Here is a 57,671-nt window from a genome sequence, read left to right as displayed (position 1 = left end):
GACTTTCAGGGTGTTGCGCTTGAGGCCCAGCACGTCTTCGATGCGACCGAACAGCTCGTTGGTGAACGCCGCTTCTTCCGGGCCGTGCATCTTCGGTTTAACGATGTAGACGGAACCGGTGCGGGTGTTCTTGCGCGAAGTGTTGCCGTTCAGGTTGTGCATCGCCGCCAGGCAAGTCACCAGACCGTCGAGGATGCCTTCCGGCACTTCGTTGCCGTGCTTGTCGAGGATCGCGTCGATGGTCATCAGGTGACCGACGTTACGCACGAACAACAGCGAGCGGCCGTGCAGGGTCAATTCGCTGCCGTCGACCTTGGTGTAGGTGCGATCCGGGTTCATGGTGCGGGTGAAGGTCTGGCCGCCCTTGGACACGGATTCCGCGAGGTCGCCCTTCATCAGACCGAGCCAGTTGCGGTAGATCACAACCTTGTCGTCGGCATCGACTGCAGCCACGGAGTCTTCGCAGTCCATGATGGTGGTCAGCGCCGCTTCCATCAGGATGTCTTTGACGCCGGCGGCATCGGTCTGGCCGACCGGGGTGCTGGCGTCGATCTGAATTTCGAAATGCAGGCCGTTGTTTTTCAGCAGGATCGCGATCGGCGCATTGGCGTCGCCCTGGAAACCGATCAGCTGAGCTTCGTTGCGCAGGCCGCTGGTGCTGCCGCCCTTGAGGGTGACGACCAGTTTGCCGTCCGCGATCTTGTAGCCGGTGGAATCAACGTGGGAGCCGGTCGCCAGTGGCGCGGCTTCGTCGAGGAACGCACGGGCGAAGGCGATGACTTTGTCGCCACGTACCTTGTTGTAGCCTTTGCCTTTTTCCGCGCCGCCGGCTTCGCTGATGGCGTCGGTGCCATACAGGGCGTCGTACAGCGAACCCCAGCGGGCGTTCGAGGCGTTGAGGGCGAAGCGGGCGTTCATCACCGGAACCACGAGTTGCGGGCCGGCGGTACGGGCGATTTCGTCATCGACGTTTTGCGTCGTTGCCTGGAAATCAGCCGCTTCTGGCAGCAGATAACCGATCTCTTGCAGGAAGGCTTTGTAGGCCACGGCGTCGTGCGGCTGACCGGCACGGGTCTGGTGCCAGCCATCGATACGAGCCTGGAAGTCATCGCGTTTGGCGAGTAGGGCTTTGTTCTTCGGCGCCAGGTCGTGAATGACCTTGTCGGCACCTTCCCAGAATTTGTCGGCGGTGAGGCCGGTACCGGGAATGGCTTCGTTGTTCACGAAGTCGAACAGGACTTTGGCGACCTGCAGGCCACCGACTTGAACGTGTTCAGTCATTGCTTGCCTCACTCTGCTCAGCTATTTCGCTTTTCAGCTCTTCAATTTAACAATGAAGCCTCTGGCCATTTAAACCACAAACCCCTCGACCAGTACATGCCATCGCTGGCGGCTGGGCTGGGACCAATCAACGGCTTGGGGGCCTTGCTGACGGGGCTTTCAGGGTTGCGAACGTGCCTTGGGCAGACATCGATCCAGCGTTATGTAGTGCGCGCTGCGGCATACTACATGATGAGTTGCGGTTGTGAAAATCAGACTAATTACGTCGTTCTGCGACCCCATGACGCATTGCGGTCACGGCGCGGAACGGGATGTTCTCAAAAAACCAATGGATTGTTCCAGCTAAATATAAAAAGTTGTACACGATTTGTGATTTCGAGCGTCTGAGGCGTCTGTCGAACGCTTGCCTATACTTGCTTTTCTATAACAAAAGTCATGACAAGAGGGCTGCGCCATGGATCACCTCGTACTCACTGTCTTCGCACCGGACAAGCCCGGGCAGGTCGAGCGCATCGCCCAATGCATCGCCGAACACGGCGGCAACTGGCTGGAAAGCCGCATGTCACGGATGGCCGGGCAGTTCGCCGGGATCCTGCGGGTGGGCGTGCCGGCAGAGGCTTACGACGAATTAGTTGATGCCTTACAAGCACTGTCGGCGCAGGGTATTCGCGTGCTGGTGGCCGAAAGCGGGATCGAGCAAGCCTGTACCTGGAAACCAATCGCCATGGAGTTGGTGGGCAACGACCGTCCGGGCATCGTACGTGACATCACTCGCTTGCTGAGCGAGCAGGGCGTCAACCTCGAACGACTGGTGACCGAAGTGCGCCCGGCGCCAATGAGCAGCGAACCGCTGTTCCACGCCGAGGCGATTCTGGCGGTGCCGCTGAACCTGTCGCTGGACGTGCTGCAATCGCGCCTGGAAACCCTGGCCGACGATTTGATGGTGGAACTGGTGCTGCGCACCGATCCATGAGCGCGGAACGGGTTATCCAGTTTTAGCGTGCACCCGCCTGTGGATAACCTGTAGAGACAGAGCGCCAGGCCACGTCCGCCGTGGCTTGGCGAGGATTGATCAAAAAACCGCCAGCATTCAGTGACTTGCGCACAAACGGCGGGGATCACGCTGTGGATAACCTTGGGAAGGAACGATGAAGGCCACGAGAATCGTGGCCTGTGGAGGTTTGTGCGTTTTTTGATCAGCTGCGCCGACGTAGACTTATCCACGCATCGACGCTGTACACCGCCAGGCCGGCCCAGATAAACATGAAGGCGATCAGCGTGCTGGACGACAAATGCTCGCCGAACAACAGCACGGCCTGCAGCAGCACCAGGGTCGGCGCCAGGTATTGCAGGAAACCGAGGGTGGTGTAGGGCAGATGCCGCGCGGCCGCGTTGAAGCAGACCAGCGGCACCAGCGTCACCGGACCGGCCGCCACCAGCCACCAGGCTTCGGAAGTGGTCCAGAACTCGGCCTGCGCGCTGGTCGCGGTCGGATTGAACAGCAGCCACGCGAGAGCGATCGGCACCAGCATCCAGGTTTCCACCACCAGCCCCGGCAGTGCCTTGACCGGCGCCTGCTTGCGGATCAGCCCGTAGAAACCGAAGGTCAGCGCCAGCACCAGCGACACCCACGGCAGACTGCCGACCTGCCACACCTGCTGCGCCACGCCGACCGCTGCCAACCCTACCGCGATCCACTGCATGCGCCGCAGGCGTTCGCCGAGGATCAGCATGCCCAGCAGCACGTTCACCAGTGGGTTGATGTAGTAACCGAGGCTCGCTTCCAGCATCCGGCCGTTGTTTACCGACCAGACGTAGGTCAGCCAGTTGGCCGCGATCAAGGTCCCGCTGAGCGCGAGAATCGCCAGGCGTTTAGGGTTGTCGCGCAGCTCTTGCCACCAGCCGGGATGCTTCCAGACCATCAACAGCAGCGCGCCGAACAGCGCCGACCACAGCACCCGGTGAATGATGATTTCCACCGCCGGCACTTCGGCGATGGCTTTGAAGTAGAGCGGGAAAAGACCCCAGATGATGTAGGCACTCAGGCCCAGAATGTACCCGCGACGCGGGTTGGCGGCTTGCATGCAGAATCCTTGCTTAGGCAGCTAACAAAGCAGCGATTGTAAGGAGATTTTTAGGTGATTGATTCTGAAATTGTGAACCCGGCTAGAACTGTGGGAGCGAGCTTGCTCGCGAAGGCGTTGTATCAGCCGACACTGATGTTGAATGTCCATACGCATTCGCGAGCAAGCTCGCTCCCACAGGGGTAGTGGTCAATCAGAAAAGCTTCAACGGCTCTTCGTTCAGCGCCGACAGTTGCTCACGCAATGCCAGCACCTGATCGCCCCAATACCGCTCGCTGCCGAACCACGGGAAGCTGCGAGGGAACGCCGGATCGTCCCAGCGCCGGGCCAGCCACGCGCTGTAATGCATCAGACGCAAGGCGCGCAGCGGTTCGATCAGCGCCAGTTCGCGCGGGTCGAAGTCGTGGAATTCGTTGTAGCCGTCCATTAACTCCGACAGTTGTCCGAGGCAATCCTGACGATCGCCGGCGAGCATCATCCAGATGTCCTGCACTGCCGGGCCCATGCGGCAGTCGTCGAGGTCGACGATGTGAAACATCTCGTCGCGGCACATCATGTTGCCGGGGTGGCAGTCGCCGTGCATGCGGATGTTCTGGTGCGGCGTGGCAGCGTAGACGTCTTCCACACGCTTGAGCAGGTCGCGGGCGACCGATTCGTAGGCCGGCAGCAGGCTCTTGGGAATGAAGTTGCCTTCCAGCAAAGTGGTCAGCGAGTCATGGCCGAAATTCTTCACGGCCAACGCTTCGCGGTGTTCGAATGGTTTGGTCCCGCCGACCGCATGCATTCGCCCGAGCAACTGGCCGAGGCGGTACAGCTGATCGAGATTGCCCGGCTCCGGCGCCCGGCCACCACGACGGGGAAACAGGGTGAAACGAAAACCGGCGTGTTCGTGCAGGGTTTCACCGTTGTGGATCAATGGCGCTACCACCGGGATCTCGACATCGGCCAGTTCGAAGGTGAACTGGTGCTCCTCCAGGATCGCTTCGTTAGTCCAGCGCTGCGGGCGATAGAACTTGGCGATCAGCGGTTCCGAGTCTTCGATGCCGACCTGATAGACGCGGTTTTCATAACTGTTGAGCGCCAGAATGCGCGCGTCGCTCAGGAAGCCGATGCTTTCGACGGCATCGAGCACGAGGTCTGGGGTGAGGGTTTCAAACGGGTGGGCCATGCTGACTCCTGCGCGCAGCAGGCTGCCGCGTCCGGCTCAGCATGGTAGCGCAGACTGTGGGGCTTGAGGGTTTTGGCTTGAGAGTTGAGGGGGCTGATAGAGCCCATTCGCGAGCAAGCTCGCTCCCACAGGTCTGGTGCACATCCTGTGGGAGCGAGCCTGCTCGCGAAAGCGGATTATCAGGCGCCGACGATCCCGCCATCCTCACGGGTAATCGCCATCACCGATGACCGCGGCTTGCCGTTCGGCAGGTGCTCGGGGAAGGTCGAACCGCCGTTCTCGCCCGGGTGCTGAATCCCGACGAACAGGGTTTTCTGATCCGGCGAGAAGCTGATCCCGGTGACCTCGCAACCGATCGGCCCGACCATGAACCGGCGAATCTCACCGGTTGCAGGATCGGCGCAGAGCATCTGGTTGTTGCCCATCCCGGCAAAGTCCCCGGCGTTGCTCGAATCACCGTCAGTGAGAATCCACAACCGCCCGGCCTTGTCGAAACCGAGGCCGTCGGGGCTGTTGAACATGTTCTGCGGCGTGATATTCGACGAACCGCCTTTCGGTGTACCGGCGTGCACGCCCGGGTTGCCGGCCACCACGAACAGATCCCAGGCGAAGGTCTTCGCCGCGTGATCGTCGCGGTCGGTGCGCCAGCGCAGGATCTGCCCGTAGACGTTCTTCTCGCGCGGGTTCGGGCCGCCCACCGGTTGGCCGTCCTCGCCGCGCTTGGCGTTGTTGGTCAGGGTGCAATAAACCTGGCCGTCTTTCGGGCTGACCACGATCCATTCCGGACGGTCCATGCGCGTGGCGCCGACCACGCTGGCCGCCAGACGCGCGTGAATCAGCACTTCGGCCTGATCGGCAAAACCGCTGCTGGCGTCGATGCCGTTCTTGCCGTGGGTCAGTTCGATCCACTGGCCCTGGCCTTTCGGGTGATCCGGGTTGCTGTCGCCGTTATCGAACTTGGCCACGTACAGCGTGCCGTGATCGAGAATGTCGCGGTTGGCCTTGGCGTTGCGGTGATTGATCTTGTCGCGGCTGACGAATTTGTAGATGAACTCGCCGCGTTCGTCGTCGCCCATGTACACCACGGCGCGTCCGTCGTCGGTCTCGGCCAGTGCGGCGTTTTCATGTTTGAAGCGGCCCAGCGCGGTGCGTTTGACCGGGGTCGATTGCGGGTCGAACGGATCGATCTCCACGACCCAGCCGTGACGGTTGAGCTCGTTCGGGTTCTTCGCCATGTCGAAGCGCGGATCGAACGGATGCCAGTTGATCTCGCGGCTGGCGGCCGACACGCCGTAGCGTTTCTGCGCCGGATCGAATTGTTGTTGGGCGTTGCTGCTGCCGAAGCAGTCGGTGAAGTTCTCTTCGCAGGTCAGATAAGTGCCCCACGGCGTCTTGCCGTTGGCGCAGTTCTGGAAGGTGCCGAGAACTTTCTTGCCGTGCTTGTCGGCGCTGGTTTTCATCAGCTCGTGACCGGCAGCCGGGCCGCTGATACGCAGCGGCGAGTTGCCGTGGATGCGCCGGTTGTAGCGCGAGCCCTGGACGAACTGCCACTGGCCGTTCTTGCGCTGCACTTCGATCACCGAAACGCCTTCGCAGGCCAGGGCCTTGCGCACGTCCTCGGCCGATTGCGGCATGCCGCCGTGCGGATAGAGGTAGCGGTAGTTGGTGTATTCGTTGTTGATCGCCATCAGCGCACGGTTTTTCTCGCCCGGGAATTCGAACAGGCTCATGCCGTCGTTGTTGTCGCCGAACTGCACTTCCTGCGCAGCCGCGGTGCCGTTGCCGCTCGGGTCGAAGGCCGGACCGTTCTTGTGCAGCGGCTGACCCCAGCTGATCAGCACCGACGACTTGTAGCCTTTGGGCAGGCTGATGGTGTCGGTGGTGGCAGCCGGAATGCTGTCGAAGCCGAGCAGACGGCTGTTGCCGGCGCTGACACTGGCGGCCAGCACGCTGCGGCTCAGCAGGTTGCCGCCGAGGAACATCGCCGCGCCGCACAGCGCGCCGGCGCTGATGAATCCGCGACGGCTCAGGCCGACCATTTTTTCCAGGTCTGTGGATTGGTTTTCTTCTAATAGGCTCACATCAGGCTCCCTGCATGGTTTTGGCAGCCACCTTAATGCGGGTCGATGACGCTTTCGTTGCAGCGCCGTTTAGAGCGGTGTTCCGAGCAGCACATTGGACGGGGAAAACTGCACCTGCACCGGTTGCTCGACCGTCAGGCCACGGGTGCGCAGGTCCAGCGGTTCGGCCAGTGCGCAAAGGGTCTGGCCATTGGGCAGGGCGATGCGTACTTCGCTGGGGCCGTCTTCGGCGTCGAGGATTTCTTCGATGCGCCCGTTCAGTACATTGTGAGCAGCGGCGGGTGAGTCCTGGGGCGCGAGCAGTTCGAGCCAGCCGGCCTTGATCAGTGCCACCACTTCGGTGCCCGGTTGCAGCTCCAGGTGCACGGTGCTGTCGTGGGTGATCTGCGCGTCGATCGACAGACCTTCGGCCAGTTCGAGGCGGATCAGGTCGTTGCGGCCCTGACTTTCGATTTCCAGGACTTTTCCGTGTAACTGATTGCGCGCGCTGGTTCTGAGCATCAGGCGACCGAGCAAGTCGAGGTCGCTGGCGTCTTCGGCCGCCTCCAGCACTTGGGCCTGCAAGGCTTGCAACTTTTGATAGAGGCGCAGCACACGCTCGCCCTCGCTCGACAACCTGGCGCCACCGCCACCCTTGCCGCCGACCGCCCGTTCGACCAGCGGTTTTTGCGCGAGATTGTTCAGCTCATCGATGGCATCCCACGCCGCCTTGTAGCTCAGGCCCGCGCTTTTCGCCGCGCGGGTGATCGAACCCTGTTCTGCGATGTGCTGCAACAAGGCAATGCGCTGCGGACGGCGGACGATGTGCTGGGACAGCAGGGTGGGCAAGGACATGTCGGGCGCTTTGAACTCGGAAGGTGGGTGAGAAAGTTGGCCGCTTGGCGCGCTTGAGTCAAGCCGCATCACCGGGTTTTGGCGTACGGGCGAGACAGTAGACATCCACCCGCGCCGCCCCGGCATCCATCAGTAGCCGGGCCAACGCCTGCGCGGTGGCGCCGGTGGTCAGGACATCGTCGACCAACGCCACGTGCCGGCCTTTCACTCGCGCATCAGGGGTAAGAGCAAAGGCGTGACGCAGATTGTGTTTACGAGCCCGGGCGTTGAGCTCCTGCTGGGCTTCAGTGTCCTGTATCCGCAGCAGCATGTTTTCTTCGCATGGCAGATCGAGTGTCTTTGCCAACCACCGTGCAAGCATCGCGGCTTGATTGAATCCTCGCTTTCGCAAACGTCCTGCCGCGAGTGGAACCGGCACTAAAGCCTCCGGGCGCGGTATGTCCTCTTCGAAGCGATGTTGCAGGTATTGCCCGAGAACTTCGCCAAGCAGGCGGCCAAAAGGCCAGTTTGTACTGTGCTTGAAACGGGTGATCAAGGTGTCGACCGGAAAGGCATACATCCAAGGGACGGCCACTTGTACGAAGGCGGGTGGTTCATGCAGACATTCGCTGCAAGTCAACCCGGCAGCAGGTAGAGGCAGGGCGCAGATCGTGCATTGATGACCCAGCCAGGGCAGCTCTGTTTCACAGGCCCCACATAGGGGTGTCTGCTCTTCTGCTGGCTCATCGCACAGCAAACAGGTCTGTACGTTTTTTAAACAGATGTAAACCTGACCTTGGTATCGTGGTTGACAGCGCATGACTCTTCCTTAAATATGCCAAACATCCGTGTAACGCCTGTGGATATTCCGTTTCCCAGTCGTCAGCCAAGCATAACCAAGGAAATACCCATGAGCGCGAGCACCACTGCCATCCTGCGTCACGACTGGTCTCTGGCCGAAGTCAAAGCACTCTTCGTACAGCCATTCAACGACTTGCTGTTTCAGGCGCAGACGGTGCACCGCGCGCATTTCGATGCCAACCGCGTTCAGGTTTCCACGCTGCTGTCGATCAAGACCGGCGCTTGTCCGGAAGATTGCAAATATTGTCCGCAGTCCGGTCACTACAACACCGGTCTGGAAAAAGAAAAGCTGATGGAGGTGCAGAAAGTTCTCGAAGAGGCTGCCCGCGCCAAGGCTATCGGCTCGACCCGTTTCTGCATGGGCGCGGCCTGGAAACACCCGTCGGCCAAGGACATGCCGTATGTGTTGAAAATGGTTGAAGGTGTGAAGGCCATGGGTCTGGAAACCTGCATGACCCTCGGTCGTCTCGACCAGGATCAGACCGAGGCGCTGGCCAAGGCCGGCCTCGATTACTACAACCACAACCTCGACACTTCGCCTGAGTTCTACGGCAGCATCATCACCACCCGCACCTACAGCGAGCGCCTGCAAACCCTGGCCTACGTGCGCGACGCGGGGATGAAAATCTGCTCCGGCGGCATTCTCGGCATGGGCGAGTCCCTCGATGATCGTGCCAACCTGCTGATCCAGCTGGCCAACCTGCCGGAACACCCGGAGTCGGTGCCGATCAACATGCTGGTGAAGGTCGCCGGCACGCCGCTGGAAAACGCCGACGACGTTGATCCGTTCGACTTCATCCGCATGCTCGCCGTGGCGCGCATCCTCATGCCGCAATCCCACGTGCGCCTGTCCGCCGGCCGCGAAGCGATGAACGAGCAGATGCAGGCCCTGGCATTTTTCGCCGGCGCCAACTCGATCTTCTACGGCGATAAACTGCTGACCACCGCCAACCCGCAGGCCGACAAGGACATGCAGCTGTTCGCGCGTCTGGGCATTCAGCCAGAAGCCCGCGAAGAACACGCCGATGAAGTGCATCAGGCTGCCATCGAGCAGGCCCTGGTGGAGCAGAAGAGCAGCGAGCAGTTCTATAACGCGGCGGTGTAAAAACCTGCGCGGATTCCTCTGAAGGAATGCAAACCCCTGTGGGAGCGAGCTTGCTCGCGAAAGCGGTGCTTCAGTCGACATTGATGTCGGATGTGAAGGCCTCTTCGCGAGCAGGCTCGCTCCCACAAGGGATCTGTGTCACTTGAATGTCGAGGCTTGCATGTCTTTCGATCTCGCCGCACGCCTTGCTGCCCGTCGTGCCGAAAATCTCTATCGCCAGCGGCCGCTGCTTGAAAGCCCACAAGGGCCGCAAGTTGTGGTCGACGGTCAGCCGTTGTTGGCGTTCTGCAACAACGATTACCTGGGCCTGGCCAATCATCCGCAAGTCATCGAGGCCTGGCGCGCGGGTGCCTCGAAATGGGGCGTAGGCGGCGGTGCCTCGCATCTGGTAATCGGCCACAGCGGCCCGCATCACGAGTTGGAAGAAGCCTTGGCCGACCTCACCGGACGGCCGCGTGCGCTGTTGTTCACTACCGGTTACATGGCCAACCTCGGTGCGGTCACTGCATTAGTCGGGCAGGGCGATACGGTGCTGGAAGACCGGCTCAATCATGCTTCGTTGCTGGATGCCGGCCTGTTGTCCGGCGCGCGGTTCAATCGTTATCTGCACAACGACGCCGACAGCCTGGCCAAGCGTCTGGAAAAAGCTACCGGTAATACGCTGGTGGTCACAGATGGCGTGTTCAGCATGGACGGCGATCTTGCCGACTTGCCGGCGCTGGCCCGGGAAACCAAAGCGAAAGGCGCCTGGCTGATGGTTGACGACGCCCACGGTTTCGGTCCGCTGGGGGCGAACGGTGGCGGCATCGTCGAGCATTTCGGTTTGAGCCAGGAGGACGTGCCGGTGCTGGTCGGGACTCTTGGCAAAGCGTTCGGCACGGCGGGTGCGTTCGTCGCCGGCAGTGAAGAGCTGATCGAAAGCCTGATCCAGTTCGCCCGCCCCTACATCTACACCACCAGCCAGCCGCCGGCCCTGGCCTGCGCAACGTTGAAAAGTCTGGAACTGCTGCGCAGTGAACACTGGCGTCGCGAGCATCTGCAAACGCTGATCCGCCAGTTCCGCCACGGCGCCGAACAGATCGGTCTGGAGTTGATGGACAGCTTCACGCCGATCCAGCCGATCATGATTGGCGATGCCGGTCGCGCCGTGCGTTTGTCGCAGATGCTGCGCGAGCGTGGGCTGATGGTCACCGCGATCCGTCCGCCGACCGTGCCTGCCGGCAGCGCGCGATTGCGGGTGACGCTGACCGCCGCCCACAGCGAGGCACAGGTGCAGCTATTGTTAGAAGGACTGGCCGATTGCTTTGCGCAACTCAAGTCGGAGCCAAGCCATGCGTGATCGCCTGATTCTGCTACCGGGTTGGGGGCTCGGCGTTTCGCCGCTGGAGCCGCTGGCCGCTGCGTTGCGCGGACTCGACGAACACCTGCAGGTCGACATCGAGCCGTTGCCGGAACTGGACTCCAGTGATCTGAACGACTGGCTCGACGAGCTCGATGAACGCATCCCTGAAGATGCCTGGCTCGGCGGCTGGTCGCTGGGCGGCATGCTCGCTTCCGAGCTGGCGGCACGGCGTGGCGAACATTGCTGCGGCTTGTTGACCCTGGCGAGCAATCCTTCGTTTGTCGCCCATGAACAGTGGCCTAGCGCGATGCCCGGCGAGACCTTCGATGCGTTTCTGGCCGGCTGCAGCGCCGATCCGCGCACGACCCTCAAACGATTCTCTCTGTTGTGTGCCCAGGGCGCGCAAGACGCGCGCGGCTTGTCGCGGCTGTTGCTCGGTGGCGCGCCGAATACCTCGCCGGCCGCTTTGATGGTCGGTCTGGAATTGTTGGCGCAAATCGATACGCGGGAAGCCTTGCAGGCGTTTCGTGGTCCGCAATTGCATTTGTTTGGCGGGCTGGACGCACTTGTGCCGGCGGAAGCTGCGGGCGAGTTGTTCGCGTTGCTGGCGGATGTGGAGGTCGGGCTGATCGAGCAGGCCAGCCATGCGTTTCTTCTGGAGGACCCCCACGGCGTGGCCGGCGCGATCCAGGCGTTTTTAAGTGAGTGCGGTGATGACTGATTTGTCTGTTGCTGCGTTGCCCGGCGGCTTGCCTGACAAGCGCCAGGTCGCGGCTTCTTTTTCTCGTGCAGCGGCCAGCTATGACAGCGTCGCCGAGTTGCAGCGCGATGTCGGTACGCAGTTGATGAGTCGCTTGCCGGTGGATTTTCGGCCGTCACGCTGGCTGGATCTCGGCTGCGGCACCGGGTATTTCACTCGGACACTGGCCGAGCGATTTGGTGAGGGGCAGGGGCTGGCGCTGGATATCGCGGAGGGCATGCTCAATCACGCGCGGCCGTTGGGCGGGGCCATGCACTTCATTGCTGGCGATGCCGAACGTTTACCGTTGCAGGATTCGACCTGCGATCTGATCTTCTCCAGCCTCGCCGTGCAGTGGTGCGCGGACTTCGAAGGGGTGCTGGGCGAAGCGTTTCGGGTGCTGAAACCGGGGGGGATTTTCGCGTTTGCTAGTCTTTGTGTAGGGACGCTGTACGAATTGCGCGACAGCTGGCGTCAGGTCGATGGTCTGGTGCACGTCAACCGCTTCCGCGAGTTCGCCCGTTATGAGCAATTGTGCGCGGCCAGTGGTTTGCGCAGTGTTTGTCTGGAGAACCGGCCGCATGTGCTGCATTACCCGGATGTGCGCAGCCTGACCCATGAACTCAAGGCGCTGGGTGCGCACAATCTGAATCCCGGTCGGCCGGGCGGATTGACCGGTCGGGCACGGATTCTGGGGCTGGTCGAAGCCTATGAGCAGTTCCGTAAGCCTGCGGGATTGCCGGCGACCTATCAGGTGGTCTACGCCGTGTTGGAGAAACCCTTATGAGCGCAGCCTATTTCATCACCGGAACCGACACTGACGTCGGCAAGACCACCGTCGCTGCCGGGTTGCTGCACGCTGCTCGGTCGGCGGGGTTGAGCACGGCAGCGGGCAAACCGGTGGCGTCCGGTTGTGTGGTGACGCCCAGAGGTTTGCGCAATTCCGATGCGCTGGCGTTGCAGGCCGAATGCTCGTTGCCGCTGACGTATCAACAGGTCAATCCGGTGGCGTTCGAGCCGGCGATCGCGCCGCATCTGGCAGCGCGCGAGGCGGGTGTAGCGCTGACCGTGCAATCGTTGCTGGCGCCGATGCGCGAGATTCTGGCCATGAACGCCGACTTCACGTTGATCGAAGGCGCGGGCGGCTGGCGGGTGCCGTTGGCGGATCAGGACAATTTGTCGGATCTGGCCGTGGCCTTGCAATTGCCCGTGATTCTGGTGGTCGGCGTGCGGCTGGGGTGCATCAGCCACGCATTGCTGACCGCCGAAGCAATTGCCCGTGACGGACTGCAACTCGCGGGATGGGTGGCGAATATCATTGATCCGAAAACGTCGCGGCTGGAGGAAAACCTGGCGACACTCGCCGAGCGAATCCCGGCGCCGTGCCTGGGGCGGGTACCGAAACTCAAGGCTGTCAGCGCCGAGTCGGTCGCCGATCATTTGCAACTGGATCTGCTCGACTGATTTTGGCTATGACAAGGCACTGTGCCATTAGTGTTTTTGACGGGTGTTTTTCTGACGCCTCTGGTTCAATGGCACCCATTGATCCTTCCCAAGGATGAGAGCTCCCATGGAAATCTCCGGAAACACAGCTTTTTATGCAGGTCTGAGTACCATTCAGACCGGGCAGAACCGCGTCGATCAGGCCGCCAGCCAGATCGCCAGCAGCACCATCGAGCGTTCGGTCACCAGCCAGTCTTCGGAAGTGCAGGTCGATCGTCTGCGTTCCGTGGATCGCGCCCAGCAATCGGACCTGGCGAGCAACATGGTCGAGATGGCCCAGGGCAAGTTTCAGGCGGAACTGGGCGTGAAAGTCGCCAAGGCATCCGATGAAATGCTCGGTACGATCATCGATACCTTCGCCTGATTTTTTGATCTGCGCTTTGCCAGACGCCGCGACTGTTCGCGGCGTTTTTCGTTGTAAGTCCTTCTCCCTCAACTAATCTTTTTTCAGTGCACATGGCCCGATCGGGTGCATGTCGCGCTGCTGTGTCCGGCGTTCGGAAAATGTGATGACGAATGGCAAAAGAACGACGCTTGACAAGATTTCGGCGTAAACGTATGTTTCAAACAACTGTTTGACCGTCACAACAAATCAATGCGGTCGTTCATTCCCGGTTACATCAGCAGAGGTTTATCGCTATGCCTGACTACAAGGCCCCCTTGCGTGATATTCGCTTCGTTCGTGACGAACTGCTCGGCTACGAAGCGCACTATCAGAGCCTTCCAGCGTGTGCAGACGCAACGCCGGACATGGTTGACGCCATTCTCGAAGAGGGCGCCAAGTTTTGTGAGCAGGTGCTGGCACCGCTGAACCGCGTGGGCGACACCGAAGGCTGCACCTGGAGCGAGTCCGGCGTGAAAACCCCGGCCGGCTTCAAAGAGGCCTACAAGCAATTTGTGGAAGGCGGCTGGCCAAGCCTGGCCCATGACGTCGAGCACGGCGGTCAGGGCCTGCCTGAATCGTTGGGTCTGGCAGTCAGCGAGATGGTCGGCGAAGCCAACTGGTCGTGGGGCATGTACCCGGGCCTGTCGCACGGCGCGATGAACACCATCTCCGAGCACGGCACCCCAGAGCAGCAAGAAGCCTATCTGACCAAACTGGTCTCCGGCGAATGGACCGGCACCATGTGCCTGACCGAACCGCACTGCGGCACTGACCTGGGCATGCTGCGCACCAAGGCCGAACCTCAGGCCGACGGTTCCTACAAAGTTTCCGGCACCAAGATATTCATCTCGGCCGGTGAACACGACATGGCCGACAACATCGTCCACATCGTGCTGGCCCGCCTGCCGGACGCACCGGCCGGCACCAAAGGCATTTCCCTGTTCATCGTTCCCAAGTTCATGCCGAATGCTGACGGCACCGTCGGTGCACGCAACGCCGTGACCTGCGGTTCGATCGAACACAAGATGGGCATCCACGGCAACGCGACCTGCGTGATGAACTTCGACGGCGCGACCGGTTTCCTGATCGGCCCGGCGAACAAAGGCCTGAACTGCATGTTCACCTTCATGAACACCGCACGTCTGGGTACCGCGCTGCAAGGTCTGGCCCACGCCGAAATCGGTTTCCAGGGCGGCCTGAAATACGCTCGCGATCGTCTGCAAATGCGTTCCCTGACTGGCCCGAAAGCGCCGGACAAGGCGGCTGACCCGATCATCGTTCACCCAGACGTACGCCGCATGCTGTTGACCATGAAGGCATTCGCCGAAGGCAACCGTGCGATGGTGTACTTCACCGCCAAACAGGTCGACATCGTCAAATACGGCGTGGACGAAGAAGAGAAGAAGAAAGCCGACGCACTGCTGGCCTTCATGACTCCGATCGCCAAGGCGTTCATGACCGAAGTCGGTTTCGAATCCGCCAACCACGGCGTGCAGATCTACGGCGGCCACGGCTTCATCGCCGAGTGGGGCATGGAGCAGAACGTTCGCGACAGCCGCATCTCGATGCTGTACGAAGGCACCACCGGCATCCAGGCACTCGACCTGCTGGGCCGTAAAGTGCTGATGACTCAAGGCGAAGCTCTGAAAGGCTTCACCAAGATCGTCCACAAGTTCTGCCAGAACAACGAAGGCAACGAAGCCGTCAAAGAATTCGTCGCACCGTTGGCTGCACTGAACAAAGAGTGGGGCGAGCTGACCATGAAGGTCGGTATGGCCGCCATGAAAGATCGCGAAGAAGTCGGCGCGGCCTCCGTGGACTACCTGATGTACTCCGGTTACGCCTGCCTGGCCTACTTCTGGGCCGACATGGCGCGTCTGGCTGCTGAAAAACTGGCTGCCGGCACCACCGACGAGGCGTTCTACACTGCCAAGCTACAAACCGCGCGCTTCTACTTCCAGCGCATCCTGCCGCGTACCCGTACGCACGTGGCAACCATGCTGTCGGGTGCCAACAACCTGATGGACATGAAAGAAGAAGACTTCGCACTGGGCTACTAAGCCTTAACGCAGTGCTTCAAAAAACCGCTGCTCCTTCGGGGGCAGCGGTTTTTTTGTGCCCGGTTTTCCCCAATCCCGGGGCTGATTCCCCAGCATCGATGAAGTCGCTGCTCAGCCGAGCCCCAATGCTTATTGATTCAAAATGTTTCTAGAAGAGTGGCCAATTAATTGCACTGCCCGAATTACCGGTGCTAACCAGAACTGCCTGCTCAAAGAACCAAGACGCCCGGCACTTAACAACAACAGTCAGGGTGAAGCCTATGAACATCAGTCGACTCGCTCGTTTGACCTTCTGGTTACCCGTCGCGCTATCAGTCCACAGCGCCTGGGCCGCCGACCCCGCCGAGGTCGATCCTCCCGTGCCGGAGGTTCCCTCGCTGCAATCGTTGCGCGGGATGGTGCCCCCCGATCCGTCCGGGACCGAGGGAGGACGCAAGGTCGACCTGATGACCGACTACGTGCTCAATCGCCAGGCCGCGATCCTGCTGGGCAAGGCGCTGTTCTGGGACATGGAGATCGGCAGCGACGGCTCCACGGCCTGCGCGTCCTGCCACTACCACGCCGGCGTGGATCACCGCATCACCAACCAGCTCAACCCCGGCCAGGCGCACACCAACGCCAACGTCGCGTCGATCTTCAACAAACCGTTTGTGGCGTCGGACATTCCCGGTGATGTGGCGTCCTACGCGACGTTGTCCGGCGGCAAGGGCGGCCCGAACTACACGCTGAAAAAAACCGACTTCCCGACCCACGTGTTGAGCAACCCTCTGGAGCGCAACTCGCCCATCGTGTACTCGACGGACGACGTGGTCGGCTCGCAAGGCGTGTTCGACGCCAACTTCGTCAAACCCAACCAGCCGCGTTTCGACAAATGCACCCAGCAGCCGGACGGCCTGTTTCAGGTCGGCGGCATCAACGTTCGCCGCAGCACCGGGCGCAATGCGCCGTCGGTGATCAACGCCGCGTTCAACGTACGCAACTTCTGGGACGGACGGGCCAACAACGTGTTCAACGGGTTCTCGCCGTTCGGCAACCGCGACCCGGATGCCGGGATCTACGTGACCAGCGAACGCAGCACGGTCGCCACCAAAGTGCGGCTGGCGCTCAACGATGCGTCTGCCGCCTCGCAAGCCGTCGGCCCGCCCGGCAGCCCGGTGGAAATGTCCTGTGGTGGCCGCACCTTTGCCGACATCGGTCGCAGGATGCTCGACACGCTGATGCTCAAGCAGCAGCGGATTTCGTCTACCGACTCGGTACTGGCTCCAGTATCCGGTGCACGGCGCCCGACTTATCGCGAACTGATCAAGAACGCCTTCCAGCCCCGGCTGTGGAACGCCACGCAAAACGTTCTGGTGGGCGGTGCGCCGTACACCCAGATGGAGGCCAACTTCCCGTTGTTCTTCGGCCTGGCGATCCAGATGTATGAGGCCACGCTGGTGTCCGATCAGGCGCCGATCGACGCCTATTTGCAAGGCGATCACACCGCGATGAACGCACAACAGGTCGAGGGCATGAACCTGTTTCTCGGCAAGGGCAAATGCGTCAATTGCCACGGCGGACCGGAGCTGACCAACGCCGCCAGCCGTCTGTTGATGCATCCGCGCGAACGCATCGAACGCATGGTGATGGCCGACAACCTGACCACCCTTTACGACAACGGCTTCTACAACACCGGTGTGCGCCCGACTTCGGAAGACCTGGCCCTCGGCGGCGCGGACGCGTGGGGCAATCCATGGTCGTTCACCCGTCAGTACAACACTGTGTTGCAGGGCGGCCGTTCGGTGGATCCGCTGGACGTCGATGTCTGCACGTTCGAGGCGCCGTTGAGCGCAGCCATTCCGTGCGATGCCACGCTCAAACCGAATGTCGGTTTCCGCGATTCGGTCGACGGCGCGTTCAAGACGCCGACCCTGCGCAACATCGCCCTGACCGGGCCGTACTTCCACAACGGCAGCCGCTCGACGCTCAAACAGGTGATGGAGTTCTACAACCGTGGCGGTGACCGGCGCGGGGAAGACGCCAACAACACCAGCGGCTTCGAGCACCCGGCGGTGAACCAGCACAACACTTCCAACCTCGATCCGGACATGACGGCGCTGAACCTGACGCCTGCCGAAATCGATGCCGTGGTGAAATTCATGGAAGTCGGCCTGACCGATCCGCGCGTGGCCTGGGAGCGCGCACCGTTCGATCATCCGTCGCTGGTGATCCCGCAGGGCCATATCGGCGATGAAAATGCCGTGACCCAGCGCCCGGCCAGTCCGAAAGTCACGACACGTCAGGCGATGGACGCATCGCTCAATCTCAAGCCTTACGGTGCTGAAGGCCGGCCGGCGGCCGAGGGGCCATTGCAGCCGTTCTACAACGATCTCTGAGCAGAAAAACACACCATGGCCATCAATAATGATGGCCATGGTGGCCGTCTAGCGGCCATTGCGCAAAAAACCTTACTAAATCCCTCAGCAACCGCAGATTTCGGCCGTTAAAGAGACAGCCTGTGATCTGGATCACATTGTGTGTGCTTAACTGGCCACATTGCAGGCACAATGCCATCTCTTTGCCATGACGGGTCGGAGCTTTACCCTTGCCGCGTTCTTCCGCTGTACGTTTCAGTCATTTCCTGCCTTCACTGCTGTTGTTGCTTGCGGGGTTGGCGGCTGCGTACGTCAAAGACCTCAACGTGTTCTTCACCTCGCTGTTCAACGTGTTGCCGACCTTGGTGCTGCTGTTGGGCGGTTCGTACTGTGCGGTTTACCGACGCCAACGCGAGCTGTTTCTGATGGTCACGGTGTACATCGCCTACTTCCTGCTCGATACCCAGACCGACTATTACCGCGACAACGGCAAGGTGCGCGAGGACGCAGCGGTGGTGTTCCACCTGGTCTGCCTGCTGTTGCCGCTGTTGTTCGGACTATTCGCCGCGTGGCAGGAACGCACGCACCTGTTTCAGGACATGGTCGCGCGCTTCGCCGTGCTGCTGGCCTTTGGCAGCGTGGCGCTGGGGCTTGAGCAAAGTTACCCGCAGGCGTTGCTCATGTGGCTTTCCGAGATCCGCTGGCCGGCGCTTCACGGCGCGTGGATGAGCCTGATCCAGTTGTCGTATCCGGTGTTCATCTCGGCGTTCCTGCTGCTGGCCTGGCAATACTGGCGCAACCCGCGTCCGCTGCACGCGGCGCAACTGGTGGGGTTGCTCGGGGTGTTCTGGATGCTGCCAAAAACCTTCATCCTGCCGTTCACCCTGAACATCATGTGCAGCCAGGTCATGCTGATGATTGCGGCAGCGGTAGCGCACGAGGCTTATCAAATGGCTTTCCGCGACGAACTCACTGGTTTGCCGGGCCGCCGCGCACTCAACGAGCGCATGCAGCGACTGGGTCGCAACTATGTGCTGGCGATGAGCGACGTCGATCACTTCAAAAAATTCAACGACACCCACGGCCACGACGTGGGTGACCAGGTTCTGCGACTCGTCGCCAGCAAGCTGTCCAAAATCAGCGGCGGCGGTAGGGCTTATCGCTATGGCGGTGAGGAATTCGCCCTGGTGTTTGCGGGCAAGACTCTTGAAGAGTGCATGCCGCACCTGGAAGTCATCCGCGAGTCGATTGCGTCCTACAACATTCAACTGCGCAATCAGGAAAGTCGCCCGCAGGATGATCAGCAGGGCCGTCAGCGTCGCTCGGGCTCGGGCGCTTCAAGCGTGTCGGTCACGGTCAGCATCGGTGTGGCCGAACGTCTGGAACAGCGCACCCCGGAAGAAGTGTTGAAATCTGCCGACCAGGCGCTCTACAGCGCCAAGGGCGCAGGGCGAAACTGCGTGATGGCGTTCGGTCAGAACCGCCGTGGCGCGGTGCGCATGGACAACGCCGCAGGTTGAGTGATGACGGCGCATTCAGCGTCTGGACAGTGATTGTGGGGCAGGGTGGCCGGCAGTAGGTTGAAGCAATCTGCTGAAGGAGAAGCCACCATGCCCGAGTACAAAGCTCCCCTGCGCGACATGCGCTTTCTGATCGACCACGTCTTTGACTTCCATACTCAGTACGCGGCCCTCGGCGCCCACGACGCCAGCCCGGACATGATCAACGCGATCCTCGACGAAGGCGCGAAGTTCTGTGAGAACGTTCTGGCACCGCTCAATCGCAGCGGTGACGAAGAAGGCTGCCATTTCGACAACGGCGTGGTGACAACGCCTACAGGCTTCAAGCAGGCCTTCGCACAATACGTGGAAGGTGGCTGGCACGGTCTGGCGGCAGATCCGACCTACGGCGGCCAGGGCCTGCCGAGTTCGCTGGGGTTGGTGATCAGCGAAATGGTCGCCTCCAGCAACACCTCCTGGGGCATGTATCCGGGCCTGACCCACGGCGCCATGTCGGCGATCCATGCCCACGGCACCGAGGAACAGAAAAACACCTATCTGCGCAAACTCACGGCGGGCCAGTGGACCGGCACCATGTGCCTGACTGAAGCCCATTGCGGCACTGATCTTGGCATCATCAAGACCCGCGCCGTGCCGCAGGCCGACGGCAGTTATGCAGTGACCGGCAGCAAGATTTTCATCTCCGCCGGCGAGCACGACATGAGCGACAACATCATTCATCTGGTGTTGGCCAAGCTGCCCGACGCACCGGCCGGGACCAAGGGGATTTCGCTGTTCATCGTGCCGAAATTCCTGCCGGATGCAGCCGGTGAGGCAGGGGAGCGCAACGGCGTTTCCTGTGGCTCGATCGAGCACAAGATGGGCATCAAGGCCTCGGCCACCTGCGTGCTGAACTTCGACGACGCCAAAGGCTTCCTGATCGGCGAGCCGAACAAAGGCCTGAACTGCATGTTCACCATGATGAACCACGCGCGCCTCGGCACCGGAATGCAGGGACTGTGTCTGGGCGAAGCGAGTTTTCAGGGCGCAATCAAATACGCCAACGACCGCTTGCAGATGCGCGCCCTGACCGGCGCCAAAGCCCCGGACAAGCCGGCGGATCCGATCATCGTCCACCCGGACGTGCGACGCATGCTGCTAACCATGAAAGCCTTCAACGAAGGCAACCGCGCGCTGACCTATTTCACCGCGCAGATGCTCGATGTCGCGCACCTGAGCCCGGACGCCGAGGCGCGTCAGGAGGCCGAAGACCTGCTGGCGTTCCTGACCCCGATCTGCAAAGCCTTCATGACCGACACCGGCCTGGAGGTGACCAACCACGGCATGCAGATTTTCGGCGGCCACGGATTTATCCGCGAGTGGGGAATGGAACAACTGGTGCGCGATTGCCGGATCGCGCCGATCTACGAAGGCACCAACGGCATTCAGGCGCTGGATCTGCTCGGGCGCAAAGTGCTGGGCAGTCAGGGCAAGCTGCTGCGCAACTTCACCAAAATCGTCCACAAGTTCTGCGCCGCCAACGCTGGGCATGCGCAACTGGGCGGGTTTGTCGCGCAGCTCGATGGCCTCAACCAGCAATGGGGCGAGCTGACCGCGAAGGTCGGCATGGCCGCGATGAAGAATCCGGATGAAGTCGGCGCCGCGTCGGTGGATTACCTGATGTACAGCGGTTACATCGTTCTGGGCTACCTGTGGCTGCGCATGGCGCTGGTCGCTCAGGCGCAGTTGGAGTCGGGCGAGGGTGATGGCGATTTCTGCCAGGGCAAACTGGCGACGTGCGAGTTTTACTTCAAGCGTCTGTTGCCGCGCACCGCGGCGCATCGTTCGGCGATCGAGGCGGGCAGCGATTGCCTGATGAAACTGCCGGCCCAGTTGTTCTCGCTGTAACACGGCCCTGTTAAACAAAAGAGCCCGCTGATTGCGGGCTTCTTTATGGTTGATTGCTGGTGACTAAAAATAACAAATCAGTCACCGCCTGACCCTATGTGTCGCAAAAGTTGTTGGGTTACACTCCAGCTCAACGAAATCACCCTTCCACGAATCACCTGTTTAGATCTTTGCGAGGTTTGCCATGGCTGACTACAAAGCGCCGCTGCGCGATATGCGCTTCGTCCTCAATGAAGTGTTCGAAGTCGCCAAACTCTGGGCCGAACTGCCGGCCCTGGCCGAGACCGTGGACGCGGAAACCGTTGAAGCCATTCTCGAAGAGGCCGGCAAGGTCACCAGCAAAAGCATCGCGCCCCTGAGCCGTGCTGCCGACGAAGAAGGCTGCCACTGGGCCGACGGTGCCGTCACCACGCCGGCCGGTTTCCCACAGGCCTATCAGGCTTATGCCGAGGGCGGCTGGGTCGGTGTAGGTGGTGATCCGGCTTACGGCGGCATGGGCATGCCAAAAGCCGTTTCCGCTCAAGTCGAAGAAATGGTCAACTCCGCCAGCCTGTCCTTCGGTCTGTATCCGATGCTGACCGCCGGCGCGTGCCTGTCGATCAACGCACACGCCAGCGAAGAGCTGAAAGCCGCTTACCTGCCGAATATGTATGCCGGTGTCTGGGCCGGCTCCATGTGCCTGACCGAACCGCATGCTGGCACCGACCTGGGCATCATCCGCACCAAGGCCGAACCTCAGGCCGACGGTTCCTACAAGGTCAGCGGCACCAAGATCTTCATCACCGGCGGTGAGCACGACCTGACCGAAAACATCATCCACCTGGTGCTGGCCAAACTGCCGGACGCACCGGCTGGGCCGAAGGGCATTTCGCTGTTTCTGGTGCCGAAGTTCATGGTCAATGCCGATGGCAGCCTGGGCGCGCGCAACCCGGCGAACTGCGGTTCGATCGAACACAAGATGGGCATCCAGGCATCCGCTACCTGCGTGATGAACTTCGACGAAGCCGTGGGTTACCTGGTCGGCGAGCCGAACAAGGGCCTGGCCGCGATGTTCACCATGATGAACTACGAGCGTCTGGGCGTCGGCATTCAGGGTCTGGCCACCGGCGAGCGCTCGTATCAGAACGCCATCGAATACGCCCGCGACCGCCTGCAAAGCCGTTCGCCGACTGGCGCGCAGAACAAGGACAAGGTCGCAGACCCGATCATCGTCCACCCGGACGTGCGTCGTATGCTGCTGACCATGAAAGCCTCGAACGAAGGCGGCCGTGCGTTCTCCACTTATGTGGCGATGCAGCTCGATACCGCCAAGTTCAGCGAAGACGCCGCCACCCGCAAACGTGCGGAAGATCTGGTTGCGTTGCTGACGCCAGTGGCCAAGGCCTTCCTGACCGATCTGGGTCTGGAAACCACCGTCCACGGCCAGCAGATCTTCGGCGGCCACGGCTACATCCGCGAGTGGGGCCAGGAGCAACTGGTGCGTGACGTGCGTATCACCCAGATCTACGAAGGCACCAACGGCATTCAGGCGCTTGATCTGGTGGGTCGCAAGATCGTCGGCAGCGGCGGCGCGTTCTACAAACTGTTCGCCGACGAGATCCGCCATTTCACCGCGACTGCCAGTGCCGATCTGGGTGAGTTCACCAAGCCGCTGAATGACGCCGTCGACACCCTCGACGAGCTGACTTCGTGGCTGCTGGACCGGGCGAAAACCAACCCGAACGAAATCGGCGCGGCATCGGTCGAGTATCTGCAAGCGTTTGGCTACACCGCTTACGCGTACATGTGGGCGCTGATGGCCAAGGCATCGCTGGGCAAAGAAGCGCAGGACGATTTCTACGCGAGCAAACTCGGCACGGCGCGGTTCTATTTCGCCCGTCTGCTGCCGCGGATTCACTCGCTGAGCGCGTCGGTCAAAGCCGGCAGCGAGTCGCTGTTCCTGCTGGACGCTGCGCAGTTCTGATGATGTAACGTCATGTAAGCGATCTCTTACATGACGTGCTGCTGTTCTCCCATAGGCGTAGATTGGATCCAGAGCTAATCTACTTTCCATGGACGTCGCGCAGGAAGCGCAAAGCAACAACACGGACACGTAGGATTCTGCCAGGGTGGCGGAGTGAAATGGATGTCAGGGAAACAGTCTGCAAAGCCCCGCTTCGGCGGGGTTTTCTTATGCCCGCAGAAAAGTTTTCAGCTCAACGCGTCCAGCGGCGGCGCCCCTTTCAGCGGTTTGTCCTCACGCTGCATCACCTCTTCCAGCAACGTTCGCAGCAAGGCCAATGGCGCCTGCTGGCGCTGGACATCGCGACACACCAGCCCGACCGTCAACGGCACGCGCGGCTCACTCAACGGCTTCCACAGCAGGTCCTGATCGTCGTACTCCTTTTGCGAACGACCGGGCAGCACCGTCGCCAGACGGGTATGCGGCAGGCTGTCGAGAATTCCCACCATATTGTTCAATTCGGCCTGCACTTGCGGACGACGTCCGAGGCTGGCCAGTTGCGCCTGCCAGATCTGACGGATCTGGAATTCTTCCCCCAGCAACAACATCGGCAATTCAGCGGCCTGACTCATCGAGACTTTCTTGAATTCCCGCAGCGGATGATCCGCCGGGATGACCAGCGTCAGTTCATCTTCGTACAGCATCACGCCGTGCAGGCCCGGCTGGCGTGGCGGCAGATAGCTGATGCCGATATCCAAAGAGCCGTTGAGCAGACGCCGCTCGATCTCAAGTCCGGTCAATTCATAAATCTGTACCACCAGATGCGGCTGGGCCTTGCGCACTCGCTCCAGCATTTGCGGCACCAGGCTGGTGTGTACGGTTTGCAATACGCCAATCGCCAGCGTGCGCAGTGCCTGACCCTTGAAGTTGCCCAGCGCCTCACGCGCACGCTGCATGCCGTCGAGCAGTGGCAAAGCGTGGTTGTACAAGGTGTGGGCGGCGAGGGTCGGCAGCAGGCGTTTGCTGCTGCGTTCGAACAGGGTCACGTCGAGGTTCTGTTCCAGGTGGCGGATCTGCTGGGACAGCGCGGGCTGAGAGATCGACAGACGCTCGGCGGCACGCCCGACATGACCTTCTTCGTAGACCGCGACGAAATAACGCAGTTGTTTGAAATCCATAAGTAATTCTTATCGAAAATGCTGGGAAAACGAAATAGCTCGACGCCGTGAACAGGCCTAGTCTAACCGCATTCACAGGCTTGCAGGGCCGGAAAGCGCAATGACCAGCGTTTGTTTTGAAAGTGTTTACATAGGCAGTTCAAAAAACCTCGATCGAGGTTTTTTTCAATGAATCTGTTCAGTTTGCGGCGCCAGACGCCGAGCCTCGATGACCTGGCTTTTGAAACCCGGGAATCGGATGCCGCTGATGGCCTGAATGTCGAACGTCTGATGCCCAGCGTCGAGCGCCCGCAGCAGGTATTCGTTCGCGGCCAAGGCTCCTGGCTATGGGACAGCAATGACCGCGCCTACCTGGACTTTTCCCAGGCCGGAGGCGCCAACAGCCTCGGCCACAGCCCTTCGGCGCTGGTCAAGGCCATCGCCAACCAGGCTCAGGCCCTGATCAATCCCGGTTTCAATCTGCACAACCGCGGCATGCTCAACCTCGCCGAGCGCCTGTGTGCCAGTACTTCCAGCGATCAGGCCTACCTGCTCAACAGTGGCAGTGAAGCCTGTGAAGCAGCAATCAAACTGGCGCGCAAATGGGGTCAACTGCATCGCGGCGGCGCCTCGCGGATTATCGTCGCCAGACAAGGCTGTCACGGACGTAGTCTGGCGACGATTTCGGCGTCGGACAGTTGCAACCTGCACAACCGTTTTGCGCCCCTGCTGCCGGGTTTTGATCTGGTGCCGTTCAACGACCTGCCGGCGCTGCACGCGGCGGTTGATGCGCAGACCGTGGCGATCATGCTCGAACCGATCCAGAGCGATGCCGGGGTGATTCCAGCGACCGAACATTACCTCAAGGGAGTCGAACGCCTCTGCCGTGAGCTGGGGATTCTGCTGATTCTCGACGAGGTTCAGACCGGCATCGGCCGCTGCGGCGCCTTGCTCGCCGAACAGTCCTACGGCGTGTGCGCCGATATCGTCGTACTCGGCAAGGGCCTCGGCGGAGGTGTGCCACTGGCTGCATTGCTGGCGCGAGGCAAGGCGTGCTGTTTCGACTCGGGCGAGCTGGGCGGTACTCATCACGGCAACGCATTGATGACCGCCGCCGGCCTGGTGGTGCTCGACAGCGTGCAGGATCGGGCCTTCCTCGAACAGATTCGCGACAATGGCCAGCATCTACGAGAAGGGCTCGCCCGTCTGGCCCATCGTTATGAGCATGGCGTGTTGCGCGGGCAGGGTCTGTTCTGGGGACTGACCTTGTCGGAAGACTCCGCCGAGGCCGTCGTCAAAGCCGCGCTTCATGAAGGCTTGCTGCTCAACGCCCCACAAGCCAACTGCCTGCGGTTCACCCCGGCGCTCAACGTCAGCAAGGCCAACATCGACGAAATGCTCCTGCGCCTGGCCCGCGCCTTCTCCCGGGTACGCTCCGCGCAACTGCAATGCCGCAAAGGGATTGCCGTCTGAGCTGAAGTTTCCCACCCGAATTCAAGAACCGTCTCGCGGTATAACGCACGCCCCACGCCTGATTCTTTTGGCGTGGGGCGTTTTTTTGTGGCCGGGTTTTGCGAGCGCGGTTTAGTGCTTGAGGGACGGTTGCTTCAGTGTTTCTTTAGCGGCTTTGGCAAGGATTGCCGAAGCCGCAGAACACCCTTGTCGTAAGACAGGCTTTGTAATCTATACCACTGAGTGGTATGTTTTTTGGAAGGGATACCGATGTCGTTCAGGTTGTTCAAGACAAAAGGTTTTGCGATACAGGCCAGCAAAGCTTGGATCACCGACGACGAGCTTCGCGAGGCTTTTGCCGAGATGCTTGATGGGCAAGCAGACAATCTGGGAGGCGGAGTCTGGAAGAAGCGCCTGAACGAAAACCGCCACCGTTCGATAGTTCTGGCCAAGGGCGGGCGTTACTGGATTTATCAGGTGCTGTTCGCCAAAAAGGATCGGAGCAATATCAACTCTGCAGAGTTGAAGGAGCTGCGCAAACTGGCGAAAGCCTATGCACAACTTACCGAAGAGCAGATTCAAGGCTTGTTGGTCATGAAGGCGTTTGTGGAGATAACTCATGAGTAAAAAATTCAGGAGTGACGTATTTGAATCAGTACACGAGTCGGCCAGTGCCCTGCATGCAGTCGGCGCGATCAGCAAGGCAACGATGCGTGAGTTTGATGAGTCGTGCCTTGCAGCGGTTCCAGATGTAATTCCGGCGGAGCAGATCAAGGCGTTGCGTGAGCGCAACAACGTCAGCCAGCCAGTGTTCGCGCGTTATTTGAACACCAGCGCGTCGACCGTCAAACAATGGGAATCAGGGGATAAGCATCCAAGCGGAATGGCTTTGAAGCTGCTCAGCATTGTGCAGAAACACGGTCTGCAAATACTGGCTTGAGTGGTCTTGCGCACTCTGTCTGGCGATAGCACTGAACCCTGACAAACGGCACAGGTCGATTAGCTTGTATGGCTCAGGTGAGCCAACCCCCAATCAGGAGCTGCCCCATGGACTTTATCCGCATCATCATCGCCATTCTGTTGCCGCCACTGGGTGTGTTTCTGCAGGTCGGGTTCGGCGGCGCGTTCTGGCTGAACATTCTGCTGACGTTGTGCGGTTACATCCCGGGGATCGTGCATGCGGTGTACATCATCGCCAAGCGCTGAGTCTCAGTCCGTCAAACCCATCACTCGCCGGTAGAACCGCCATTCCTGCTCCAGCGCGTGGGCCTGATTGGCGGCCCGACGGAAACCGTGACGTTCATCGGCGTAGTAATGCGCTTCGACCTCAATGCCGTTTTGCTCCAGGGCCGCGACCATGTCGCGGGTCTGTTGCGGCACGACCACGGCGTCCAGCTCACCTTGGAAGAAGATCACCGGTACGCGAATGTTGCCGGCGTGCAGCAACGGTGTGCGGGCGGCGTAGCGTTCGGCATCTTGCTCCGGATCGCCGATCAGCCAGTCCAGATAATCGCCTTCAAATTTGTGTGTTGCGCGGCCGAGGGCCACCGGGTCACTGACGCCGTACAGACTGGCGCCAGCGCGGAATACCTGATGGAACGCCAGGGCACAAAGCGTGGTGTATCCACCGGCGCTGCCGCCACGGATAAACGCACGCTCGCCGTCGATCATGTCGCGTTTGGCCAGATAAGCCACCACTGCGCAGGCATCCTCGACATCCACTGCGCCCCAACTCAGATGCAGGGCCTGTCGATACTCCCGGCCATAGCCGCTGCTGCCACGGTAATTGAGGTCGGCGACGGCGAAGCCGCGTTGCGTCCAGTACTGGATGCGCGGATCCAGCATCGGGTAGCACGCCGACGTCGGGCCGCCGTGGATGAACACCACCAGCGGCGGTTTAGCATCGCCATTCGTGGCCGGGTAAAAGAAGCCGTGCGCTTCACCCGTACCGCTGGGGTAGCGCAGGGTTTGCGGGCGGCTGATGCGCTCGGCGGGAAGCGGTGCGACCCCGCCGGCCAGGACGTTCACTTCACGCGATTTGCGATCGATGGCGATCACCGCAGAAGGGCTGATCGGTGAGGCGGCAATGCAGTAAATGAATTGACCATCGACAGCCAGATGACGGAAGCGGCTGTAGTCGCCGGTGAAGTCTTCGCCGTTGAGCGCCAGACGACCGAAACCGCCTTCGCTCCAGCTCGCCAAAAAGTTTTCGCCGATGGGCAGCCAGGTGCAGCCGCCGAGTTGCCAAGGGGCTGGCGCGTGATCGGCTTCGGCGCTAGCTAACGGTTGCAAGTCGTTTGCCGACTCGACCCACGGTTGCCAATAACCGCCACGGTCGGTCAGGCAGCCCAGTCGGCCATTGGCATCGAAACGCGGTTGTTGGATCGACTCTTCAAGGGTTTCGCCGGCCAAACAACGCGGGGCGGAAAATCCATTGGACGATCGCTCGGCGATCATCAGTCGGGTGGAAGTCCACGGCTGATGAGGGCGGCTCCACTCTATCCACGCCAGGCGCTGGCCATCCTGGCTGATGATTGGTGACGCGTAAAAATCCGCGCCTTCAACCAGCATATGGCGGCCGCCATTTGCCAGATCGATAGCTACAAGCCGATGCCGGTCACCGTTCTCTTCAACAGCAAGCACCTGCCCGTTGGCAAAATGCAGATCACCAAACCGGCATTCTCCGGACGTCAATGCCACGGGCTCGCCGTCCAACGTCTGTCGGTACAACTGCTGGTCCGCCTCGTTAACGAAAACCACCCCGTCAGGCGTCAGACAAAACGCCCCGCCACCATATTCGTACACCCGGCTGCGCACGCTGAAACCCGCAGGCGTCAGACATTTCGCTGCGCCATCGCGCCAGTGCCAGATCCGGCAAGCGGCGTCTGTCGGCCGATATTCATTCCAGAACAAACCATGGGCGCCAAGTTGCAGCTCGGCGAAATCCACGCCGGCAGCAACCGCAGCGGTGGCGCTGAAAGGCTCAGCCTTTGGCGATGAGGCGCGAGTTTCGTTCATTGCGAAAGGCCAGTTGTTCAATGGTCTGGGTGGCGTGCTCGGCTTCTTCGCGGGCTTTGAGAATCACGCCGTGATGTTCGGACTTGCTGCACACCGGGTCGGCATTGCTCGCATCGCCGGTGAGCATGAAGGCCTGGCAGCGGCAGCCGCCGAAGTCCTGCTCTTTCTCGTCACAGGAGCGGCACGGCTCGGGCATCCAGTCATAGCCGCGGAAGCGGTTGAAGCCGAACGAGTCGTACCAGATGTGCTGCATGCTGAGGTCGCGCACATTGGGAAATTGTACCGGCAGCTGTCGGGCGCCATGACAGGGCAAGGCGGTGCCGTCCGGTGTGACTGTCAGAAACAGACTGCCCCAGCCGTTCATGCAGGCTTTCGGGCGTTCTTCGTAATAGTCCGGGGTGACGAAAATCAGCTTGCACGGATGCCCTTCGGCTTCCAGTTTGGCGCGGTATTCGTTGGTGATGCGTTCGGCGCGCACCAGTTGCTCTTTGGTCGGCAACAGGCCGACACGATTGAGCTGCGCCCAACCGTAGAACTGGCAGGTGGCGAGTTCGACGAAGTCGGCCTCCAGCGCAATGCACAGTTCAATGATGCGGTCGATCTTGTCGATGTTGTGCCGATGGGTGACGAAGTTCAGCACCATCGGATAGCCGTGGGCTTTCACGGCACGAGCCATTTCCAGTTTTTGCGCAAAGGCTTTTTTCGAGCCGGCGAGCAGGTTGTTCACTTGCTCGTCGCTGGCCTGGAAACTGATCTGGATGTGATCGAGCCCGGCCTTCTTGAAGTCGCTGATCTTCTGCTCGGTCAGGCCGATGCCGGAGGTGATCAGGTTGGTGTAGAAACCCAACTGGCGCGCTTCACGGATCAGCTCGGCAAGGTCCTGGCGCACCAGCGGCTCGCCCCCGGAAAAGCCCAGTTGCGCCGCGCCCATCTCCCGCGCCTCGCGAAATACCTTGATCCACTGCTCGGTGCTCAGCTCTTTGCCCTGCTCGGCGAAATCCAGTGGATTGGAGCAGTACGGGCATTGCAGCGGGCAGCGGTAAGTCAGCTCGGCGAGCAGCCACAGCGGCAGGCCGATTTCCGGTTTGGCCGGGACTTGCGCCGATGACTCAGGCAAGTTCGATCCAGTGCTGCGCACGGGCAACCTCCATGAATTGCTCGATGTCGTCACCGAGCTCGGGCACGCCGGGGAACTGTTTGTCGAGTTCGGCGATGATCGCCGCGACATCCCGTTCACCGTCGATCAGGCCGCCGATCAGTGCGGCACTTTCGTTGAGCTTGATCATGCCTTCCGGGTACAGCAGCACATGGCCTTTCTGGGCCGGTTCGTACTGGAAGCGGTAGCCGGGACGCCAGGTCGGGGTCTTGCTGCGGTCGAAACTCATAAGGCGATTCCTTTATGCCAGACCCGTTGATCGGTGACGCTGTGATACGGCGGGCGGTTCAGTTCGTAGGCCATGCTCATGGCATCGAGCATGCTCCAAAGAATGTCCAGTTTGAACTGGAGAATTTCCAGCATGCGCTCTTGGCCTTCGCGGGTCTTGTAGTGCTCGAGCGTGATTGCCAGACCATGCTCGACATCGCGTCGGGCCTGGCCGAGACGGGTGCGGAAGTATTCGTAGCCGGCCGGGTCGATCCACGGGTAATGCTGCGGCCAGCTGTCGAGCCGCGACTGGTGGATCTGCGGCGCGAACAGCTCGGTCAGCGAACTGCTGGCGGCTTCCTGCCAACTGGCGCGGCGGGCGAAGTTGACGTAGGCATCGACGGCGAAACGCACGCCGGGCAGCACCAGTTCCTGAGAACGCAATTGATCCGGATCGAGGCCGACGGCCTGGCCGAGGCGCAGCCAGGCTTCGATGCCGCCATCCTCACCGGGGGCGCCGTCGTGATCGAGCAGGCGTTGAATCCACTCGCGGCGGATCTCGCGATCCGGGCAGTTGGCGAGGATCGCCGCGTCTTTCAGGGGGATGTTCACCTGATAGTAGAAGCGGTTGGCGACCCAGCCCTGAATCTGCTCGCGGGTGGCCCGGCCTTCATACATCGCCACGTGATACGGGTGATGAATGTGGTAATAGGCGCCCTTGGCGCGCAGGGCCGCTTCGAATTCGGCGGTGGACAGCGGGGTGTCGGTCATTGCGGTTCTCCGGGGAACAACCGTTGAAATCTTCTGTGAATGATCAGGCGCCATCGCCAGCAGGCTGGCTCCCACATGAGAATGCAGTTCCCTGTGGGAGCCAGCCTGCTGGCGATAGACCGCGTAGCGGTCTCAAATGCTTACAGCACAATACTCATGCCGTCATACGCCACTTCAACATTGCGCCGAACCAGTTCCGCACGCTCCGGCGAGTCTTCGTCGAGAATCGGGTTGGTGTTGTTGATGTGGATAAGCACCTTGCGCTGCTCGGGAAGCTGTTCCAGCACTTCGAGCATGCCGCCGGGGCCGTTCTGCGCCAGGTGGCCCATTTCGCGGCCGGTGCGGGTGCCGACGCCACGGCGCTGCATTTCATCGTCGTCCCACATTGTCCCGTCCACCAGCACGCAGTCGCTGCCAGCCATGATTTCCAGCAGCGGCGCATCGACTTTGCCCAGGCCCGGCGCGTAGAACAGTTTACCGCCGGTGCTGAGGTCTTCGACGATCAGGCCGATGTTGTCGCCCGGATGCGGGTCGAAGCGGTGCGGCGAGTAGGGCGGTGCGGCGCTGCGCAACGGCAACGGGGTGAAGCGCAGGTTCGGGCACGCGGCGACGGTGAAATTCTGGTCGAGTTCGATCCGGTTCCAGTCCAGCCCGCCGTTCCAGTGCTTGAGCATGGTGAACAGCGGGAAACCGGAGCTCAGGTCTTCGTGGACCATGTCCGTGCACCAGACCTGATGCGGGCAACCCTCGCGCAGGCTGAGCAGGCCGGTGGTGTGGTCGATCTGGCTGTCCATCAGGATGATCGCGCTGATGCCGGTGTCACGCAGGGCCCGGCCCGGTTGCATCGGGGCGAAGCTCTGAAGCTGCGCGCGGATGTCCGGCGAGGCGTTGCACAGCACCCAGTTCACGCCGTCATCGGAAATAGCGATGGACGATTGGGTACGGGCCTGGGCATTCAGGCTGCCGTCGCGAAAACCGGCGCAATTGACGCAGTTGCAGTTCCACTGCGGAAAACCGCCACCGGCGGCCGAACCCAGAATCTGGACGAACATGAACGCTCCATCATTTCAACGCTGAAAATAAAACGCCCCGGCGAGCCGAGGCGTTGCACTGCAATTCTGACTAGGCAGAACTCAGCGGCTGGCGAAGTACATGGTGACTTCGAAGCCGATACGCAGGTCGGTGTAAGCAGGTTTGGTCCAAGCCATCGGGTGACTCCTTTTTCAGGTGGGTGAGATAGCGCTATCCATAGGTATAGTCCACGGCAGCGCAGGGATGTTCCAAATAGTTAGGTGGCTATGTTACTCAAAATTTCAGGGGGTTGGCCCGTGAATCTTTGAGAAAGCTCCTTGCAGCCCCGGTAATGATCATTTTGCCGCTTGCCAGGGCGCGCCCGGCGCAGGCTCGTTGGACAGGCCGTGCCAGCCGCCTTCGGCGCTGATCAGACGTTGTGCGGCGGCCAGCAATACCGGGCGATCCAGTTGAACGATGGCGCTACGCAGTTGCGGCAGATAATCCGACGAGTGGCCGGCGAGTCGGGCCTGCCACAGGAGTTCGGCAGCTTCTTTGCCGGACAGGGCGCTGTCATCGAACTGATCGGCAAGCGTCTGTCGTTGCTGGGCGAAGCTGGCGTCATCGAGTTGTTCGACAAGGGCTGGCAGGTCATCGAGAAACTGATGAATGTGCTCGAACAGTTGCGCGGCGGTGGCCGAGGGAGATTGCACACCGAACAGCAAGCCGGTCTGGCCGTGGAGCTGGCGCAGGCCGCTGAACACCGCATAGCCGAGTTGTAATTCAACTCGCAGGCGTTGGTAGAAAGGTGTCTGGCACAGTTGCGCAAGCAGGCGCCACGCGGCTTCGTCGGCGATTTCACGGCTGACGGTCGGGCAGAACAGCAACAAGGCGTGTTCGCTGGACGTGCTGCCGATCTGACTCCACCGGAATCCGGCGTGGATCGCCGACGGTGGGGGGATTTGATTGTCCGGGATGCCGGGGATGCGACTCAGGGCCAGGCCCATGGCTGACTGGGTCTGTTGGCTAAGTCCCAAAGCCAGACCATCCCAGCGGGAAGTTGTCCACAGGTGCGCGGCGTCATCGGATTCGTCTACCGATGGCAGGCACTTTTCGGGCAATGCCTTGAGCAGTTGGCGGATCGGTATCAGCGCAGGTTGCGGCTCGCCTTTTGCGGATTCGACGCCCACTTGCGTCAGAGATTTCAGCGCGTGCTCCAGCACAACGGGCAGCGTGTCCTGCAGGCCGGTGATTTTCAGCAGCCACTGATTACCCGTGGCGTTGAAGGACAATTCGACCCCGGCCTGACGCGCGTCGTCAGAAACCTCCCGCAGACTGCGTTGCAGTTTCGCTTGCAGCTCGGCCGTGGCCGCCGCTTCCGTCTGCCAGCGTACATACACTGCACCTTCGTCACCGTTATCCGGTAGCGCCTGGCTGAATTGCATCGGCGAGCGTTCGCGTCGGGTGCGTGAGCGATCCTGAGCGAACGTGCGCAGACCTCGATGGGCGCTGGTCTGGCCGCGAATAAGGCCGGCGTTGGCCAGTGGCTCTGTTGCACGCAGGAACGGATTGGCAGCGGGCAGATGCCAGTGGCTGCTGAAGTTATCCACAGTGCCGATTTTGCCGAGAATCACTTTGAGCGCCGCAACGGTCGTTTCGGAGAGGTCGCTTTCGAGTTGTTCGCTGTCGAGTCGCGCCAGTTGCAACGCACTGCTGACCTGCTGCTGACGCTGAAGCTGTGCCGAGTATTCCGCGCGCAGTGCCGGCCAGTCCTGCTGTGCTGCGAAGAAGCTCAACCAGTCGAGAAGCTGTGCGCGGATGGCGTCGAGTGACCCGGATGCCGCCGTGAATTGAAGATGCAGCAACGCCTGCTCAGCAAATTGATACAGCACACAGGCCTGTAAACCCTCCGCCAGACCCTGCTGCTGCAAATGTGCGAGCAATCCGCCGGTTTTGGCGCTGTTCAACCAGTGACAGAGAAACGCCAACGCTTCGGCCGACGACTCCGGCAAGTCTTCCAACGCAAACAGAAGATTGCCGTGCCGCTCGCCGGCCTGTTGATAACTTGCCTGTGGATTGTCCATCAAGCGAACGGGGGCTGCCTGTGCCGTCTTATCCCCAGACGTCTGCGTGGCGGCAAACTGTTCGGCCAGCGCTCGCAGCGCTTCGACACTTTGCGGCCCCACCAGACTCAGAGTCATCTGTCCGGTGCAGTAAAGCTGCTGATGAAAGTCTTTCAACGCCTGCTGAAAATCCGCTTGTTCCACCGGCAGGCTGTCGCGGTTTCCGGCATGAAAGCCGCGCAACGGATGTGCTGCCGACACCCCCTCAAACAGCGCCTCTTTCTGCTGAGCCGCAGCATCCTGCGACCACGCGACAAACTCGGCGTGCAACACTTCCCGTTCCCGCACCTGGTCGTCCGGATTCATACGCGGGTGGGTGAGCATGTCTGACAGACGCTCCAACCCACCGCTGAAGGACGCTGGCGGCAACTCAAAGAAGAAATCGGTGGTGCGCTCGCGGGTACTGGCGTTCACCTGGCCGCCGTGACCTTGCACGTAGGCCATCAACCCTTGCTGTGCAGGAAAACGCTCGGTGCCGAGGAACAGTAAATGCTCAAGGAAATGCGCCAGTCCCGGCCACGCCAACGGCACGTCATGGCTACCGGCAGCCACCCGCAACGCGGCAGCGCTGCGTTTCAGGCCTGGCACGTGACGCAGGGTCACACGCAAGCCGTTGGCCAGAGTTTCGGTGTGGGGGCGGGGATGAGTCGGCGCAGGCATGGGCACTTCCAGAACAGTGAAGTGCCAATGCTAGCGGATTAGCGCTTGCTGAGCGCGTCGTAAAGTTCGGGGCGGCGGTCGTTGAAGTAGCGGTTGGCGCTACGGGAGTCGACCATCAACTGGCGATCCAGCTCACCGACGATCAAGGCTTCGTCCAGTCCGGCCTGGGCGATACGGCTGCCATCCGGTGCGGCAATGCTGCTTTGCCCGCAGTAATGGATGTCGCCTTCGTGGCCGCAGTAGTTGGCGTAAGCCACGTAGCACTGATTTTCGAACGCGCGGGAGCGCACGGAAACATCGGCAATGAAATCGAAAGGAATCATGTTCGCCGTCGGCACCAGAATCAGCTCGGCGCCTTCAAGAGCCAGGCGCCGGGCGTTTTCCGGGAATTCCAGGTCGTAGCAGATCAGGAAGCCGAGCTTCCAGCCGTTGAGCTCGACGATGGGAAACTCGCCTTCACCGGGGCTGAACATCGAGCGATCCAGATCGCCGAACAGATGCGTCTTGCGGTAATTGCACAGGCGCTCACCGTTCGAATCGATCAACTGCACGGCGTTGTAGATCTGTCCTTCGGCAGTGCGCTCCGGGTAACCGTAGAGAATCGCCAGGCCGGCAGCCTTGGCGATCCGTCCGACTTGCTGCGCCCACTCACCGTTGAAGACCTCGGCCAATGTCGCAACCGCCTCCTTGCCGATGTTGTAGCCGGTCAGGAACATCTCCGGCACCACCAGCAGGTCGGCGCCTTTGGCCTCCATCGCCAGTTGATGCAGACGCTGAAGGTTGGCAGCAGGCTCCAGAGGCAGCGGTGGACATTGGTAAAGGGCTACACGCATCAGGGATTCCTCTTACTCGGGCAGGGCGATCGGGCCGATGTCGTTGAACACATCACCCGGGCCGGGGTTCTCTTTATGTGTGGACCCGCCGAAGTGCTTCATGATTCCCCAGACCGCGTTGAGCGAGGTCTGCACCGCGCCTTCGACCCATGCTGGCGTCCACGACACGTCGTCGCCGGCGATGAAAATCCCGCGCTGTTCCGGCGGCATGTCGTCCTGCATGAAGTGCGCGTACATGCGCTGGTTGTAGCGATAGTGGCCGGGCAGGGCGCCTTTGAATGCACCGAGGAAATGCGGGTCGGCTTCCCACGACACGGTGATCGGATCGCCGATGATCCGCGCGGCGATGTCGACTTTCGGGTAGATCTTCTTCAACGCATCCAGCGCCAGCTTCACGCGTTTTTCCACCGGATGCGGGAGCATCTTCAGCGCATCGCTCATCCACGAGTACGACAGACAGATCACGCCCGGCTTGTCGTCGCCGTTGTCGAACAGATAGGTGCCACGGGTCAGGCGATCGGTGAGGGTCATGCTCATCAGGTCGCGACCGGTTTCCGGATCCTTGTCCTTCCAGAACGGGCGATCGACCATCACGAAGGTCTTCGACGATTGCATGTAGCGAGTGCGGTCCAGGGCCATCCACATTTTTTGCGAGAACAGGCTTTCGTCGCATTCGATCTGGGTGGTCAGCAGCCAGCTCTGGCAGGTGGTCAGTACGGCCGCGTATTCGCGGATGTCGCCGTTGTTGTCGGTGACTGCGAAACGTCCGTCAGGCGCGTGGGCGATTTTCTTCACCCCGGAGCGCGGTGCACCATGGTGCAACGACTTGAGGCTGGTGCCTTGCGGCCAGTGTACGCAGCGTTCCGGCGCATGACGCCAGATGCCTTGCGGCACTTGTTCCACACCGCCGACTACCAGGTGCTGGTGATCGTCGCAGTTGGTCATCACCACGCGGAAGATTTCCAGCATCGAGTTGGGGAAGTCCGAGTCCCAGCCGCCGGTGCCGAAACCGACCTGGCCGAATACTTCACGGTGATGGAACGACAATTTGGCGAAGGCTTTCGACGTGGCGACGAAGTCGTAGAACGTGCGGTCGTCCCACAGCGGCACCAGGGTGTTCCACAACTCCTTGAGGCGTGGCACGTCGCGGTCGCGGATCGCTTGCTGGATATCCGAGAACTGCGAACCTGCCTCCAAAGCATCGGCCCAGGCGTCAGCCACTTCCTGGAACAGTGCAGGAAGGTCCTTCAGACTTTGTGCGTAATGGGTTTTGCCTTCCAGGTCGATCACGGTGCTACCGGAAGCCGGCGTCAGCGGGTTGGGGAAGGGCTTGGTCTCCAGGCCGAGTTTGTCGACGTAGTGATAGAACGCGGTGGAAGACACCGGAAAGCGCATGCCGCCGAGCTCGGCGACGATGCCGTCGGTGCCGTTGAATGCTTGGGAGCGCAAGCGCCCGCCGAGCTTTGAAGCCTCATAAACGACGGGTTTCAAGCCGAGTTTCATCAGCTCATAAGCCGCCACCAGACCGGCGATACCGGCCCCGACGATTGCCACTTCGGCACCGTGGTTGTGCTCGGGAATGCTGCCGAGACCGGCCGGGTGCTCGATCCAGTCGTCGAAGGCGAAAGGAAAGTCCGGGCCGAAAATGGTGACTGGTTTCTTACCGTCTGCAGGATGGCGATTGTTCTTGTTCATGGCTGACCTTGCTGGCGACCCGACGCTGGATGCGCGTCTGAGTATAGGAAAAGATGCCAGCCATTCTAGGGAGCGTAGAACACGTTAATAAGACGCAAAGTGTCGTCGTTTTGAGTGTTAGTGCTGCAATATGACGATGGTGATGATCAAACTGGATGCCCGCGATCGATCTTGCTGCTGAGGATGATCGACGTCGTGGTCTTCTCCACACCGTCTACGCTGCCGATCTGATCCAGCAACTGATCGAGTTGTTCTGGCGAGTCAGTGCGCAGCCACGCTACGTAATCAAATTCACCACTTACTGCACACAACTGCTGCACCTGAGCCATTGCACTCAACCGCCGCAACACCTCTTTGCCGGAGCGTGGCTGCACCTTGATCCCGACGTAAGCCTGCAAGCCGCCATCCACTACTCGCTGACCCAGTCGTACGCCGTAGCCGGTGATGACTTTGGCCTTTTCGAGCCGCGCCAGTCGCGAAGTCACTGTGGTGCGGGCGATCCCCAATTGCCGGGCCAGCATCGCCACGCTTTCGCGGGCGTTGATTTGCAGGGCAGCGATCAGCTGGCGGTCGATTTCGTCAAGCACGGGTGGGCGGATGTCGGGCAAGGGCGGGCTCCAGCGGTACGGATCAATGGGGCTGCATGTTACAGACTCGCCACGCGAGGCGCTTGTGAGCGCTGATTGAGCGGCGGGGATCAGGCAGTCACCGGATCGGGGGATTTTGCTGAAACAAAAGAACAGACAAATGATTTGACTTGCCTGCTGCCTTTATCAAAAATGGCCTCAAGAGCGCGAAATCTGCTGCCTTGCAGGGCTTCAGCAGACGTAGGTACCTCAGCGATGCTGCAACATCGGTGTAAGGTGAGACCTCTTCATCCCATTTCCTGAGGATGCCAATATCAGGATTCAAATATTCGAGGGGAGCCAACAGGCTCCCCTTTTTGTTTGTCCTGAAGAACGTATCTCTTGTAGAGAAGTTCGCCCTTGCGGTGCTTGTTCATCGCTCTAGCCGGGGCATGCATGAAGTTCCACAGGACGTGTCCGTGCCTGACATCCACCACGACGAGCATGTCATTTTTTGCCTCGTAGGCGTTGATGAAAGCCATGCGGTATCCGCCGTTGTCGTACAGGACTCTCCATATTTCAAACGGCCCCGTCAGCGTATCAATCGCATGCTGAACGTAGCGCTCTCGTGAGTCGGCGCGTTTTTCGACGATGTGGGCGAGTTTGTCCCTCATGACCGCAACGTTTCCGATCGGGGTGAGGATGGTGACTGCGAGCAACGCCTCATCGATGAATCCGAAGTGAGCCAGGAGAATTCTTAGGGCTCCTTGCGCATCGTCTGCCCTTTTCACTTCCTCAATTGCGGCTGAGCGAAGCTCCCTGGCCAGCGTACGCAGGTCGGGCAAAGCTAAGTCGATCCATGTTTGTTGGCCACTAGATTCTTTTATCAGCGGCGCAGCATTCACGAGCATTAAAGTAATCCTTGGCGGACAGCGGCGCCCGGAGATTACTCGTTCGGAGAAAAGGCCAACAAGGCCGAAAACCGAGTGAAAACACAGCTTGGGAAATAACCTACAGACCTTGCGGTCGTCTTCCGAACATTGCGCTTGTGAAGAACGTAAAACACCAAACGACAGGCGAAAAAAAGCCGCGCGAATGCACGGCTTTTTCATGTTTGGTGGGCCCACACGGACTTGAACCGTGGACCAAAGGATTATGAGTCCTCTGCTCTAACCAACTGAGCTATAGGCCCTCAGTAGGCCGCGGATTATAGCGACGGTTTCTCGGCTGTGCTATCCGAAAAATCTGATACGGCTATGCGAAGAAACGTCGCGGCGAATTCCTCCGGTGGCAGCGGCAGGCTGACGATGTAGCCCTGGATCTGTTCGCAGCCCTCAGCGGCGAGGAATTGTTGCTGGGCCTGGGTTTCCACGCCTTCGGCAATGACGGTGAATTGCATGCTGCGGCCCAGGGCGATGATGGCTCGCACGATTGCCGCGTCGTGCGGGTCGTCCGGCAGGCCGCGGACGAAAGACTGGTCGATCTTGAGGATATCCAGTGGCAAGCGCTTGAGGTAGCTCAGCGAGGAGTAGCCGGTGCCGAAGTCGTCTATGGCCAGTTGTACGCCAAGGTGTTTGAGTTGATGCAGTACCGTCAGCGCCTCTTCGGCCTGACTCATAATGAAGTTTTCGGTAATTTCCAGTTGCAGTAAATCTGGCCTGAGGCGGTTGTCCTTGAGCAATTGCTCGATGCGTCCCAACAGGTTCGGCTGGCGTAGTTGCGCACCGGCCAGATTGACCGAGAGCGGACCGAGGGATTCGTAGATCTGACCCCACTCGAACATCTGTCGGCAGGCGGTTTCCAGCACCCAGTCGCCGATTTGCAGGATCATCCCGTTCTCTTCCGCCAGCGGGATGAAATGCTCTGGCGGCACCTCGCCGAAGTTCGGGTGGCGCCAGCGGATCAAGGCCTCGGCGCCGACCAGACTGTGATCGTCTAGGCTGATTTTCGGCTGGTAGTAGAGGTACAGCTCCTCGCGCTCAATGGCCCGGCGCAGTTCGTGCTCCAGCGCCACGCGCTCGCTGGCCTGGGCAGTGAGGTCGCGTGTGTAGCTTTCAACGCGGTTGCGGCCCTTGGCTTTGGACCGGTACATCGCGGCATCGGCATTCTTGATGAGAGTGGCGACGTCGCAACCGTCTCGGGGATACAGACTGGTACCAATACTGGCGCTGATGAAAAACTCATGCTCGCCCGCCTGAAATGGCGCACCAAAGCAGTTCAGGAGCTTGGTCGCGATGTGATCGGCATCAGCGGCTTGTTGCAGTCCGGGCAGCAGGATGATGAATTCGTCTCCGCCCAGGCGCGCGACGGTGTCGATATCCCGCAACTGTTCCTTGAGGCGCACAGCGATGCCCTTGAGCAGCAGGTCGCCCACGGGATGGCCAAGGCTGTCGTTGATATGTTTGAAACGGTCCAGGTCGAGGAACAGCACGGCTCCCTGGCCGCCGTTCTCCTGCTGATTGTTCAACGCTGTGAGCAATCTGCTTTCGAACAGCATGCGATTTGGCAAACCGGTGAGTGGGTCGTGATGTGCCTGGTAGTCGAGTTTGGCCTGCGCGTGCTTGAGGCTGGAGATGTCGGCGAACACTGCAACGAAGTGAGTGATGAATTTGTCGCGATTACGCACGGCGCTGATGGTGAGCCAGCTTGGATACAGCTCACCGTTCTTGCGCCGGTTTGAGATTTCGCCTTGCCAGTGACCTTCAGCGGTCAGTTGATGCCACATCGCCGCATAGAACGCGCTGTCGTGAAGGCCCGACGCCATCAGACGAGGCGTATGGCCAAGCGCTTCACTTTCGCTGTAACCGGTGATTTCCGTAAACGCCCGGTTGACCGCGCTGATGTGTTGCTGGGTATCGGTGATCAGTACGCCCTCTGCGGTATTTTCGAATACGGTCGCAGCCTGTTGCAGCTTTTCCTGCATCAAATGACGTTCGGTGATGTCCCGGGCAATGGTCAGCATGCAGTCGTCATCACCAATCGGCAGCGGACGGCTGGACACTTCGCAGAGACGAATCTGTCCGTCACTGCGTCGGATGTGGCAGGTGAAATCCCGGACGAACCCGTCGCGGTGCAGCAGGTCGAGCATCTGTTTACGCTCGTTCAGGTTGACCCAGATTCCCAGGTCCAGCGCCGAGCGATCCACCGACATGGCGCTGTTGAAACCAGTGATACGGCTGAAACCTTCGTTGACCTCAAGCAAAAGACCATCGCTCTGGCGTGACAGCAGCAGACCGTCCGGCGAGGCGTGGAAGGCCTTGGCGAACTTCTCTTCAGACGTTTGCAGCTGTTGCTGGGTTTCCTTGAGCTGAGTGATGTCGCGTACCACCACCACCAGGGCGGGCGTAGTGTCGAGTTCGAAGGGTTCGGCGGAAATCAGTCCGGTGAACACCTGGCCATTGTTGCGACGAAAGGGCATCTCCAGGTTGCGAATGCTGCCGGCCTGTAGCCGCTGAAGCAGGCCCGGGCCAACCCCGGGAATGCCCCAGATGTTGAGTTCGGTGGCGGTCTGACCGATCACTTCTTCGGCTTTGAGCCCGATCTGTTCCTCAAAGGCTTCGTTCACTTCCAGCAGGCAGCCGTCGGATAGCCGGGCGATGACCAGAATGTCCGGGCATTGCTGGAATACCGAAGCGAACTTCTGTTCCGACAGGCGCAACGCTTCTTCGGTGCGCTTGGTTTCACTGATATCGATCATCAGGCCGCGCATTACCGGTTCGTGGCCGTGTTCGATCAGGCTGACGATGTCGCGTACCCACAAGCAACGGCCGTCAGCGGTGATCACCCGGTAGTCGAGGCTATGATCGCGCCCGGCCAGCACCTCGTGATCGCAAAAACTCTGGGCACGGGTCAGATCTGCCGGGTGAATGATGTTGCGCCAGAAGCCCGGAATCAGCCAATGGGACAGTGGATAACCGAGCAGATCTTCGGCGTGGGGCGAAACATAGCTGTAGGTGAAATCGCTGATCCTCGCTTCCCACGCGATGGCCGAGAGACTCTCCACCAGTCCGCGATAGTGGTATTCGCTGCTGCGCAGTTCCTGTTCGAGGTCGATGCGTCGGGCGATTTCTGAGCTCAGGCGCCGGTTGATGCGAATTACCACCGCCAGCACGATGACCAGAAGCGATAGACCCGGTAAACCGTAAACCAGCAGATCCGACCAGAATGTCCGGTGATCGAGGACGTTTCCGACCCAGTGCTCCTGAATGCTGCTGATTTCCTCCGGGGACATGTCGGCCAGCACCTTGTCCAGAATCCCTACCAGCATTTTGTTGTCGCGAGGGACACCCATCGCCAGTTGGTAGCGGTAAGGGGTTTCGCCGCTGACATACAAACCATCCAGTTTGAGTTGGCGCAGGCTCCAGACACTGGAGGCCAGGTCACCCACCACGGCGTCCACTTCATCGGTGGCCAGGGCTTGCAACGCTGAGCTGACGTTGGGCATCGCCACCAGGTTCAGGTCGGGATGATGGGTGCGCAGCAGTTCGTGAGGGGCGTAGTTTTCGACTACGGCAATTTTCAGGCCGTAAAGATCCTCGAGCTTGCGCGGTTGCGGGCCGCCGATGTGGGCGAGGATGACGATCGGGAAGTCGAGATAAGGGCGGGTGAATGACAGGTAACTCTGGCGTTCCGGGGTGGACATGATGCCCGGCAGCAGGTCGATCGTGCCGTTTTTCGCCTGTTCGAGCACCACGGTCCAGCTCACTGGCTCGATGGGGGTGAGTTTGATCGCCAGGCGTTGGCGAATCACATCGATATAGTCCGCTGCCAGGCCCTGATAGCGGTTCTGGTCGTCCCGGAACTCGAAGGGCGGCCACGACGCATCGACACCCAGGCGCAAGTCCGGGTGAGCCGCCAGCCAGCTACGTTCTTCATCGGTCAGAGTCAGCGCGTCAGCCGTTGCGGTCCAGATCATCAGTGACAGCAAAAAAAGCACGGACGCCAGTCTGGGCATAACGGTCTCGTTATGGCTCGGGGGAATGTTTCGAGTGTAGACGGGCTGTGCGCGAGGGGAGAGACGGGCGATGTATTTTATCTGCCATAAAAACAAAACCCCCGGCCTGGGCCGGGGGTTCTGGTGTCACTCGTCGAGGAAGGAGCGCAGATGCTCGCTTCGCGTCGGGTGGCGCAGCTTGCGCAGCGCCTTGGCTTCGATCTGACGGATCCGCTCACGGGTCACGTCAAACTGTTTGCCGACTTCTTCGAGCGTATGGTCGGTGTTCATGTCGATACCGAAACGCATGCGCAGTACCTTGGCTTCACGGGCAGTAAGGCCGGACAGCACTTCGCGGGTCGCCTCTTTCAGGCTCTCAACAGTGGCGACATCGATTGGCGACTGCATGGTCGAGTCTTCGATGAAGTCACCCAGATGGGAGTCTTCGTCATCACCGATCGGGGTTTCCATGGAGATCGGCTCTTTGGCGATCTTCAATACCTTGCGGATCTTGTCCTCAGGCATCTCCATGCGCTCACCCAGCTCTTCCGGGGTCGGTTCGCGACCCATTTCCTGCAGCATCTGGCGGGAAATACGGTTGAGCTTGTTGATCGTCTCGATCATGTGCACCGGAATACGGATGGTGCGGGCCTGGTCGGCGATCGAGCGAGTGATCGCCTGACGGATCCACCAGGTGGCATAAGTCGAGAACTTGTAACCACGACGGTATTCGAACTTGTCCACCGCTTTCATCAGACCAATGTTGCCTTCCTGGATCAGATCGAGGAATTGCAGGCCACGGTTGGTGTACTTCTTGGCGATGGAGATCACCAGACGCAAGTTCGCTTCAACCATCTCTTTCTTCGCGCGGCGGGCTTTCGCCTCACCGATCGACATGCGACGGTTGATGTCCTTGATCTCGGCGATGGTCAGGCCGGTCTCGGTTTCCAGCGCGGTCAGCTTCTGCTGGCAACGGATGATGTCCGGTTGCACGCGGGCAATGGCTTCGGCGTACTTGCTCTTGCCTTTGGCCAGGGCGTCGGACCAGCTTTCGTCGACTTCATTGCCAGGGAACTGACGCAGGAAGTCGGCGCGCGGCATACGTGCATCACGTACGCACAGTTGCATGATCGCGCGCTCTTGCTGACGCAGACGATCCAGGGCACTGCGAACACGCTCGACCAGGGCTTCGAATTGCTTCGGCACCAGTTTGATCGGCATGAACAACTCGGCCAGAGCCAGCAATTCGGCAATCGCTGCCTTATTGTGTCGGCCGTGCTTTTTCAGCGCCTTGCGGGTGATTTCCATCTGGTCGGCCACGGCGCCGAAGCGCTGTGCGGCAATGACCGGATCCGGGCCGCTTTCGGCTTCTTCTTCGTCATCGGAAGATTCGGCATCGTCATCGTCGTCGGACTCTTCCGCTTTCGCCGCTTTCGCGTCGATCGGCGGCGGTACTTCGGCGGCAGGCGGCGTAATGCCGTCGTCCGGGTCGATATAACCGCTCAGAACGTCGGACAGGCGACCACCTTCGGTGGTGACGCGAGTGTACTCGGAGAGAATATGGTCAACCGTGCCAGGGAAGTGCGCGATGGCGCTCATCACTTCACGGATGCCTTCTTCGATACGTTTGGCGATTTCGATTTCGCCTTCACGAGTCAGAAGCTCGACCGTACCCATTTCACGCATGTACATGCGCACCGGGTCAGTGGTGCGACCGATATCGGTCTCCACCGCCGCCAACGCAGCGGCTGCTTCTTCCGCAGCGGCCTCGTCGGTATCGGCGTCGGCCAGCATAAGGGCGTCCGCATCCGGAGCACTCTCGTGTACGGGGATCCCCATGTCGTTAATCATGCGGATGATGTCTTCCACCTGCTCCGGATCTGAAATATCCTCGGGCAGGTGGTCGTTGACCTCGGCGTAAGTCAGATACTTCTGCTCACGACCCAGTTTGATCAACTCAATAATACGAGACTGCTGTTGCGCTTTTCCGGACATAACACCCTATCCACTGAAGGTCTTGGCGGGCAAAAAACAAGCCGAGGATTATACCTGAGCTATGACCTCACGCGCCAGTTGAGGTCGGGTTTGATGCGGAAACATTGCGACTTAAAAGGTCGCGCAGTTGATTTTTCTCATCGGTGCTCAGTTCGCTTTGACGCGCTTTCCTGAGCAGTTGTTCCAGGTTTCGCTCGCGTTGGCGGGCTGACAAGCTAGTAATGGTGTCGAAAAACTGTTGTTCAAGGTTGTCTCCGTCAATCAGCCATTCCTTTTCCGCCAGCGCCTTGAGCAGGCGACCCTGTTCGGTTCCGTGCCATCGCGCGATCAACTGAAATGAGTTTAGCTTGGGATTCTTCTGTACGGCTTCGAGCAGTGCCACCAGCAGTTGTGCGTTGGTCTGGTTCTCGTCCGCGAAGTGCCCGGCGTCCTCGACTTTTTCTGCCAGTTGCGGGTGATGCAGCAAGGTTCTCAGGGCGGCCAGGGTCGGTGGTTCGACGGCGGCCGGCACGCGTGGGGCACGCGGTTGGTCGCGATCACCGCCGCGCTTGCCATTCTTGTCCCACGGTTTCTTGTCCCATTTCTTGCCGCCGGCACCGGGTTTCTTCGGCGTCCATTCCTGCTGCGGCACATACATGTCCTGTGCCTGCGGCTGATGGTAGTCGCTGTAGTCCGGCATGGCGTCGTAATCAATGCCCGGGTCGTAGGCCGGCGGTGCTTCCTGAGGAGCGCTCTGGGCCAGTTGGCTGACGCGTTCGCTGCTCAGGCCGGTGATCTCGGTCAGGCGCTGGCGCATCAGGATGCGCAGGTTGGCGCCGGGGACCTTGTCGATCAGCGGTGCTGCGAGCGTGGCCATGTGGGCCTTGCCCTCCAGCGAGCGCGGGTCGGCCTCTTCAGTCAGTTGCTGGAAGAAGTAGTCCGCCAACGGCTGTGCGTGCTGATTGATCCGGGCGCGGAAGGCGTCAGTGCCCTCGGCGCGAATCAGCGTATCCGGGTCTTCGCCTTCAGGCAGAAACAGGAAGCGTGCACGGCGTCCGTCCTGCAGGCTGGACAGTGTTGCCTCCAGTGCGCGCCAGGCGGCGTTGCGGCCTGCCTGATCGCCGTCAAAGCAGAACAGCACGTTTGGCACGACGCGAAACAGACGTTTGAGGTGTTCTTCGCTGGTGGCTGTGCCCAGTGTCGCGACGGCATTGCGCAGGCCTTGCTGGGCCAGGGCGATGACGTCCATATAGCCCTCGACGACGATGATTTCGTCAAGATTGCGATTGTTCTTGCGTGCCTCATAGAGGCCATAGAGTTCCTGGCCTTTATGGAAAACCGGGGTTTCCGGCGAGTTCAGGTACTTTGGCTTGTCGTCGCCGAGCACTCGACCGCCGAAAGCGATGATCCGCCCACGGGTGTCGCGGATCGGGAACATCACGCGATCGCGGAAGCGGTCATAGCGTTTGCCGGTTTCGGCGTTCTCGATCAGCAGGCCGGCGTCGATCATGGCCTTCTGCTGCAGGGTGTCGCTGCTCAAATGCTTGAACAGGTTATCCCAGCCTGGTGGTGCGAATCCAAGGCCGAAGTCTCGGGCGATTTCGCCAGTCAGGCCGCGACCCTTTAAATAATCAACCGCTGCCTTGCGTGCTGGATGGCTCTTGAGTGCCTGCCGGTAAAAGTCGGCAGCGGCGGTGAGCAGCGGGTACAGCGGTGAATCGGTCGGCTGACGCGGTTTGTTCGAGCGGCCACCTTCTTCGCGTGGCACTTCCATGCCGGCGGCTTTGGCCAGATCCTCGACGGCCTGGGGGAAGTCCAGGTTGTCGTGATCCATGAGAAAGCCGAGGGCGTTGCCGCCGGCGCCGCAGCCGAAGCAGTAATAGAACTGCTTGTCGGGGCTGACGCTGAACGACGGGGTTTTCTCTTTATGGAATGGGCAGCAGGCGGTGTAGTTTTTACCGGCCTTCTTCAATTGCACGCGCGAGCTGACCACGTCGACGATGTCGGTGCGGTTCAGAAGGTCGTCAATGAAGCTCTGGGGAATCAGCCCGGCCATGGCGTTCTCGTCTGCGCTGTAATGGATCCGATGCGAAAGGCAGCCGGACGCGGGTCATTGAGTGATGCGCGCACGTGGGGCGGCTCGACCGGTGTCGTTTGCGTAATCGCTGTCGGGAAGTGTATCTGCCGAAAATCCACTGACGTTAGTACTCATCAGTTTTCGACTATTCGAAAATGTTGCGCTGAATCCGCTGACGGCCGGCAATCGGCCTCGGATAGCTCATGAAGCGGGCACGCAAGCAGGTGCCTTGGGCTGATCGTCGTAAGAGGAATCAGTGGGTGTGCTCGTCAGTAGCCTTGAAAGGCTCGTCAGAAAAGACGTGCACCGCTGGCAAAAGAGCCAGGCCTGACGCGGTGAAGCGGGTTTGTCTCGGTCGCATCTGCGGCTTCGACGGTGAAGCATCAAGCGTTTTACGCAAATGCCATTAGCCCGGCTGAGGGCCGGGCTTGGCAGAAGCTTGCTACGATCGTCTGTGTATTAGTACAGACGAACGGCGCGGCGCTGTTCGCGCTGAACTTTCTTGGCGTGACGCTTAACAGCAGCAGCTGCCTTGCGCTTACGCTCAGAAGTTGGCTTCTCGTAAAATTCGCGGCTACGAACTTCAGCCAGTACACCGGCTTTTTCGCAGGAGCGCTTGAAACGACGCAGAGCTACGTCGAAGGGTTCGTTCTCTTTAACTTTGACGGCTGGCATCCAGAGCTACCTTCATTCATTACCGGGGTCAACATCCTCGCGGCAAAAGAGCACTTGAAGACGTCGGTTTTTAAGGGTTGCGGATGTTAACCCCTCATCGCTCGGAATGCAAAGCCTCTGATCGAAAACCGCTGGTCGGGGCATCACGCGGCGACTATTATGCGCGCCTTCGAATTCAGCCTAAACAAGGCGCAAACCCATGCTAGTACTGGGATTAGAAACTTCCTGCGACGAAACCGGCGTCGCTTTGTACGACAGTGAACGCGGCCTGCTGGCCGACGCGCTGTTCAGTCAGATCGACCTGCACCGCGTCTATGGCGGCGTCGTGCCGGAGTTGGCCTCGCGCGATCACGTCAAGCGCATGCTGCCCCTGATTCGTCAGGTGCTGGCCGAGGCTGATTGCGTACCGACCGAGATCGACGCCATCGCCTACACCGCGGGTCCCGGCCTGGTCGGTGCTTTACTGGTGGGGGCTTCGTGCGCTCAAGCGCTGGCGTTTGCCTGGGGCATACCGGCGCTCGGCGTGCACCACATGGAAGGCCACTTGCTGGCGCCGATGCTGGAGCCAAAACCGCCGGAATTCCCGTTCGTCGCTTTGTTGGTCTCCGGTGGTCATACGCAGCTGGTTCAGGTCGATGGCATCGGCCAATACAGCCTGCTCGGCGAGACGCTGGACGATGCAGCGGGCGAAGCTTTCGACAAGACTGCAAAAATGATGGGTCTGAATTATCCGGGCGGACCGGAAATCGCCAAGCTGGCAGAGAAGGGCGTCGCAGGACGTTTCACCTTCCCGCGTCCGATGTGCGATCGCCCGGGTCTGGATTTCAGCTTCAGCGGCCTGAAGACCTTCGCCCTCAACACCTGGCAACAATGTGTCAGCGCCGGGGACGACAGCGAGCAAGCCCGTTGCGACATCGCGCTGGCGTTCCAGCAGGCCGTGGTGGAGACTTTGACCATCAAGTGCAAGCGTGCCCTGAAGCAGGCCGGCATGAAGCGTCTGGTGATCGCCGGTGGCGTCAGTGCCAACAAGGCGTTGCGTGTTTCGCTGGAGAAAATGCTCGGCGACATGAAGGGCGATGTGTTCTATGCCCGTCCCGAGTTTTGCACCGATAACGGCGCGATGATCGCGTTTGCCGGCTGCCAGCGTTTGCAGGCCGGTCAGCAGGAAAGCCTGGCGATCAGCGTGCAGGCGCGCTGGCCGATGGAGCAACTGTCTGCGCTGTGATGAGCAGCGCTCACGTGCGGTATTTAAAAATGCCGTTCGCGCCCGGCGAACAGGTCGCGTAGATTGCCCCGGTGGCGCCAGACGATCAGCAGTGTCAGCGTGCTCATCGGCAACAGCGCCGCCGGTTCCTGCCAGGCCAGCAACGGCAGGGTCAGCGGAGTGGCGATCAACGCCGCCAGCGAGCTGGTGCGGGTCAGGTAGAACGTCAGCAGCCAGGCGCACACGGCCAGCAGCGCAGCGGGTGGATACAGCCCCAGCAGCATGCCGGCCGCCGTGGCGACGCCCTTGCCACCGCGAAAGCGGAAGTACAACGGGAACAGGTGACCGATCACGGCGCAGACGCCGATCCACGCCTGATCCTGCAGCGAAAGGCCTGCAGCCGCAGCGATCAGCACCGGTAACAGGCCTTTGCACAGATCACCCAGCAGGGTCAGGATCGCGAGTTTGCGTCCGGCCAGGCGCAGCATGTTGGTGGCGCCGGCATTACCCGAGCCACTCATTCGCGGATCCGGATTTCCGGTCAGGCGGCTGAGCAAAATGGCGAAGGACAGAGAGCCGAGCAGGTAGGCGAGGATCGCCAGTAACCAAAACATGCTAACTATTCCGGGCGAGGACGCCCTGATTCTAACGGCGCATTGCGCCCTTGTCGTGCAGCGGAGAAAAGTGCTTGGACAGAGTGTTTATCGAGGGCCTGGAAGTCGACACCGTGATCGGTGCCTACGACTGGGAGCGCGGCATCCGACAGTGCCTGCGTCTTGATTTGAGCTTCGCCTGGGACAATCGCCCGGCCGCCGCCGGTGACGACCTGACCCTGGCGCTCGATTACGCCAGTGTGTCCACACGGATCCAGGCCTTTGCCGAGCAATCCCAGTATCAACTGGTCGAGACCTTCGCCGAGCGTCTGGTTGAAGTGCTGATGAATGAATTCAAGATCACCTGGGTGCGCCTGAAGCTGACCAAACCAGGTGCCGTACCGGCCGCCAAGGGTGGCGTGGGTGTGGAGATCGAGCGCGGATGCCGCTGACCCAGGTCTATCTCGGGCTCGGTAGCAATATCGAGCGCGAAACCCATTTGCAGGCCGGTCTGGATGCCTTGTCCACGTTTCTGGTGGATATCCGCTGTTCGCCTGTGTTCGAAAGCCAGCCGGTGGGAATCAAGAGCGGGCCGTTCTTCAACTTCGTGGTGTCGGCGTTCACCGATCTGCCGTTGATCGAACTGGATCGCCGCTTGAAGTTCATTGAAGCGGACAATGGTCGTTATGCGCCGGATCGCAAGGGCTTGCCGCTGGATATCGACGTGTTGCTGTACGGCGATCTGGCTGGCAACTTCGACGGGCTGATCCTGCCTCGTGCGGAAATCCTGAAAAATGCCTTTGTGCTGTGGCCGCTGTCTTTGATTGCGCCGGATCGGGTACATCCCGGTGTAGGAAAAAGCTTTGCCACATTGTGGGCCGAAGCGCAGATCGATCAGGTGCTGGCGCCGGTCGGATTTGAGTGGCGCGGTACTCAGCTCACGCCTTCAGATCTGTCTTGAACAGTTTGATCCGCCCTCGCGAGGGCGGATCAGGTGTTTTCAGGACGCCGCCGATTCCTTGTAAGCCTTTAACGCCTTGAGCCGTTCGCGCTTGAGTGCCTCGCCCAGTTCCGGGCCTTTGAATCCCTTCTCCAGCAATGGCTGCACCGCCACGCCACGTGCCACATTGGCCGCCCCGCGCAGGTAATCCGCCTGTGGATACCTACGCTGCTCAAGCCCCTTGCGGCCTCGGGCATCCATCTCGCACGCGACGATAAACTCTTCGAAACGCTGTGGTCGACGGTAAACGTCAAAGCTTTGCAGCAACTCAAGCAAGGTCGAAGCCTTCAGCTCCAGAGCGCGATGTCCATGGGTGTGATATTGGCCAACCAGCAAGGCCAGTTCCTGACAGTCCTTCGGTGCCTTGAAGCGCTCGTTGACCGCTTTGATCAACTTCAGGCCTTTGTGCTCATGGGCAATGTGCCGTGGCCATTCCTCTTGCGGGGTCAGGCCTTTGCCGAGGTCGTGCAGCAGGCAGGCCCAACGCACGGTCAGCGGTTGTTTGTGCAGGGCTGACTGCTCAAGCACGCTCAGGGTGTGAATGCCGCTGTCGATTTCCGGGTGATGGGCTTCCGGTTGCGGCACGCCGAACAAGGCATCGACCTCTGGCATCAGCACCTTCAAGGCGCCGCAATCGCGCAGTACTTGAATGAATACTTGGGGCTGATCCTCCATCAGTGCGCGGGAAATCTCCTTCCAGCTGCGTTCGGCCGTAAGGGCTTCCAGTTCGCCCGATTCGCTGAGCTGACGCATCAACTCCAGAGTCTCGGGCGCTACTTTGAAACCAAGCTCCGCGTAACGGGCGGCAAAGCGCGCAACACGCAGGACCCTGAGCGGATCTTCGGCAAACGCGGGGGAAACGTGGCGAAGAATCCGCTCTTCGAGATCGCGCTGGCCGTGGTAGGGATCGGTCAGGTTTTGCTGATCGTCCTCGGCCATGGCGTTGATCGTGAGGTCACGGCGGATCAGGTCTTCTTCAAGCGTGACCTCGGGGCTGGCGTGAAAGGTGAAACCGCCATAACCGCGACCGCTCTTGCGCTCGGTGCGGGCGAGGGCGTACTCCTCGCCGCTTTTCGGGTGAAGAAAAACCGGGAAATCCGCCCCGACCGGGCGATACCCCTTGGCGAGCATTTCTTCTGTGGTCGCGCCGACCACCACCCAATCGATATCGGTGACCGGTTTGCCCAGCAGGCGATCACGTACCGCACCGCCGACCTTGTAAATCTGCATAAAAAACCTCCGTTGGCCCGACAGGATAACCCTTGCGCCGGACTTTCGGAGGCCAGAACGGGATCAAAGATGAATGACGGCCAGATCGAGCCGACCGTAATCTCCCTCGCTGTGTTCGCTGCGGGGCGGAACATGATGGGTCTTCATGATCTGGTCGCCTTGCAGGGTTTCCAGGTGAATGTCGAAGCCCCATAGACGGTGCAGGTGTTTCAGGACCTCTTCGGTGGAATCGCCCAGCGGTTTGCGGTCGTGTTGCTGGTGGCGCAGGGTCAGCGAGCGATCGCCGCGGCGGTCGATGCTGTAAATCTGCACGTTCGGCTCGCGGTTACCCAGGTTGTACTGTGCTGCGAGCGTTTCGCGAATGATCCGGTAGCCGCCCTCGTCATGGATCGCGGGTACCAGCAAGTCGTCCTTCTGATCGTCATCGAGAATGCTGAACAGCTTAAGGTCGCGGATCACCTTGGGTGACAGGTACTGCAGGATGAAGCTCTCATCCTTGAAGCTGCTCATGGCGAACTTGATGGTCGACAACCAGTCGCTGCCGGCGATTTCCGGGAACCAGCGGCGGTCTTCTTCCGTTGGCTCTTCGCACATGCGGCGGATGTCGCGATACATCGCAAAACCCAGCGCATAGGGGTTGATCCCGTTGTAATAAGGGCTGTCGAATCCCGGCTGGAACACCACACTGGTGTGGGACGTCAGGAACTCCATCATGAAGCCATCGGTCACCAGGCCTTCGTCGTACAGGTCGTTCATCAATGTGTAGTGCCAGAATGTCGCCCAGCCTTCGTTCATCACCTGGGTCTGGCGTTGTGGATAGAAATACTGGGCGATCTTGCGCACGATCCGCACGATCTCGCGCTGCCAGGGCTCCAGCAGCGGGGCGTGTTTCTCGATGAAGTACAGGATGTTTTCCTGCGGTTCGGCCGGGAAACGTGCGTTGTCCTTGTCGCTGTACTTGTCCGCGCCTTTGGGAATGGTGCGCCACAGGTCGTTGATCTGTTTCTGCAGATGTTCTTCGCGATCCTTCTGCCGACGCCGCTCTTCCTCGGCGGAAATCGGGTACGGACGTTTGTAGCGGTCGACGCCGTAGTTCATCAGGGCGTGGCAGGAATCGAGCAGATCCTCCACGGCATCGATCCCGTGGCGCTCCTCGCACTGCATGATGTACTGCTTGGCGAACACCAGATAATCGATGATCGAGCTGGCATCGGTCCAGGTGCGGAACAGATAGTTGCCCTTGAAGAAGCTGTTGTGGCCGTAGCACGCATGCGCGACCACCAGTGCCTGCATGCAGATGGTGTTTTCTTCCATCAGGTACGCGATGCACGGATCCGAGTTGATGACGATCTCGTACGCCAGCCCCATCTGCCCGCGACTGTAGGATTTCTCGGTGCTGAGGAAGTGCTTGCCGTAGGACCAATGGTGATAGCCCAGCGGCATGCCGACCGAAGCGTAGGCGTCCATCATCTGTTCGGCGGTGATCACTTCAATCTGGTTGGGGTAGGTGTCCAGGGCGTAGCCGGCCGCGATACGGGCGATTTCGCGGTCGTACGTCTGGATCAGCTCGAATGTCCATTCCGAGCCGGTGGAAATGGGTTGGCGCTTCTGCTCTTTGGCGGTCTTGGCGGTCATGTCACTAACCTGCGCTGGAAGAGTTCACGGAAGACCGGATAGATATCCCCGGCCGAGACCAGTTGTTGCTGGGCAAAAGTGTCGGAAAAGGCTTCGGCGATGCGTTCGTACTCGTACCACAAGGCCTGATGTTCGCGCGGGGTGATCTCCACGTAAGTGTAGTACTGCACAAAAGGCATGATCTGGTTGATCAGGATGTCGCGGCAGATCGGCGAGTCGTCGTTCCAGTTGTCGCCGTCGGAAGCCTGGGCGGCGTAGATGTTCCATTCATTGCTCGGGTAGCGTTCGGCCATGATCTCCTGCATCAGTTTCAGAGCGCTGGAAACGATGGTGCCGCCGGTCTCGCGGGAATAGAAAAACTCCTCTTCGTCTACTTCGCGGGCACTGGTGTGGTGGCGGATGAACACCACGTCGATCTTGTCGTAGTTCCGCTTGAGGAACAGGTACAACAGAATGAAAAATCGCTTGGCGATATCCTTGGTCGCCTGGGTCATGGAGCCGGAAACGTCCATCAGGCAGAACATCACGGCTTTAGAGCTGGGGTTTGGCTGCTTGATCAGCAGGTTGTACTTGAGGTCGAAAGTATCCAGGAACGGCACGCGATGGATGCGCGCACTAAGTTTCTCGATTTCCGCCTCGAGATCCTGAATGTCGCCGAAATTGTCCGGTTCTTCGCGTTTCAGTCGCGCCAGTTCTTCTTTGACCTCGCGCAGTTTGGCGCGGCTGCTGCCCGATAGCGCAATGCGCCGAGCGTGGGCCGAGCGCAGGGTACGGATGATGTTGATCCGCGACGGGTTGCCCTCGTTGCTGATCCCCGCGCGTACGGTCTTGAAGGTGTCGGTGCCGGTCAGGTTGCGCTTGACCAGGTTGGGCAGTTCGAGGTCCTCGAACATGAATTCGAGGAATTCTTCCTGGGTGATCTGGAAGACGAACTCGTCCATGCCTTCGCCGGAGTTGCCGGCCTTGCCCGGCCCACGGCCTCCACCACCTCCCGGCGGACGGGCGATGTGTTCGCCAGCGGTGAATTCCTTGTTGCCGGGATGAACCACGGTCTGCTTGCCGCCGCGACCATGGTGAAGCACCGGTTCGTCGATATCGCGACCGGGGATGCTGATCTGCTCGCCGTGCTCCATATCGGTGATGGAACGCCGGCTGACCGCCTCTTCGACAGCCTTCTTGATGTGGTCACGGTAACGCCGCAGGAAGCGCTGACGGTTCACCGTGCTCTTGTTCTTGCCATTGAGACGTCGGTCGATCACATAGCTCATGACTGCTCCTTAGAAGCTGTCCTGCAAAGGGGCGAGCGGTCATGCAGCATTGAACCGAATGCCAAGGGACGTACACGCTCCCCCAAGCGCTTTGGGTGCTGCCTGAACCTCGCTACCGCCTTTCGAACACCTTCCAGAGGCCTGTGTAGCAGAAAATGCAGGCGCAGGCCTCGGGCTGACGACAACCGGTCTGACCGGCCGCGGTTTACTGTGATTTTCTGACCCGCAGATACCACTCGGAGAGCAGTCGTACCTGTTTGTCGGTGTAGCCGCGTTCGACCATTCGTGTAACGAAGTCGTTGTGTTTCTGTTGATCCTCTTTGCTGGCCTTGGCATTGAAGCTGATGACTGGCAGCAGGTCTTCGGTGTTCGAGAACATTTTCTTCTCGATGACCACCCGCAGTTTTTCGTAGCTGAGCCAGGTCGGGTTCTTGCCGTTGTTGTTGGCCCGGGCACGCAACACGAAGTTGACGATTTCGTTGCGGAAATCCTTCGGATTGCTGATGCCGGCCGGTTTCTCGATTTTTTCCAGCTCCTCGTTGAGGGCGACGCGGTTGAGGATCTCGCCGGTTTCCGGATCGCGGTATTCCTGATCCTGAATCCAGAAGTCCGCATACAGCACGTAGCGGTCGAAGATGTTCTGGCCGTACTCGCTGTAGGACTCGAGGTAGGCGGTCTGAATCTCCTTGCCGATGAATTCGATATAACGCGGCGCCAGGTACTCTTTCAGGTAACGCAGATAGCGTTCGCGGGTCTCGGCCTGGAACTGTTCCTGTTCGATCTGCTGTTCCAGCACATAGAGCAGGTGTACCGGGTTGGCGGCGATCTCATGCGGATCGAAGTTGAAGACCTTGGACAGGATCTTGAACGCGAACCGGGTCGACAGACCGTTCATGCCTTCGTCGACGCCCGCCGCATCGCGGTATTCCTGGATCGACTTGGCCTTCGGATCGGTGTCCTTGAGATTTTCGCCGTCATACACCCGCATCTTGGAGTAGATGTTGGAGTTTTCCGGCTCCTTCAGGCGTGACAGCACGGTGAACTGCGCCAGCATCTTCAGGGTGTCCGGCGCGCAATGGGCCTTGGCCAGGGAACTGTTGAAGAGCAGCTTGTCGTAGATCTTCACCTCGTCACTGACCCGCAGGCAGTAAGGCACCTTGACGATGTAGATCCGGTCGATGAAGGCTTCGTTGTTCTTGTTGTTGCGGAAGGTGTGCCACTCCGATTCGTTGGAGTGGGCCAGCAGGATCCCGGTGAACGGAATCGCGCCGAGGCCTTCGGTACTGTTGTAGTTGCCTTCCTGAGTGGCGGTCAGCAATGGATGGAGCACCTTGATCGGCGCCTTGAACATCTCGACGAATTCCATCAGGCCCTGGTTGGCCCGGCACAGCGCACCGGAGTAGCTGTAGGCATCGGCGTCGTTCTGCGGGAATTCTTCGAGTTTGCGGATATCGACCTTGCCCACCAGCGCGGAGATGTCCTGGTTGTTCTCGTCGCCCGGTTCGGTCTTGGCCACGGCGATCTGGTTGAGGATCGACGGGTACAGCTTGACCACGCGGAACTGGCTGATGTCGCCGCCGAATTCGGCCAGGCGCTTGGTCGCCCATGGCGACATGATGGTGTTCAGGTAGCGCCGTGGAATGCCGAAGTCTTCCTCGAGGATCGCGCCATCTTCGGTGGCGTTGAACAGACCCAGAGGCGACTCGAATACCGGCGAGCCCTTGATGGCGTAGAAGGGCACTTTTTCGATCAATTGCTTCAGTTTCTCGGCCAGGGACGATTTACCGCCACCCACGGGGCCGAGCAGATAGAGAATCTGTTTCTTTTCCTCAAGGCCCTGGGCGGCATGGCGGAAGTACGACACGATCTGGTCGATGCATTCTTCCATTCCGTGAAAGTCTTCGAAGGCCGGATAGCGACGGATCACCTTGTTGGAAAAGATTCGCGAAAGCCTCGAATTGGTCGAGGTGTCGAGCAGCTCCGGTTCACCGATGGCCAGCAACAGACGCTCGGCGGCGGAAACGTAGGCGCTGCGATCCTTTTTGCACAGCTCCAGGTACTCCTGCAGGGAGAATTCTTCCTGGCGTGTGGACTCGAAGCGTTGTTGGAAGTGGCTAAAGATACTCATGACGTCACCTCGCTCGATACGTGGAGCCGACGCCGGATCACTCAGTCGATGCTGGCAAGCAGCCGCTATGGCAGCTGTTGTTTACCCCCCAGAACTCCTCCGCGATCGACAATCGCGAAAGTCACTCCCGATGACCCGTACGCCGGTGTACCGGCTCTCCCCTGTTTTGGATGGCCTGGGCTTAAGGATAGTTGGGAATTCGGGAGGTAAAGGCGAGATACGTAATTAGTTGTGGCAAGACCGTTCGTCTGCCGGCGCAGGCCCACGGGAGCCGGGGCCTGCACGTTACAAAAAAATTATTCGGCGGTGCCTTGCGCAGTTTCCGCAGGATAGGTTGCACGCCACAACTCGAAGCCGCCGTCCATGCTGTAGACGTCGGAGAAACCCTGGCTGATCAAATAGGCGGCCGCGCTCTGGCTGGAATTGCCGTGGTAGCAGACCACCACCAGCGGTGCGTCGAGGTCGGCAGCGCGAATGAAATCGGCAATGGAGTGGTTGTCCAGATGCTTCGAGCCTGCAATGTGCAGCGCAGCATAGGTCTGTGGGTCGCGGATATCGACGACCACGGCGCCTTGCTCACGCAGGGCCTGGGCCTGCTCCGGGGGGATACGTTTGAATTCGCTCATGGCGGGCTCCTGTGGCTCGGCTGAAATCGCAGTCTAGCGCGGGGCGCTGACGGGAGAAGATTCGGTGATCAATGGCGCGACGGTGGGCAGGGCGGCCCCGTGTTCGTCGCATTTGCATGAAAGGCGTTCGCCGCTGTCGACATTCATCAGGGTCAGGCTGCCGCCCCAGACGCAACCGGTGTCGAGGGCCGAAATGCCCGGCTCATGGACATTGCCTTCCAGTGCTGCCCAGTGGCCGAACACGATCCGCAGGCCACGGGTCTTGCGCTCCTTGTGTTGGAACCAGGGCTTGTAGCCCGGTGGCGCAGTGTCGAGCCCTTCCTTGCTCTTGAGGTCAAGTTTGCCTTCGACAGTACAGAAACGCATGCGAGTGAAATAGTTGGTGATCACCCGCAGGCGCGTCACGCCTTTGAGGTCGCTGTCCCACTTTGCGGGCTCGTTGCCGTACATGCCGTCGAGGAAGACGGGAAGCAGGTTGTCGTCACGCAGTGCGGTCTCGACTTCTTCAGCGTACTTGAGCGCCTTGCGCAGCGACCATTGCGGCGGGATGCCCG

Annotated in this window: 48 protein-coding genes and 1 tRNA gene (1 of these 49 running past the window's edge); 19 read left to right on the top strand and 30 right to left on the bottom strand. The window is 60.2% G+C overall.

Annotated elements, in window-relative coordinates; all coding sequences use genetic code 11:
- A protein-coding gene (locus N8H71_RS21035) for a malate synthase G (RefSeq protein ID WP_262195539.1) crosses the window boundary here: on the bottom strand, window positions 1-1,281 show its 5' portion. 897 nt of this gene lie to the left of the window's left edge; 1,281 of the gene's 2,178 nt are visible here — the first part of the coding sequence; its start codon is at window positions 1,279-1,281; the stop codon falls past the left edge of the window.
- A 454-nt stretch (window positions 1,282-1,735) separates the two neighbouring features.
- On the opposite strand from N8H71_RS21035, the gene N8H71_RS21030 reads away from it, so the two are divergent.
- Window positions 1,736-2,254: a glycine cleavage system protein R gene (locus N8H71_RS21030; protein ID WP_262195537.1), complete on the top strand. Its 519-nt coding sequence runs from the start codon at window positions 1,736-1,738 to the stop codon at window positions 2,252-2,254.
- 223 nt (window positions 2,255-2,477) lie between these two features.
- Here N8H71_RS21030 and rarD read toward each other — a convergent pair whose 3' ends face one another.
- The 5 genes from rarD to N8H71_RS21005 form a co-directional block, all read right to left on the bottom strand.
- Window positions 2,478-3,365: an EamA family transporter RarD gene (gene rarD / locus N8H71_RS21025; protein ID WP_262195535.1), complete on the bottom strand. Its 888-nt coding sequence runs from the start codon at window positions 3,363-3,365 to the stop codon at window positions 2,478-2,480.
- Between the two features lie 193 nt (window positions 3,366-3,558).
- Entirely contained in the window at window positions 3,559-4,533 is a 975-nt protein-coding gene (locus tag N8H71_RS21020) for a serine/threonine protein kinase (RefSeq protein ID WP_262195533.1), read from the bottom strand.
- Window positions 4,534-4,712: 179 nt separating this feature from the next.
- Window positions 4,713-6,614, bottom strand: a complete 1,902-nt coding sequence (locus tag N8H71_RS21015; protein ID WP_262195531.1) for a PhoX family protein — start codon at window positions 6,612-6,614, stop codon at window positions 4,713-4,715.
- 69 nt (window positions 6,615-6,683) lie between these two features.
- Window positions 6,684-7,448 (bottom strand): TOBE domain-containing protein, encoded by a 765-nt coding sequence (locus N8H71_RS21010; protein WP_262195530.1) that lies wholly within the window; start codon window positions 7,446-7,448, stop codon window positions 6,684-6,686.
- Between the two features lie 58 nt (window positions 7,449-7,506).
- Window positions 7,507-8,247: a ComF family protein gene (locus N8H71_RS21005; RefSeq protein WP_262195527.1), complete on the bottom strand. Its 741-nt coding sequence runs from the start codon at window positions 8,245-8,247 to the stop codon at window positions 7,507-7,509.
- Window positions 8,248-8,337: 90 nt separating this feature from the next.
- On the opposite strand from N8H71_RS21005, the gene bioB reads away from it, so the two are divergent.
- The 11 genes from bioB (at window position 8,338) to N8H71_RS20950 (ending at window position 23,146) form a co-directional block, all read left to right on the top strand.
- Window positions 8,338-9,393: a biotin synthase BioB gene (gene bioB, locus N8H71_RS21000; RefSeq protein ID WP_262195526.1), complete on the top strand. Its 1,056-nt coding sequence runs from the start codon at window positions 8,338-8,340 to the stop codon at window positions 9,391-9,393.
- Window positions 9,394-9,553: 160 nt separating this feature from the next.
- Window positions 9,554-10,732: an 8-amino-7-oxononanoate synthase gene (gene bioF / locus N8H71_RS20995; protein WP_262195525.1), complete on the top strand. Its 1,179-nt coding sequence runs from the start codon at window positions 9,554-9,556 to the stop codon at window positions 10,730-10,732.
- Window positions 10,725-11,456, top strand: coding sequence for an alpha/beta fold hydrolase (locus N8H71_RS20990; RefSeq protein WP_262195524.1), 732 nt, complete (start codon window positions 10,725-10,727; stop codon window positions 11,454-11,456). Before bioF ends, N8H71_RS20990 begins: the two co-directional genes overlap by 8 nt.
- Entirely contained in the window at window positions 11,449-12,261 is an 813-nt protein-coding gene (gene bioC / locus N8H71_RS20985) for a malonyl-ACP O-methyltransferase BioC (protein WP_262195522.1), read from the top strand. The genes N8H71_RS20990 and bioC overlap by 8 nt, the downstream gene beginning before the upstream one ends.
- Window positions 12,258-12,938: a dethiobiotin synthase gene (gene bioD, locus N8H71_RS20980; protein ID WP_262195520.1), complete on the top strand. Its 681-nt coding sequence runs from the start codon at window positions 12,258-12,260 to the stop codon at window positions 12,936-12,938. Before bioC ends, bioD begins: the two co-directional genes overlap by 4 nt.
- 106 nt (window positions 12,939-13,044) lie before the next feature.
- The gene (locus N8H71_RS20975; RefSeq protein ID WP_007959856.1) at window positions 13,045-13,341 is read left to right on the top strand and encodes a hypothetical protein; all 297 of its coding nucleotides are present in this window, start codon (window positions 13,045-13,047) and stop codon (window positions 13,339-13,341) included.
- Between the two features lie 275 nt (window positions 13,342-13,616).
- Complete coding sequence (locus N8H71_RS20970; protein WP_085609075.1) at window positions 13,617-15,422, top strand: phenylacyl-CoA dehydrogenase; 1,806 nt, start codon at window positions 13,617-13,619, stop codon at window positions 15,420-15,422.
- A gap of 260 nt (window positions 15,423-15,682) precedes the next feature.
- Complete coding sequence (locus N8H71_RS20965) at window positions 15,683-17,797, top strand: cytochrome-c peroxidase (protein ID WP_085609076.1); 2,115 nt, start codon at window positions 15,683-15,685, stop codon at window positions 17,795-17,797.
- Window positions 17,798-18,006: 209 nt separating this feature from the next.
- A complete protein-coding gene (locus N8H71_RS20960; protein ID WP_007959861.1) occupies window positions 18,007-19,296 on the top strand; it encodes a GGDEF domain-containing protein in 1,290 nt (429 codons plus the stop codon).
- Between the two features lie 90 nt (window positions 19,297-19,386).
- Entirely contained in the window at window positions 19,387-21,183 is a 1,797-nt protein-coding gene (locus N8H71_RS20955) for an acyl-CoA dehydrogenase C-terminal domain-containing protein (RefSeq protein ID WP_262195517.1), read from the top strand.
- 184 nt (window positions 21,184-21,367) lie between these two features.
- Complete coding sequence (locus N8H71_RS20950) at window positions 21,368-23,146, top strand: acyl-CoA dehydrogenase C-terminal domain-containing protein (RefSeq protein WP_262195515.1); 1,779 nt, start codon at window positions 21,368-21,370, stop codon at window positions 23,144-23,146.
- A gap of 227 nt (window positions 23,147-23,373) precedes the next feature.
- On the opposite strand, the gene N8H71_RS20945 is transcribed toward N8H71_RS20950, so the two are convergent.
- Window positions 23,374-24,303, bottom strand: a complete 930-nt coding sequence (locus N8H71_RS20945) for a LysR family transcriptional regulator (protein WP_169432180.1) — start codon at window positions 24,301-24,303, stop codon at window positions 23,374-23,376.
- Window positions 24,304-24,471: 168 nt separating this feature from the next.
- On the opposite strand from N8H71_RS20945, the gene N8H71_RS20940 reads away from it, so the two are divergent.
- From N8H71_RS20940 to N8H71_RS20925, 4 genes are all read left to right on the top strand, one after another.
- Window positions 24,472-25,755: an aspartate aminotransferase family protein gene (locus N8H71_RS20940; RefSeq protein ID WP_262195512.1), complete on the top strand. Its 1,284-nt coding sequence runs from the start codon at window positions 24,472-24,474 to the stop codon at window positions 25,753-25,755.
- 249 nt (window positions 25,756-26,004) lie between these two features.
- Complete coding sequence (locus N8H71_RS20935) at window positions 26,005-26,361, top strand: type II toxin-antitoxin system RelE/ParE family toxin (protein WP_127800252.1); 357 nt, start codon at window positions 26,005-26,007, stop codon at window positions 26,359-26,361.
- A complete protein-coding gene (locus N8H71_RS20930; protein ID WP_262195510.1) occupies window positions 26,354-26,674 on the top strand; it encodes a helix-turn-helix domain-containing protein in 321 nt (106 codons plus the stop codon). Before N8H71_RS20935 ends, N8H71_RS20930 begins: the two co-directional genes overlap by 8 nt.
- Before the next feature lie 107 nt (window positions 26,675-26,781).
- A complete protein-coding gene (locus N8H71_RS20925; protein WP_003228885.1) occupies window positions 26,782-26,940 on the top strand; it encodes a YqaE/Pmp3 family membrane protein in 159 nt (52 codons plus the stop codon).
- A 3-nt stretch (window positions 26,941-26,943) separates the two neighbouring features.
- On the opposite strand, the gene N8H71_RS20920 is transcribed toward N8H71_RS20925, so the two are convergent.
- The 16 genes from N8H71_RS20920 to rpsU form a co-directional block, all read right to left on the bottom strand.
- On the bottom strand, window positions 26,944-28,752 hold the full coding sequence (locus N8H71_RS20920; protein WP_262195509.1) for a S9 family peptidase: 1,809 nt from the start codon (window positions 28,750-28,752) through the stop codon (window positions 26,944-26,946).
- Complete coding sequence (pqqE, locus tag N8H71_RS20915; protein ID WP_431768319.1) at window positions 28,718-29,830, bottom strand: pyrroloquinoline quinone biosynthesis protein PqqE; 1,113 nt, start codon at window positions 29,828-29,830, stop codon at window positions 28,718-28,720. Before pqqE ends, N8H71_RS20920 begins: the two co-directional genes overlap by 35 nt.
- A 31-nt stretch (window positions 29,831-29,861) precedes the next feature.
- Window positions 29,862-30,137: a pyrroloquinoline quinone biosynthesis peptide chaperone PqqD gene (gene pqqD, locus N8H71_RS20910; RefSeq protein ID WP_095195887.1), complete on the bottom strand. Its 276-nt coding sequence runs from the start codon at window positions 30,135-30,137 to the stop codon at window positions 29,862-29,864.
- Complete coding sequence (gene pqqC / locus N8H71_RS20905; protein WP_007959877.1) at window positions 30,134-30,886, bottom strand: pyrroloquinoline-quinone synthase PqqC; 753 nt, start codon at window positions 30,884-30,886, stop codon at window positions 30,134-30,136. Before pqqC ends, pqqD begins: the two co-directional genes overlap by 4 nt.
- 140 nt (window positions 30,887-31,026) lie before the next feature.
- On the bottom strand, window positions 31,027-31,938 hold the full coding sequence (gene pqqB, locus N8H71_RS20900) for a pyrroloquinoline quinone biosynthesis protein PqqB (protein WP_262195507.1): 912 nt from the start codon (window positions 31,936-31,938) through the stop codon (window positions 31,027-31,029).
- 81 nt (window positions 31,939-32,019) lie between these two features.
- Entirely contained in the window at window positions 32,020-32,094 is a 75-nt protein-coding gene (gene pqqA / locus N8H71_RS20895) for a pyrroloquinoline quinone precursor peptide PqqA (protein ID WP_003444522.1), read from the bottom strand.
- 159 nt (window positions 32,095-32,253) lie between these two features.
- A complete protein-coding gene (gene pqqF / locus N8H71_RS20890; RefSeq protein ID WP_262195505.1) occupies window positions 32,254-34,680 on the bottom strand; it encodes a pyrroloquinoline quinone biosynthesis protein PqqF in 2,427 nt (808 codons plus the stop codon).
- 38 nt (window positions 34,681-34,718) lie between these two features.
- On the bottom strand, window positions 34,719-35,513 hold the full coding sequence (locus N8H71_RS20885; RefSeq protein WP_085688488.1) for a carbon-nitrogen hydrolase family protein: 795 nt from the start codon (window positions 35,511-35,513) through the stop codon (window positions 34,719-34,721).
- A gap of 12 nt (window positions 35,514-35,525) precedes the next feature.
- Window positions 35,526-37,208: a flavin monoamine oxidase family protein gene (locus tag N8H71_RS20880; protein WP_262195503.1), complete on the bottom strand. Its 1,683-nt coding sequence runs from the start codon at window positions 37,206-37,208 to the stop codon at window positions 35,526-35,528.
- A 146-nt stretch (window positions 37,209-37,354) separates the two neighbouring features.
- Complete coding sequence (locus N8H71_RS20875; protein WP_007959884.1) at window positions 37,355-37,816, bottom strand: Lrp/AsnC family transcriptional regulator; 462 nt, start codon at window positions 37,814-37,816, stop codon at window positions 37,355-37,357.
- A 293-nt stretch (window positions 37,817-38,109) separates the two neighbouring features.
- Window positions 38,110-38,685, bottom strand: a complete 576-nt coding sequence (locus tag N8H71_RS20870; protein ID WP_262195502.1) for a PBECR2 nuclease fold domain-containing protein — start codon at window positions 38,683-38,685, stop codon at window positions 38,110-38,112.
- Window positions 38,686-38,889: 204 nt separating this feature from the next.
- Window positions 38,890-38,966 (bottom strand) — tRNA-Ile (locus N8H71_RS20865).
- A 15-nt stretch (window positions 38,967-38,981) separates the two neighbouring features.
- A complete protein-coding gene (locus N8H71_RS20860) occupies window positions 38,982-42,728 on the bottom strand; it encodes a bifunctional diguanylate cyclase/phosphodiesterase (RefSeq protein ID WP_262195501.1) in 3,747 nt (1,248 codons plus the stop codon).
- 126 nt (window positions 42,729-42,854) lie between these two features.
- On the bottom strand, window positions 42,855-44,702 hold the full coding sequence (gene rpoD, locus N8H71_RS20855) for an RNA polymerase sigma factor RpoD (RefSeq protein ID WP_262195500.1): 1,848 nt from the start codon (window positions 44,700-44,702) through the stop codon (window positions 42,855-42,857).
- 67 nt (window positions 44,703-44,769) lie between these two features.
- Window positions 44,770-46,737, bottom strand: coding sequence for a DNA primase (dnaG, locus tag N8H71_RS20850; protein ID WP_262195499.1), 1,968 nt, complete (start codon window positions 46,735-46,737; stop codon window positions 44,770-44,772).
- Window positions 46,738-47,217: 480 nt separating this feature from the next.
- Entirely contained in the window at window positions 47,218-47,433 is a 216-nt protein-coding gene (gene rpsU, locus N8H71_RS20845) for a 30S ribosomal protein S21 (RefSeq protein WP_002551877.1), read from the bottom strand.
- 199 nt (window positions 47,434-47,632) lie between these two features.
- On the opposite strand from rpsU, the gene tsaD reads away from it, so the two are divergent.
- Complete coding sequence (tsaD, locus tag N8H71_RS20840; RefSeq protein WP_039768071.1) at window positions 47,633-48,658, top strand: tRNA (adenosine(37)-N6)-threonylcarbamoyltransferase complex transferase subunit TsaD; 1,026 nt, start codon at window positions 47,633-47,635, stop codon at window positions 48,656-48,658.
- 23 nt (window positions 48,659-48,681) lie between these two features.
- Here tsaD and plsY read toward each other — a convergent pair whose 3' ends face one another.
- The gene (plsY, locus tag N8H71_RS20835; RefSeq protein ID WP_262195497.1) at window positions 48,682-49,251 is read right to left on the bottom strand and encodes a glycerol-3-phosphate 1-O-acyltransferase PlsY; all 570 of its coding nucleotides are present in this window, start codon (window positions 49,249-49,251) and stop codon (window positions 48,682-48,684) included.
- A gap of 74 nt (window positions 49,252-49,325) precedes the next feature.
- Between plsY and folB the strand changes: the two genes are divergently transcribed.
- Both folB and folK read left to right on the top strand, forming a co-directional pair.
- A complete protein-coding gene (gene folB / locus N8H71_RS20830) occupies window positions 49,326-49,682 on the top strand; it encodes a dihydroneopterin aldolase (protein ID WP_011336216.1) in 357 nt (118 codons plus the stop codon).
- Complete coding sequence (gene folK, locus N8H71_RS20825; RefSeq protein ID WP_007959899.1) at window positions 49,673-50,191, top strand: 2-amino-4-hydroxy-6-hydroxymethyldihydropteridine diphosphokinase; 519 nt, start codon at window positions 49,673-49,675, stop codon at window positions 50,189-50,191. Before folB ends, folK begins: the two co-directional genes overlap by 10 nt.
- A gap of 39 nt (window positions 50,192-50,230) precedes the next feature.
- Here folK and N8H71_RS20820 read toward each other — a convergent pair whose 3' ends face one another.
- The 6 genes from N8H71_RS20820 to N8H71_RS20795 all read right to left on the bottom strand — a co-directional run.
- Entirely contained in the window at window positions 50,231-51,460 is a 1,230-nt protein-coding gene (locus N8H71_RS20820; RefSeq protein WP_262195496.1) for a multifunctional CCA addition/repair protein, read from the bottom strand.
- A 63-nt stretch (window positions 51,461-51,523) separates the two neighbouring features.
- Complete coding sequence (locus N8H71_RS20815) at window positions 51,524-53,095, bottom strand: SpoVR family protein (protein ID WP_007959904.1); 1,572 nt, start codon at window positions 53,093-53,095, stop codon at window positions 51,524-51,526.
- Window positions 53,092-54,363 (bottom strand): YeaH/YhbH family protein, encoded by a 1,272-nt coding sequence (locus N8H71_RS20810; RefSeq protein ID WP_007959907.1) that lies wholly within the window; start codon window positions 54,361-54,363, stop codon window positions 53,092-53,094. The genes N8H71_RS20815 and N8H71_RS20810 overlap by 4 nt, the downstream gene beginning before the upstream one ends.
- Before the next feature lie 205 nt (window positions 54,364-54,568).
- Window positions 54,569-56,491, bottom strand: a complete 1,923-nt coding sequence (locus N8H71_RS20805) for a PrkA family serine protein kinase (protein ID WP_007959909.1) — start codon at window positions 56,489-56,491, stop codon at window positions 54,569-54,571.
- A 296-nt stretch (window positions 56,492-56,787) separates the two neighbouring features.
- Entirely contained in the window at window positions 56,788-57,117 is a 330-nt protein-coding gene (glpE, locus tag N8H71_RS20800) for a thiosulfate sulfurtransferase GlpE (protein WP_262195495.1), read from the bottom strand.
- A gap of 33 nt (window positions 57,118-57,150) precedes the next feature.
- A partial coding sequence (locus N8H71_RS20795; RefSeq protein ID WP_262195493.1) for a symmetrical bis(5'-nucleosyl)-tetraphosphatase occupies window positions 57,151-57,671 on the bottom strand: 521 nt, incomplete at its 5' end.

Source organism: Pseudomonas koreensis (assembly GCF_025447595.1).
GTDB lineage: Bacteria > Pseudomonadota > Gammaproteobacteria > Pseudomonadales > Pseudomonadaceae > Aquipseudomonas > Aquipseudomonas koreensis_H.
This window is presented reverse-complemented; position numbering and strand designations above follow the sequence as displayed.

Excerpts from the sequence above, each read along its gene's own strand:
- N8H71_RS21030 (WP_262195537.1), top strand. The coding sequence starts at position 1,736 with ATGGATCACCTCGTACTCACTGTCTTCGCACCGGACAAGCCCGGGCAG.
- rarD (WP_262195535.1), bottom strand. The coding sequence starts at position 3,365 with ATGCAAGCCGCCAACCCGCGTCGCGGGTACATTCTGGGCCTGAGTGCC.
- N8H71_RS21020 (WP_262195533.1), bottom strand. The coding sequence starts at position 4,533 with ATGGCCCACCCGTTTGAAACCCTCACCCCAGACCTCGTGCTCGATGCC.
- N8H71_RS21010 (WP_262195530.1), bottom strand. The coding sequence starts at position 7,448 with ATGTCCTTGCCCACCCTGCTGTCCCAGCACATCGTCCGCCGTCCGCAG.
- N8H71_RS21005 (WP_262195527.1), bottom strand. The coding sequence starts at position 8,247 with ATGCGCTGTCAACCACGATACCAAGGTCAGGTTTACATCTGTTTAAAA.
- bioB (WP_262195526.1), top strand. The coding sequence starts at position 8,338 with ATGAGCGCGAGCACCACTGCCATCCTGCGTCACGACTGGTCTCTGGCC.
- bioF (WP_262195525.1), top strand. The coding sequence starts at position 9,554 with ATGTCTTTCGATCTCGCCGCACGCCTTGCTGCCCGTCGTGCCGAAAAT.
- N8H71_RS20990 (WP_262195524.1), top strand. The coding sequence starts at position 10,725 with ATGCGTGATCGCCTGATTCTGCTACCGGGTTGGGGGCTCGGCGTTTCG.
- bioC (WP_262195522.1), top strand. The coding sequence starts at position 11,449 with ATGACTGATTTGTCTGTTGCTGCGTTGCCCGGCGGCTTGCCTGACAAG.
- bioD (WP_262195520.1), top strand. The coding sequence starts at position 12,258 with ATGAGCGCAGCCTATTTCATCACCGGAACCGACACTGACGTCGGCAAG.
- N8H71_RS20975 (WP_007959856.1), top strand. The coding sequence starts at position 13,045 with ATGGAAATCTCCGGAAACACAGCTTTTTATGCAGGTCTGAGTACCATT.
- N8H71_RS20970 (WP_085609075.1), top strand. The coding sequence starts at position 13,617 with ATGCCTGACTACAAGGCCCCCTTGCGTGATATTCGCTTCGTTCGTGAC.
- N8H71_RS20965 (WP_085609076.1), top strand. The coding sequence starts at position 15,683 with ATGAACATCAGTCGACTCGCTCGTTTGACCTTCTGGTTACCCGTCGCG.
- N8H71_RS20955 (WP_262195517.1), top strand. The coding sequence starts at position 19,387 with ATGCCCGAGTACAAAGCTCCCCTGCGCGACATGCGCTTTCTGATCGAC.
- N8H71_RS20950 (WP_262195515.1), top strand. The coding sequence starts at position 21,368 with ATGGCTGACTACAAAGCGCCGCTGCGCGATATGCGCTTCGTCCTCAAT.
- N8H71_RS20945 (WP_169432180.1), bottom strand. The coding sequence starts at position 24,303 with ATGGATTTCAAACAACTGCGTTATTTCGTCGCGGTCTACGAAGAAGGT.
- N8H71_RS20940 (WP_262195512.1), top strand. The coding sequence starts at position 24,472 with ATGAATCTGTTCAGTTTGCGGCGCCAGACGCCGAGCCTCGATGACCTG.
- N8H71_RS20935 (WP_127800252.1), top strand. The coding sequence starts at position 26,005 with ATGTCGTTCAGGTTGTTCAAGACAAAAGGTTTTGCGATACAGGCCAGC.
- N8H71_RS20930 (WP_262195510.1), top strand. The coding sequence starts at position 26,354 with ATGAGTAAAAAATTCAGGAGTGACGTATTTGAATCAGTACACGAGTCG.
- N8H71_RS20925 (WP_003228885.1), top strand. The coding sequence starts at position 26,782 with ATGGACTTTATCCGCATCATCATCGCCATTCTGTTGCCGCCACTGGGT.
- N8H71_RS20920 (WP_262195509.1), bottom strand. The coding sequence starts at position 28,752 with ATGAACGAAACTCGCGCCTCATCGCCAAAGGCTGAGCCTTTCAGCGCC.
- pqqD (WP_095195887.1), bottom strand. The coding sequence starts at position 30,137 with ATGAGTTTCGACCGCAGCAAGACCCCGACCTGGCGTCCCGGCTACCGC.
- pqqC (WP_007959877.1), bottom strand. The coding sequence starts at position 30,886 with ATGACCGACACCCCGCTGTCCACCGCCGAATTCGAAGCGGCCCTGCGC.
- pqqB (WP_262195507.1), bottom strand. The coding sequence starts at position 31,938 with ATGTTCGTCCAGATTCTGGGTTCGGCCGCCGGTGGCGGTTTTCCGCAG.
- pqqF (WP_262195505.1), bottom strand. The coding sequence starts at position 34,680 with ATGCCTGCGCCGACTCATCCCCGCCCCCACACCGAAACTCTGGCCAAC.
- N8H71_RS20885 (WP_085688488.1), bottom strand. The coding sequence starts at position 35,513 with ATGCGTGTAGCCCTTTACCAATGTCCACCGCTGCCTCTGGAGCCTGCT.
- N8H71_RS20880 (WP_262195503.1), bottom strand. The coding sequence starts at position 37,208 with ATGAACAAGAACAATCGCCATCCTGCAGACGGTAAGAAACCAGTCACC.
- N8H71_RS20870 (WP_262195502.1), bottom strand. The coding sequence starts at position 38,685 with ATGCTCGTGAATGCTGCGCCGCTGATAAAAGAATCTAGTGGCCAACAA.
- N8H71_RS20860 (WP_262195501.1), bottom strand. The coding sequence starts at position 42,728 with ATGCCCAGACTGGCGTCCGTGCTTTTTTTGCTGTCACTGATGATCTGG.
- rpoD (WP_262195500.1), bottom strand. The coding sequence starts at position 44,702 with ATGTCCGGAAAAGCGCAACAGCAGTCTCGTATTATTGAGTTGATCAAA.
- dnaG (WP_262195499.1), bottom strand. The coding sequence starts at position 46,737 with ATGGCCGGGCTGATTCCCCAGAGCTTCATTGACGACCTTCTGAACCGC.
- rpsU (WP_002551877.1), bottom strand. The coding sequence starts at position 47,433 with ATGCCAGCCGTCAAAGTTAAAGAGAACGAACCCTTCGACGTAGCTCTG.
- tsaD (WP_039768071.1), top strand. The coding sequence starts at position 47,633 with ATGCTAGTACTGGGATTAGAAACTTCCTGCGACGAAACCGGCGTCGCT.
- plsY (WP_262195497.1), bottom strand. The coding sequence starts at position 49,251 with ATGTTTTGGTTACTGGCGATCCTCGCCTACCTGCTCGGCTCTCTGTCC.
- folK (WP_007959899.1), top strand. The coding sequence starts at position 49,673 with ATGCCGCTGACCCAGGTCTATCTCGGGCTCGGTAGCAATATCGAGCGC.
- N8H71_RS20820 (WP_262195496.1), bottom strand. The coding sequence starts at position 51,460 with ATGCAGATTTACAAGGTCGGCGGTGCGGTACGTGATCGCCTGCTGGGC.
- N8H71_RS20815 (WP_007959904.1), bottom strand. The coding sequence starts at position 53,095 with ATGACCGCCAAGACCGCCAAAGAGCAGAAGCGCCAACCCATTTCCACC.
- N8H71_RS20810 (WP_007959907.1), bottom strand. The coding sequence starts at position 54,363 with ATGAGCTATGTGATCGACCGACGTCTCAATGGCAAGAACAAGAGCACG.
- N8H71_RS20805 (WP_007959909.1), bottom strand. The coding sequence starts at position 56,491 with ATGAGTATCTTTAGCCACTTCCAACAACGCTTCGAGTCCACACGCCAG.
- glpE (WP_262195495.1), bottom strand. The coding sequence starts at position 57,117 with ATGAGCGAATTCAAACGTATCCCCCCGGAGCAGGCCCAGGCCCTGCGT.